We start from the raw sequence: 56750 nt of genomic DNA, 5'->3' as shown, positions 1-56750 counted from the left end.
GGGCAGGGCGAAGACGTCCTCCACCGCCTGCTCGGCCAGGATCGGGCCACCGGCGGCGATCCGGCCGACCAGGGGCACGTAGGACGGCGAGGGCTGGGTGTCGCGGTTGCCGTTCTCGTCCGCGAACTGCGGTGAGGCGGCCTGGCGCTCGCCCGGCATGATCACCTCGATCGCCCGGGGACGGTTCGGGTCGCGCCGGACGAACCCCTTCTTCTCCAGGCTGGACAGCTGGTGCGCAACGCTGCTGGGGCTGGTCAGGCCCACCGCCTCGCCGATCTCGCGCATGGTGGGCGGGTAGCCGCGCCGGTCGACGGTCTCCCGGATGGTCTCCAGCACCCGCCGCTGGCGGACGGTGAGGCCGTCGCCGTCGGGGGGCCCGTCGGGGAGCGTGCGCACGGTTGCGCCCCCCTTCTCCGACACCGCCGCGCCGGCGGTCGGATCGTCTGCCATCTGCCACCTCCATGACCCTGTGCCCGGCAGTCCGCCGGACACGATCACCGTAGGGAAGCGCGGCGACACTTTCAAACAAGTGTTCGAACGTGTCGCGAGTTTGTCGCCGGTGAGTGGTAGACATTGGACATGTGTTCGATCGAACCTGTGTTCGAACACCTCTCGCCCGGTCCCGATCGCCTCAGATCCCGAACCCATCGCATTGGAGTCGAAGGATGAGCCTGACGTTTGCTTCTTCGTCCGCCCGTAACCGGGCCTCGCAGCGCTCTCGGTCCGGCCGTCCCGTGCTTGCCGGGGAGCGTCCGCACCTGCGTCTCGTGCGCGAGGGGGAATGTGCGTCGGATGTCGAGAAGAGTTTCAGTGGAGGCGATTCCGGGTTTCTGGGGCGTCTGGGGGATCTGGGCCGGTTCGGGCAGTTCGGTCGGCTCGCCGGGATCGGGCGTTCGCGTGGGGAAGAAGATCCAGAACTGGGGACGTTCGGGGCGGGCGTCGGCGGTGAGCGGGCTTCCGGGCGCTCGGGTGAGTCGGGTGTGCGGGGACGACGAGGTGGTCCGGGAGGTGCGGGGCGCGCCGTTCCGGGTCGTTCGGGGGCGGGCGGTCGCGCGCTGCGACGTAGTGGCGAGGCCGGGCGTGTCGGGGGCGGCCTGGCTGAGCCGGCTAAGGCTGGTCGCGGCGAGCGTGCTGATCGAGCTGGGCGTGGTGCTGACCGGGGTGTGCTCGGTGGGCAGTCGGCCGGGCGCGGTGGGGAGCGGACCGGGCGTGGTGCCGGGCAGGTTGTGCGCGGCGAGCGGGTAGGCGACCGGGGTGGGGTGGGCTCGGCTGGGGGTGGCCGAGCAGGTGGTGCCGTGGGCCGATCGGGTGAAATGGTCCAGCGGGCCTCAGTAGTTGCGGGGCGCGCGCAGGGGGAGCGGCGCGCCGTCGGCGCCCCCGGACAGCGGGCCATCGTGTTGGGGCGTAGCGGGCATGAGCCTGGCCGGGGTGTGCGGCTGCCCGCCCAGGGGCAGGCTGTGCCTGAAGAGCGGGTTCAGCGGAGTAACTCCGGGCATGCACGTGGGGCGGGTAAGGGGCAGTCGGTCACCGCTTCGGGGCGGCCTGGCCCGGGCCGGCAGAGCCACGGGGCTGGTGCTGAGCATCGCCGGGGTGCGGTGCAGCGGGCTTCGGTCCTGGCCGGCACCCAGTCCATCGATCTGAGTGACATCGAGGTCGGCGGTCGGGGTGGTTCGTCGAAGGCTGGTCACGGGCCTGCGGCCCAGCGGGGTAGTGCCGACCGGCCGGGAACGGGGCAGGGCGCAGCTCGGCGTGCGTCTGGGGCGCCGGGCGGAGTGGAGCGCGGCGCAGGTGGGCGGGCGTCCGGGGTGCCGGGCGAGGTAGAGCAAGGTGCGGCTCAGCGGGTTTCTGGGGTGCGGAGCGGAGCTGGTCAGGTTGCGCCCGCTCAGGGCGCTGTTCCGGCGGCACCGGAGCGCGACGCCCTGCGGCTGACGCGGCGTGGTCAGGTGGTGGTGCGGGCCGGGGCTGCCCTGCTGGCGTCGACCTCCGTGCTGGCCGGGGTGCTCCTGATCAACCGCACGGCTGAGGCGGGTTCTGACGTGCAGCCGGTGTCGGTCTCCTACCGCGTGGTGCTGCCGGGCGAGACGCTGTGGGCCATCGCCGGCGAGGTGGACCCGGAGGGCGACCGGAGCGAGACGGTGGCCGACATCATGGATCTGAACGCGCTCACCGACCCCGCCGTGGCGGCCGGTCAGCGTATCGCCCTTCCGGGCAACTAACTCCGCATGTTCGGCCGGTGACAAGCTGTGGGCACTAGATGTTGGGGTTCGGTTCTCTTTCCGGGTGCGGATCTGGCAGTCTTTCCGGCGGTGGCCCGACCCGGCCTGTCGTCCTCGCCACGGGCGGTCGGCGTGTCGCGGGAGGGCCCGACAAGATCATCCGCGATCCGGACGCCTCTCGGTCATGACCGTAGGTAGCTTTATAGTTGCGCGCGGTAATCGCCCGGCAGGAGCAGGCGATGGGCAACGATGCAGGTCGCGAGCACGGGTTCCGGATGATCGAGACCAGGGCGGGGGCTCGTTCCGGAAGTGGTCGATCGGTGTGGATCACGATCCGGGGCGGATGTCCAGGATCTTCGCAGGGGCGTCTCGAGGGTGGCCTGACCACGGCTGCCGGGTGGCGCGCAAGGGGTTCGGGCAGCTTGCATGTCGTTGGCCATCGTCCTAGCGTTACCCCTAGATGTAGTAGTTACAGGGCTGTAAGCGGTCCACATCTAGTTAGTGATTGCCCACAGGGCGGAGTCATCCGTTCCTTCGGCCGTCCCCGCGCCCGGTCTGTCCGGGTACGGTCCGCTCTCTGCGTGTCTCCTGGGAGGAGTCGTCGTGAACTGCCCCTTCTGCCGTAACTCCGACTCCCGCGTGGTCGACTCGCGCAGCACCGACGACGGCGCCGCGATCCGCCGGCGCCGCCAGTGCCCGCAGTGCGGCCGTCGCTTCAGCACGATGGAGACCGCCAGCCTCACGGTGGTCAAGCGGTCCGGCGCCACCGAGTCGTTCAGCCGGACCAAGATCATGACCGGCGTCCGCAAGGCCTGCCAGGGCCGCCCGGTCGGCGAGGACGACCTGGCCCGGCTGGCCCAGCGGGTGGAGGAGACCATCCGGGCCACCGGTTGTGCCGAGATCGAGGCGCACGAGGTGGGCCTGACCATCCTGGGGCCGCTGCGGGAACTGGACGAGGTCGCGTACCTCCGGTTCGCCAGCGTCTACCAGGCCTTCGAGTCGCTCGAGGACTTCGAGTCGGCGATCACGGTGCTCCGGGCCGAACGGGAGCCGACCGGCGTCGAGCCGGGCAACCCCCCGGCCTCCAGCGCCACCTGACATCGACCACCGCCGTCGCCAGGCAGGGGAAGGCCGGGCGACGGCGGTTCGGCGCAGAGACACACCGCACCACCAGCGTCACCAGTACGGCCGGGCGCCACCGCTCTGCCCTGCGCCAGGACGGCAGGCACCACGCTCCGCCGGCACCACCCGAACCATTGCACCTGCACCGCAATTAGCAACACGCCTGCACCACAACGCAATTCACCAAAGCGCCGATATCGGCACGAGTACGCCGTCGCCCGGGTCACCCCGGGCCCAGGCACAGCAACTAAGGGGAACGGACGAATGACGGAGACCGTCTCAGGCCAGTCGGGCCAGGGGTCGCGGAAGACCCGCAACGGAGCACCGCAGGTGCGCCGCACCGGTCTTAAGATCGGCCGGGTCTACACCACCGAGGGGATCCACCCCTACGACCAGGTCACCTGGGAGCGCCGGGACGTCGTCCAGACGAACTGGAAGTCGGGTGAGACGATCTTCGAGCAGAAGGGCGTCGAGTTCCCCGACTTCTGGAGCCTGAACGCCTCCACGATCGTCACCACCAAGTACTTCCGCGGCGCGGTCGGCACCGACTCCCGCGAGTCCAGCCTCCGGCAGCTCATCGACCGGGTGGTGCTCACCTACACCAAGGCCGGTCGCGACAACGGCTACTTCCTCGGCGAGGACGACGCCGAGGTGTTCGAGCACGAGCTCACCTGGATGCTGCTGAACCAGGTCTTCGCGTTCAACTCCCCGGTCTGGTTCAACGTCGGCACCAGCGCCCCGCAGCAGGTCAGCGCCTGCTTCATCCTGTCCGTCGACGACTCGATGGACTCGATCCTGAACTGGTACAAGGAAGAGGGTTTCATCTTCAAGGGCGGCTCCGGCGCCGGCCTGAACCTCTCCCGCATCCGCTCCAGCAAGGAACTGCTGAACAGCGGCGGCACCGCCTCCGGCCCGGTCTCCTTCATGCGCGGGGCCGACGCCTCGGCCGGGACGATCAAGTCCGGCGGGGCCACCCGGCGCGCGGCCAAGATGGTCGTGCTCGACGTCGACCACCCGGACATCGAGGAGTTCGTCGAGACCAAGGCGCGCGAGGAGAACAAGATCCGCGCCCTGCGCGACGCCGGCTTCGACATGGACCTGGGTGGCAAGGACATCCACAGCGTCCAGTACCAGAACGCCAACAACTCGGTCCGGGTCAGCGACGAGTTCATGCGCGCCGTCGAGTTCGGTGAGCAGTTCGGCCTGACCAGCCGCACCACCGGCGAGGTGATCGAGCACGTCGACGCCAAGGAGCTGTTCGGCAAGATCGCCAAGGCGGCGTGGGAGTGCGCCGACCCGGGCATCCAGTACGACGGCGTGATCAACGACTGGCACACCACCCCGGAGTCCGGCCGGATCACCGCCAGCAACCCCTGCTCCGAGTACATGCACCTGGACAACTCCAGCTGCAACCTGGCCTCGCTGAACCTGCTGAAGTTCGTCAAGGACGACGGCTCGTTCGACGTGGAGAAGTTCACCAAGGCCGTCGAGATCGTGATCACCGCGATGGACATCTCGATCTGCTTCGCCGACTTCCCGACCGAGGCGATCACCGAGACCACCCGCGCCTACCGCCAGCTCGGCATCGGCTACGCCAACCTGGGCGCCCTGCTGATGGAGTCCGGCCTGGGCTACGACTCCGACGGTGGCCGGGCCCTGGCCGCCTCGATCACCTCGCTGATGACGGGTGCGGCCTACCGCCGCTCCGCCGAGCTCGCCGGGGTCGTCGGCGCCTACGACGGCTACCAGCGCAACGCCGAGGCGCACCGCCGCGTGATGCGCAAGCACGCCGCCGCGAACGACACCATCCGCACCATGCACCCGATGGACATCGCCGTGCAGCGCGCCGCCACCAAGGAGTGGGAGCAGTCGCTGAAGATCGGTGAGCAGAACGGCTGGCGCAACGCGCAGGCCTCGCTGCTGGCCCCGACCGGCACCATCGGCTTCATGATGGACTGCGACACCACCGGTATCGAGCCGGACTTCTCGCTGGTCAAGTTCAAGAAGCTGGTCGGCGGCGGCTCGATGCAGATCGTCAACCAGACCATCCCGCGGGCCCTGCGCAAGCTCGGCTACGCCGAGGAGACGGTCGAGGCCATCGTCGAGTTCATCGGCGAGAAGGGGCACGTGATCGACGCCCCCGGCCTGAAGGCCGAGCACTACGAGGTCTTCGACTGCGCGATGGGCCAGCGGGCGATCCGTCCGATGGGCCACGTCCGGATGATGGCGGCCACCCAGCCGTTCCTGTCCGGCGCCATCTCCAAGACGGTCAACCTGCCCGAGACCGCGACCGTCGAGAACATCGCCGACGTGTACTTCCAGGGCTGGAAGCTCGGCCTCAAGGCGCTGGCCGTCTACCGCGACAACTGCAAGGTCGGCCAGCCGCTGTCGGACGCCAAGGCGAAGAAGACCGAGGAGCCCGCCAAGGTCGAGAAGGTCGTCGAGAAGGTCGTCGAGTACCGCCCGACCCGTAAGCGCCTGCCGAAGTCGCGTCCCTCGATCACCACCCGCTTCACCGTGGGCGGCGCCAAGGGCTACATGACGGCCGGCTCCTACCCCGACGACGGCCTCGGCGAGGTCTTCATCAAGCTCGGCAAGCAGGGCTCCACCCTGGCCGGGATGATGGACTCGTTCTCGGTGGCGGTGAGCATCGCCCTGCAGCACGGGGTGCCGCTGCAGACCTACGTGGAGAAGTTCACCAACCTGCGCTTCGAGCCGGCCGGCCTGACCGACGACCCGGACGTGCGGATGAGCTCCAGCATCATGGACTACGTGTTCCGCCGCCTCGCCCTGGACCACCTGTCCTTCGAGGAGCGCTCGGCCCTGGGCATCTACTCGGCCGAGGAGCGCACCCGCGAACTGGAGACCGGTTCCTACCTGCCGGCCGAGGACGACAGCGAGGACGTCGAGGAGGAGCTGGAGAACCTGGCCCAGTCGGCTCCCTCAACCCCGGCCCAGCCCGAGGTGGTGCAGCCGCTGACCACGGGCCACGCCACCAGCCAGCTCCCGGTGGTGAACGTGAGCGGGGCCGCCACGGCGAAGTCGGCGCCGACCGCGGTGCACTCCTCGGCCGAGCTGTTCGAGGCGATGCAGGGCCGCACGGCCGACGCCCCGATGTGCTTCACCTGCGGCACGAAGATGCGCCCGGCCGGTTCCTGCTTCGTCTGCGAGGGCTGCGGCAGCACCTCCGGCTGCAGCTGACCTGTCCGGATCCGACCAGGGGCGGTGCCGAGAGACTTCGGCGCCGCCCCTGGCGCGTTCGTACCCACCAGCTCGTGGGTGCGTCCGGAACAGCTGAAAAGGGGGCCCTGGCAAGCGGAGAACGCTCACCAGGGCCCTGGGTCCTGCCTGCCGACCTCAAGCCCCGGTCTCCGGCCCCCGCGCCCGCCTGCCCGCCGATCCGGTGACAGGGCCGGCGAACAGATCACAGCCGGCTGCGTGCATCGAAAGGCCAGGGTGCCGCGTCTGTACTGAGGCAGGCACCGGGGTGGAGCGTGGGAGGAACCGATGGAAGACGAGATGTTCCGGGATTTCGACGGGTCGCTCGACCTGTTCGCGGTCGGGTTCTTCGTGGTGTTCGGCGCTGTCGCCCTGGTGATCCTGACGGGGATCCTGTTCGCGATCTACAAGGGACTGGCCCAGCGCAGCCGCGACAACGCCTCGCCGCTGCTCACCGTGCCGGCCGTCGTGGTGGCCAAGCGGCAGGAGGTCCGGCGCAGCGAGAACAGCGCGAGCAACGCGTACTACCTGACCTTCGAGGTGCAGGGCCACGACCGGGTCGAGTTCCCGGTGCTCGGACAGCAGTGGGGGACGATCCTGGAGGGCGACCGCGGTCGGCTCACCTATCAGGGCAGCCGGTTCAAGGGCTTCGACCGCACCCCGCAGGACCGCTGAGCGCGGCCCGGGGCGTCAGGTCCGGCCTGACGCCCCGGGAGCCGCTCGAGGAACCGGTCAGTCGTCGTCGTTGTCGTCGTCGCCCTGGTCGATGTCGTCGCGGCCCGGGCCGCCGTTGATCTTGTCGCGGCCGGGGCCGCCGTCCAGGTCGTCCGCCCCGGAGTTGCCCCAGATCCGGTCGGCGCCCTTGCCGCCGTCGATGTCGTCGCCGCCGGAGCCGCCGTACAGCTTGTCGTTGCCCGACTCGCCGTCGATGTCGTCCTCACCGGTGCCGCCGTAGACCGTGTCGGCCCCGGTGCCGCCGTCGATCTCGTCCTCACCGGCGCCACCGCAGATCAGGTCGTTGCCGCCCCGGCCGTCGATCTCGTCCTCGCCGCCGCGGGCGACGATCACGTCGCGGCCCTTCGTGCCGTTGATCTCGTCCTCACCGTTGGTGCCGACGATCGTCGCCTTCACCCCGTTGCAGGTGAACGTGGCGGCGGCCTTCGGCGCGGAGCTGGCCGAGGCAGGCGCGGCCAGCAGGAACGTTCCGGCGCCGATGGCCGCGGCAGCGGTGACGGCGAAGGGGACGGTGCGGGTCAGCTTGCGGGACATGCTCACTCCTTGGTGCGGTGGTCTTCGTGCAGTCCGGCTCTCCGGACTGATGACAACTTCACCGGGCGGGCGTGAGCCGAACAGGAGAGGGAGATGAAGGGCTTCTCATCTTCCGCCTGCGACCTGGTTCCTTTGCGGACGTTTGCCCCTACCTTGGGGCGATGGAGCGTCGTCAGCTGGAGTACTTCCTCGCGGTTGCGGAGTGTGGAAGCTTCACCCGGGCCGCGGCCGCCCTCACCATCGCCCAGCCCAGCCTGTCCCACGCGATCGGGCTCCTGGAGCGCGAACTGGGCTCCGTACTGTTCGAGCGGCTGGGGCGCGGGGTGCGTCTCACCGCCGCCGGCCAGGCCCTGCTGGCCCCGGCCCGGCGCACCCTGCGCTCGTTCCAGCTCGCCGCCACCGCGGTGCGCAGCGTCAGCGACGTCGGGTTCGGCCGGCTGACGATCATCTCCAACACCCTGTGGGCGGTGGAACCGCTGGTGCAGATCATCGGCGAGTTCCGGCAGGCCCACCCGGCCGTGCAGTTCAGCGTGGGCGACCCGGTGCGCCGTTCCGAGGTGCTCGACCAGGTGCGCTCGGGCGAGGCGGACTTCGGTCTCGTCGACGGAACCCCGCCGGCGGGCGTGCTGGAGAGTCGCTGGCTGCTGGAACACCGGCTGGTGGCGGTGCTCCCGCCGGGGTCCCTGCCCGGTCTGACCTCGGTGAGTGTGTCCGAGCTGGTGCCGGTGGGGCTGATCTGCACACTGCGGGACACCGCGCTGCGCGAGCTCCTCGACGTGGAGCTGCAGGTGGCCGGCGAGGCGTCGGAGATCGCGGTGGAGACCGCCCACCTGGCCTCGGTGATCCCGCTGGTGCTGGCCGGGGCCGGGGCTGCGCTGCTCCCGGAGGGGCTGGCCGAGGACGCCGCCCGGCGGGGCGCGCGGGTGCTGCCGTTGCGCCGGCCGACCAAGGCGGCGGTGCACCTGATCTGGCGGTCCCGAGGGCTGAGCAGCCCGGGCGAGCAGTTCCTGGCCCTCGCCACCACCATGTTCGGCGATGTGCCGGAGGCCGTCACCCAGCTATAGATAATGTCTATAGGATTGAGAGAGAAATGGTCTCCCTCAATCACCCCGGGCTATCGACGGCCCTGCCCCCGGCTGCCACGATCAGCTCAGCCGGGCGAAGGGCAGCTTCACCGCGGTCGATGCCGCACGGGCGGAAGTGCCTGTGCCTGACTATGTTTCGAATGGGTGAAGAATGTGCTCCGGTCCGGCACCAGGTGTGGTGACCAAGGTAGCGGTGATGGCCGGCCGACGTCACCGCGGACCGTGGGCGAGGCCCTCCGGGCCCGGGCCGGTGGTCGACGACGGCGGCGGCCGGGTGGCCGGCTGTCGACCCAGGGTGGCCGTCCTACGCCGGAAGTGAGTGAGAAGGCTCACCCGGGCGCAGGTCTGGGTCGAGAGCCTGGAGCCAGGTGTGCTATCCGGCACCGGCTTTCGGATCCGGACGGGCCTTCCGGGCCGATCCCTGGCAAGGTTGTACGTCCGGAACCGCACGCCGACGAAGCCGTGAACCTGACGAACGATCTGACGATGACTGCCGCACGTGAGCACGACCGGCCCGGCCGCCCCGGATCTTTCCGGCGCGGTCGGCGTCCGGCCTGCCCGCTTGCCTGCTGCACAACACCTTTGGGCCCCGCCCGGACTCTGCGCAGTCGAACCTGGCCCCCGGAGGCCGGTTTCTGCCGCGAGCAGGTCCCCGCCGGGCAGACGGTCGGCCCACGTCGGAATCCCCCCGCAGCACCGGAAGAAGGAGAAGCAGGATGAGGCCTCCCAGACGGCATGGTCTGAGGGCGCTGGCCGTCGCGCTGTGCGTGGCCGCGGTCACCAGCGCCTGTTCCAGCGCCGAGGACAAGGGTGACTTCGCCCTGGTCGGCGACGGCGGAGGCGGCGGCGGGGGTGGTGGCACCGAGTCGGTGACGCTGATCCAGCAGCCGTGGGTCGACCTCCAGGCGCAGAACGAGATCGCCAAGCAGATCCTCGAGGACCTGGGCTACTCGGTCCGGGTCAACGAGGTCTCGGTCGAGCTCGGCGCCCGGGCGATCGCCAGCGGCGACGCGGACGCCTACCTGGGCAACTGGTGGCCCTCGCAGGAGCCCACCTACGGCGAGCTGATCGACGGCGGCGACGTGGTGGTGGACAGCACGATCCTGGAGGGCACCGAGTACTCCCCGGTGGTGCCCGGCGACACCGCCGAGGAACTGGGCATCAAGTCGCTGGCCGACCTGGACCAGCACGCCGACGCGTTCGGCCGCCGGATCTACGGCATCGAGGCCGGTGCCCCGGGCAACGAGACGATCCAGAAGGCCATCGACGAGGACGCCTACGGCCTCGGCGACTGGAAGCTGGTCGAGAGCGGCACCCCGGCGATGCTCGCGCAGGCCGAGAAGGCGCAGAGTGCGGGCCAGCCGATCGTCTTCCTGGGCTGGAGCCCGCACTGGATGACGGTGCAGTTCAAGACCGTGTTCCTGGAGGACCCGGAGGGCGTCTGGGGCGGGGCCGGTGAGATCCGCACGGTCTCCCGCGCGGGCTTCGCCGAGGAGAACCCCAACATCGCCACGTTCCTGAAGCAGCTCAGCTTCACCACGGACGAGGCCGGGCAGTTCTACTACGACCACGACAAGGAAGGTAAGTCGCTGAGCGACATCGCGTCGGCCTGGATCGAGGCCAACCCGGAGAAGGTCGGCGAGTTCCTGCAGGGTGTGAAGTCCAGTGACGGTCAGGATGCGGAGTCGGTGATCGGCGCATGATCGAGGGAAAGAACCTGAGCAAGGCCTACGGCCTCAGCGCGGGCGCCGCCCGCCGGGCCCTGGCCAGTGAAGACCCGGCCGCCGCGGTCGCCAAGGCCGGTGGCTACCTGGGCGCGCACGACGTCAGCTTCCGGATCGAGACCGGTGAGATGTTCGTCGTCATGGGTCTTTCCGGGTCGGGCAAGTCCACCGTGCTGCGCATGATCAACCGCCTCAACGAGCCCAGCAGCGGTGAGCTGCTGATCGACGACGAGGACATCGTCAAGGTCCCGGACGCGCGGCTGCGCCAGATCCGGAACCAGAAGATCGGCATGGTCTTCCAGCACTTCTCGCTCTTCCCGCACCGGACCGTGCTGGAGAACGCGGCCTACGGGCTGAAGGTGCGCGGCGTGGCCAAGGGCGAGCGGTTCGAGAAGGCCGACGCCGCACTGAAGCGGGTCGGGCTGGAGGGGCGCGGCTCGAAGTACCCGCACGAGCTCTCCGGCGGTATGCGCCAGCGCGTCGGCCTGGCCCGGGCGCTGGCCGTCGACCCGCCGATCCTGCTGATGGACGAGCCGTTCTCGGCCCTCGACCCGCTGATCCGGCGGGACATGCAGGACCTGCTCACCCAGCTGCAGGCCGAGGACAGGCGCACCACCGTGTTCGTCACGCACGACCTGAACGAGGCCATGCGGATCGGCGACCGGATCATGGTCATGCGCGACGGCAAGGTGGTCCAGGTCGGCGCCGGCGTGGAGATCGTGGCCCGCCCGGCCGACGACTACGTCAGCGAGTTCGTCGCCGACGTGGACCGGGCCCGCGTGCTCACCGCCGCCGACCTGGTGCGTCCGGCGCTGCTCACCTTCCGGGTGGGCGAGGACCCGGCGGTGGCGCTGAGCCGGCTGGCCGACAACGAGGCCGTGGGTGCCTTCGTGCTGGAGGACGACGGGCACCTGCTCGGCGTGGTCACCGACACCAACCTGCACGACGCGGTCACCCGCAAGGAGAAGGACCTCGCCCGCTGCGTGACGAAGGAGTACCACGCGGTGAAGCCGGACGCCGTGATCGGCGACTTCATGCACCTGGCCGGCCGCCAGGTCGTCCCGGTCACCGTGGTCGACGAGAACGGCAAGCTGGCCGGCGTGGTGCCCCGCGCGGCCATCCTGTCCAGCCTTTCGAGCGTTGCCGAGGCCCGTGAGGAGGCGGCAGTCAATGCCTGAGATCAAGATCGGCCAGTACGGTGAGGACGTCATCAACTGGCTCACCGACAACCTCGAGGGTTTCTTCGACTGGCTCACCACCCTGCTGAGCCACCTGCTGCGGTTCACCTACGACATCGTCGCCGGTCTGCAGCCGATCCCGATGACCATCGTGTTCGCGGTGATCGCGCTGGTGGTCACCCGCCGCATCGGCCTGACCGTGCTGCTCACCGCCGGCCTGCTCCTGGTCGACGGGATGGGCCTGTGGTACGAGACCATGCAGAGCCTGGCCACCGTGCTGCTGGCCACCGCGGTGGCGCTGCTGATCGGGATCCCGGTGGGCATCTGGTCGGCGTTCAACCCGGTGGTCCGGGCCGTGGTCGGGCCGGTGCTGGACTTCATGCAGACCGTGCCCACCTTCGTGTACCTGCTGCCGACGGTGCTGTTCTTCGGCATCGGGGCGGTGCCCGGCATGATCGCCACCATCGTGTTCGCCGCCCCGCCCGCGGTGCGCCTGACCACACTGGGGATCCGCCAGGTCGACGCCGAGACGGTCGAGGCCTCGGCCGCCTTCGGCGCGTCGCGCCTGGAGATCCTGCGGGAGGTGCAGCTTCCGCTGGCCCGTCCCTCGATCATGGCCGGGGTCAACCAGGTGATCATGCTGGCCCTGTCGATGGTCGTGGTCGCCGGTCTGGTCGGTGGTGAGGGTCTGGGCGGCATCGTCGTCTCGGCGGTGCAGAGCCTGCAGATCGGTGACTCGATCGAGGGCGGCCTGGCCGTGGTGGTGCTGGCGATCTACCTCGACCGGGTCTCGGCCGCGCTCGGCGGTCAGGGCCGGGGCAACCCGTCCTGGTGGCCGAAGCGCAAGGCCACCGAGGGCCTCGAGCAGGTCCAGGTGCAGCCCGCGGGCAAGGAACTGGTCCCCGCGAACTGAACCGGAACGAAATGAGGGACGTCCGTGACCACCTGGTCACGGACGTCCCTCATTCGTTCTGGCCGGCTACCACGAGAGCATTCTCGTAGGCGAACACCACCGCCTGGACCCGGTCGCGCAGGCCGAGTTTCAGCAGGAGGCTGCTCACGTGCGACTTCACCGTGGTCTCGGCGACGTGGAGCCGACGGCCGATCTCGGCGTTCGAGAGGCCACGGGCCAGCAGCACCAGCGTCTCCCGCTCGCGGGCGGTGAGTCTTTGCGCCGCAGTACCGGTGGTGACGGGTGGGCTGCGATGCGCGAAAACCTCAACCAGCCGCCGGGTCACCGAAGGGGAGAGCAACGAGTCGCCGCTGTGCACCACCCGGATCGCTTCGAGAAGCTTCTCGCGGGAAGCATCCTTGAGCAGGAACCCGGCCGCCCCGGCCCGGATGGCACCGAAGACGTACTCGTCCTCCTCGAACGTGGTGAGCACGAGAACCCGCGTCTCGGGGTGCTTCTCGGTGATTGCCGCGGTTGCGGTGATGCCGTCGGAGACGGGCATACGGACGTCCATCAAGACTATGTCGGGCCGGTGCCGCTCGGTCTCGTGGACGGCAGCGATGCCGTCGGCGGCCTCGCCCACCACCTCGAGGTCGTCGAAGGCAGCCAGAACCAGGCGCAGGCCCAGCCGGACCAGTTCCTGGTCGTCGGCGAGAAGGATGCGGATGCTCACGGTGTCTGATCTTTCGGCCGAGGCAGCTGAGCCGTGAGGCGAAAACCACCGATGGACGGGGGTACCGGGCTCTGGGTGGCCAGCTCGCCGCCCGCTGCCGAGACTCGTTCGTGAAGGCCGCGCAGTCCGTGGCCACCTTCCCAGGCCGAAGCCGGGGCGACCCGGCCGTCGTCCTGCACAACAACCTCCAGACGCTCGTCGCCGTATCCGATGTGCACGCTTACCTGACTGGGGGAGTGGGCGTGCCTGAGCACGTTGGTCAGACCCTCCTGAACGATGCGGTACGCCGTGAGCTCGATCCCGGGCGGGGCGGCCCGGATCGAGCCGGTGCGGCTGAGGGTGACCGGCATACCGGCTTCCCGGTGCCGGGCCACCAGATCTGGCACCTGGTCCAGGGTGGGCGCCGGAGCGAGCGCGGCCCCGTCACCCTGGTTACGCAGCACCAAGAGCATGCGCCGCAGTTCCGCCATGCTCTCCTCGCCGCTCTTCTCCACCCGGCGCAGCGCCTCCTCCGCCAGGTCGGGATCGCGGCGTACGGAATCCCGGGCACCCCGTACGCCGAGCAGCATCACGGTGACCGAGTGAGCCACGATGTCGTGCAGTTCGCGGGCGATCGCAGTGCGCTCGGCCTGGGCCGCGAGCTGGTCACGCTGTTCTCGTTCCCGCTCCAGTTGCTCGGCGCGTTCGGCCAGGGTGGCCACGTAGCGCTGCCGCGTTTGCAGGTAGACGCCGACGGCCCAGGCCAGCACCGGCACCGGCAGGCTGCTGATCGAGCCGACCTGCAGCACGATGGCGCTCACCACCAGCGCCGGCACCGACCTACGGCGTTCTTCCTGCAGGGAGAGCAACCCGAGGGCGATGACCGCAGGCGCTCCGCCGGGGTAAGCATTGATCGCCGCCAGGAAGCCTTCGATGAGCAGGAGGGCCAGAAGAACGCCCAGGGGACTGCGGCGGTGGAACCAGAGCAGCAGCCCGGCCAGAACACTCAGCGCGATCGGTATGGCAGGTGGCGGGCTGCCCGGGGCACCAAGACTGTCCGACAAGAACCCGATCTCGAGCCCGACAGCGCTCCCGACCAGTCCCAGGTCGATCAGTTGGTCTCGCTGACCAGGCGATACCCGTTGCCAGGCGGCTGCAATCGCCTGCCCGCCCGACCCCGCCGACCACCCGACCCGAGCCTTCACCGGCTACCCCCGCCCGATCGTCCATTGTTCTGCTGGCTCTTTCAGATCACGAGCGGCTTCGCTGTAACGTGGCGGTGCCGCTCGCGAACTCTGCTGCCTTCGTGAACAGGATGGTGCATGAATCCCGCGCTGTTGGGCGAAATTCTGCCCCTCGCCCTGCTGGACTCGGTGAGCGTGTCAACTCTGCTGGTGCCGGTCTGGTTCCTGCTGGCCCCGGGCGACCTGCGGTACCGGAACGTGTTCGGGTACCTGCTGGTTCTGGCCGTGGGCTACCTCGCGCTCCGCGTCGGCCTGGCTGCCGGGTTCTCGGCCCTGCGCCGGCAGGTCGCTAACTTCCTCGACTCGCCGGTGGGCGACCTGCTGGTCACCGTTCTCGGTGTTGCGTTGCTGCTGTTCGCGGCCTGGTACGGCCTGCTGCGACGGCCAGACCAGGTGGGGGACGAGGGCCGGCTGTCCCGTTGGCGTGACGCGGTGGTCGGGTCGAACGCGGCGGCGCGCAGGGTCGTCGTGGTCGGGGTGGTCGCTGTGCTGTTGGAAGCGGCCATGATGATCCCCTATCTGATCGCAATCGACACGCTGGACCGGGCGGAAACCGGCACCGTCGCAACGGCGCTGCTGCTGGCCGTCTACTGCCTGGTGATGGTGCTACCCGCCGCGGTTCTCACGGTGGGCCGGATGACCATGGGTGGTCTGCTCGCACCGGTCCTGCACCGGATCAACAGCTGGATCCGCCGTAACGAACGCGAGGACACGGCCTGGCTGCTGGCCATCGTGGGAGGGCTCCTGCTGTCCACCACCGATCTGTTCGCGCGGCTCAGCGACAGTGTCGGAGGATGAGTTTCTATGGAACAGGAAATTCCTCTGGCCGGGGGCGTCGGGAACGCAGGGCAGGTCTTTCGCTTGGGAGACACGGTCAGGCGCCCCTGGCGGTCGTACACCGCCCCTACCCACGCCTTTCTCGCTCACCTGGCGAAGACCGCCCCCGGGATCGCCCCGGTGCCGGTGGGTCAGGACGAGCGGGGGCGCGAGGTGCTCAGCTGGATGCCGGGCGACGTCGCGCTGCCGCCGTTTCCGGCGTGGTCGTTCACCGATCAGTACCTGTCGTCGCTCGGCCGTCTGCTCCGACGTCTGCACGATGCGGCCGAAGGCTGGCAGCCCCCGGCCGGCAGCGTCTGGAACACCGAACTGGCCGACCCGGAAGGCGGGTCGATCATCGTGCACGCCGACATCTGCCCGGAGAACATCGTGGCTCATGACGGCTCTGCCGCCGCGGTGCTCGACTGGGAATTCGCGGCGCCCGGGCGCCCCTTGTGGGACGTGGTGAGTACCGCTCGTCTGTGCGTGCCCTTCACCCACCCGAGCCGTCACGACCCGTCGGTCCCACCGATGGACATGGCTGAGATGCGCCGTCGCTTACTGGTTTTCCTCGCGGGGTACGGGCTGTCCGAGGAAGATCGCCGGGCCTTTCCTCGGGTGGTCGACCAGCGTCGGCAGGCCGGGGAACTCTTCGTGCTGGGACGGGTGGCCGCTGGGCAGACAGCGTTCGGGCGCTGGGTCACCCCGCAGGGGCGGGCACAGCTGGCGGCCGAGAAGTCCTGGGTGGCCGAACTGCCGGCCGATGTGGCCATGGAAGGCTGAGCGCCCGACGACGGAGGAGGAAACGATGGGCTGGCCGCGGGTGGACGGGTTGCGCACGATGGAGCTCGGCTCCAAGGGGGCGATGCGGGCCGAGCTGAACGGGCTGGTGCTGGCCGGGCTGAAACGGGGCACGGCCGGGCTCTACTCGGACTACGCCGCCGAGGGGGAGGAACTCGAGCAGGCCGGCGAGGTGATGGTGCTGGTCGACGACGACCTGACCGAGGTGGGGCGGATCGAGGTCACCGGCGTCCAGGTGGTGCCGTTCGAGCAGGTCACCGATGAGTTCGCGCGCTCCGAGGGCGAGGGTTTCGCCGACTGGGAAGAGTGGGCGCTCGCTCACCGCCGGTTCTGGGAGAGTGCCGGCGAGACGGTGTCGGGGGACACGCCGGTGGCCTGCGTCTCGTTCCGGCTGTGGTCTGCGTCCGACCTGGGCTGACCTCGGTGCCCGGGTGATATCTGGGCAAATCGATCATGCCGACGTAGTGTGAGGGCGCGGGGGCTGAGGCGGGAGGGGGCTGCGGTGAAGATCTCGGCGTTGGTGTGGCTGGTCTGCGTGGTGGCGCTGGTGATTGCCGGAGCGATGGCCTTCTCCGGCAATCTGTTCCCGGCCGCGATCACCCTCGTCCTGGTCTGCGTGGTGCTGCTGGCGCACCGATTGCGCTGAAATCAGAACAGACGGGGCACCAGCAGGGCGAGCACGGCCAGCGCCACGCCGGCGCCGCTGAGGATCATGATCTGGCTGCGCTGCTGCTCGGTCGGGATCTCACCGCGCCGCGACTGCTTGTAGGCGGTGTAGACGATGCGCAGCACCAGGCCCATCACCACGAGGGCGGCCAGGCCGAGCACGGTCAGAACGGCGATCTCCACACGCCCACCCTAACCGGACTGCGCGCCTGGTCACCCCAGGCCCCACGGGGCCAGCACCCCGGTGAAGGGCTTGGGCGGCGGCGGGGCGAACTCACCTCTCTTCCCGGTGCTCAGCCCCAGACGCACCAGCGACTCGGCGAACACGGTGGCCGCCGCCACCCCGTCCACCACCGGTGACCCGAGAGCGTTCGTGATCGATGCGCAGAGGTCGGCCATCCCCGCGCACCCCAGCACCACCGCGTCCGAACCGTCCTCCTCCAGCGCCCGGCGGCAGTGCTCGGTGATCACCGCCCGGGCCTGCGGGTCGGTCTCCAGCGCCAGCACCGGGATCTCGCAACTGTGCACGCCCCGGCAGCGCTCGCCGAAGCCGTAGCTGCGGGCCAGGTCCCAGGCCCGCCCGGTGGTCCGCGAGAGGGTGGTGACCACGCTGAACCCCCGCCCCAGGAACGAGGCGGCGTGCATCCCCGCCTCGGCGATCCCGACCACCGGACCCCGGGCCCGTTCCCGGGCGGCCTCCAGCCCGGGGTCGCCGAAACAGGCCACCACGTAGGCCGAGACCCCCTCCTGCTCACCGCGCGCGATCTCGGCGAGCAGGCCCGGCACGGCCAGGGCCTCGTCGTAGTGGCTCTCGATCGAGACCGGGCCGTGCTCCGGGTTCACCGCCTCGACGACCGTGCCGGGACCGGCCACCGCGCGGGCGGCGTGGGCGATCGTGGCGGTCATCGAGGCGGTGGTGTTCGGGTTGATCACCCGGATCCGCATGGTCAGCCGGCCGCCTCGGTGAGGGCTCGCCGGGTGGCCGACCCGGGCCGTCCGGCCAGCGCGAAGTAGGCCACGAAGCCCAGGGCGCAGCCGATGAACCAGCTGTAGTCACTGATCCAGAGCGCGTCGCCGGTCAGCTTCGGCACCACCACCGAGGCGATCGAGAAGGTGCCGGCCAGGGCCGTGGCGAGCACCGCGTCCGGGTTGTAGCCCTTCTCGTACCAGTACCTTCCGTCCTCCGACATGGTGAACAGGTCGTCCACCACCACCCGCTGGCGGCGGATCAGGTAGTAGTCGGCGATCAGGACCCCGAACAGCGGGCCGATCAGGGCACCCAGCACGCCCAGGGTGTAGTGGATCGCGTCGGTGTTGTCGTACCAGTTCCACGGCGTGAGGATCACCGAGCCGACCGCCGCGATCATGCCGCCGGCCCGCCAGCTGATCCGCTGCGGGCTGACGTTGGAGAAGTCGAAGGCGGGGGAGATGAAGTTGGCCACGATGTTGATCCCGATCGTGGCAGTGGTGAAGGTGAGGGCACCGAGCACGATCGCGAAGGTGTTGTCGATCCGCGAGACGGTCTGGACCGGGTCGGTGATCAGCTCGCCGAAGACCGGCAGGGTGGCCGCCGCGGTGAGCACCGTGAGCAGCGAGAACACCAGGAAGTTGACCGGCAGGCCGAGCAGGTTGCCGCGCTTGACCGCCTCGAAGCTGCGCCCGTAGCGGGAGAAGTCGCCGAAGTTCAGCATCGGGCCGGAGAAGTAGGAGACCACCAGGGCGATCGCCGAGAGCATGGTGGTGACCACGCTCCAGCCGGAGAGGTTCTCCGACGAGAGGTTGAGCGAGACGTGCCACTCGGACTTCCACAGCAGGTAGCCGCAGAGCAGGAACATCACCACGTAGACGGCCGGGCCGCAGAAGTCGATGAACCGGCGGATGCTCTCCATGCCCATCCAGAACACCGCCGCCTGCAGCACCCAGAGCAGGGCGTAGGTGCCCCAGCCCAGGTAGGAGAGGCCGAGGAAGCCGTGCTGGGCGGGGTCGGCGTAGGGCGCCAGACCGTCGAACAGGCGCACCAGCACCACGTCGAGCGCGGCCGAGGCCAGGTAGGTCTGGATGCCGTACCAGGCCACCGCGATCGCCCCGCGGATGATCGCCGGGATGTTGGCGCCGCGCACACCGAACGGGGCGCGGCAGATCACCGGGTACGGAACCCCGGCGATCTGGCTGGGTTTCGCCACCAGGTTGCAGAAGAACTGGACGATCAGGATGCCCACCACCAGCGAGACCAGAACCTGCCAGGAGGTGAGGCCGAGGGCGAAAAGGCTTCCGGCGGTCACGTATCCGCCGACGCTGTGCACGTCCGACATCCAGAACGCGAAGATGTTGTACGTGCCCCACTTCTGGTCGGCCAGGGGCGCCAGGTCCTCGTTGGTGAGGCGGGGGTCGTACCCCTCCTTGATCACTGAAGCTCCGGCCGGGTGGTCGGGGGTCAGGTGGTGGACGACGTCTTCGGCCATGAGCGGGCTCCCGGGGCGTAGGAGGAGGCGTAGGAGGATCAGGGGCTCCTTCGACGCTAGGCCGCGCTTGTTGCCCGGTGATGTCGGCTTTCATATATCTTCCGGATCGGCCAGCAGCCCGGCCCGTTCCGGCAGCGAGGCGATCACCTGCGCCAGACGGTCGTGGTGCTGGCCGGCGATCCGGAGCAGGGCCTCGGCGTCGCGGGTGGTGAACGCGGTGAGCATCGCGGTGTGCTCGCCGTGCAGCAGCGCCCGCTCGGCGCCGGGTAGCCAGCGCATCGGCTGGAACGGCTCGGTGACGTTCCAGGCCGACTCGAACATGCGCTGCAGCCGGTGCATCCGGCAGGGCACGATCAGCGCCAGATGAAAGTGCCGGCTCGCCCGGTGGTAGCTGCGCGGATCCCAGTCGGTCTGCAGGGTCTCCAACATCGCATGGGCCTGAGCGGCAGCAGCGATGTCGGCCGAGGTGGCCATCTCGACGGCGGCCCGCAGAGCCGCCGACTCCAGCACGCCCCGCACCAGGTAGATCTCGGACAGCTCCCGCCGGGTCAGTTGCGCCACCACGTAACCAGCGTTCGGCCGGTGGGCCACCAGGTTCTCGCCCACCAGCGTCTTCAGGGCCTCCCGCACCGGGATCGGGCTCACCCCGAACAGCGCGGCCACCTCGGCCAGGGGGATCGGGGTACCGGGCGGGGCGCCGCCCTCCAGGATCACCCGCCGCAGCTCGTCCAGGATCGCCAGCTGGGGGCTGCCGGTGCGGCGTGGCTCCAGCTGGGCAAGGAGAACCGATCGCCGTCCGTGGCCCATCCTCGGGAAACTACCTGAGGACGGCGGGGGCCGGGGCCCCGCAGAAGGCATGGACTTACGAAACCCGACCCAGGTCAGAACAGGCTCATCTGCCCGGCGTCGGCCAGCGCGGCGGCGTTACGGGCGGCCCGGGTGAGCGTGGGGCGGGGCAGGGTGATCACCCTGTCCTTGTTCTCCGGGCGGGAGCGCGGGCCCTGCCCGTAGACCCGCTCGCTGTACCAGGACGGCGGCTCGCCGCCGGTGAGTGACCAGAGCGAGGCGCCGAGCCGGATGTCGCGGGCCCTCAGCGTGTCCTGCAGGCGCTGCTCGTCGAGCGGCAGGGACATCGTGGCGATCTTCGGGATGCGCAGGTCGCGGCGCATCTCCATGAGGTGCTGGTTGCGGGCCACGTTCGCGCGGGCCTCGGGGCCGGCCAGGGCGGCGGTGGCGGCCGGCCCGATCAGCGTGGCCACCTCCTCTTCCCGCCCGTCGTCGAGCGCGCCGTAGACCTTCTCCACCGACTCGAACTCGGCCAGCAGCTTCGCCGCCCGCTTGGGGCCGATGCCGAAGGCGCCGGGCAGGTTGTCGGAGGCGTCGCCGCGCAGGGCGGCGAAGTCCTTGTACTGGTCGGGGCGCACGCCGTACTGGTGCTGCAGCCCTTCCGGGTCGATCAGGGGCGAGCCGTCGATGCCGCCGTTCATCACCCGCAGCACCGAGGTGTTCTCGTCGACCAGGGCGAACATGTCGCGGTCGCTGGTGACCACGGTGGTGCGCCAGCCGTGCCGGCGGGCGGCCCGGGCCGAGGAGGCCATCACGTCGTCGGCCTCGTAGCCCTTGGGCACGATCACCGTGACGCCGGCCGCGGCCAGGAAGCCGGGGGCGGCGTCGAGCTGCAGGCACAGATCTTCGGACTTCTCCGGCCGGTGCGCCTTGTAGCCGTCGTAGTCACCGCGCCGGACCGACTCACCGGCCGCGCAGTCGAAGCCCACCACCAGGGCGTCCGGCCGCAGCCGGGCCGAGGCCGTGGCCAGGAAGCTGATCAGCCCCTTCAGCGCCCAGACCGGGGCGCCGCCCTGGTCGCGCAGATCGCCCTGGGACATCGCGTGGTGAGCGCGGTGCAGGAGGCTGTTGCCGTCGACAGCCAGCAGCAGGGGAACGGGCACGCGTCCCAGAATGCCCCAACCGGTCGCGTCGGCGCACGCACCCTGACCGGAAAATCTCGAACGAGTGTTCGATCTTGCCTGGCCGCAGGCCCGGTGGATCTCCGATTACCGGCTGGTTGCCCCGGGGAACCACCGGAGCGTCCGATGAGGCAGATTCCCGAAAACCCTGGATACAGTGTGCCGGTGAGCGAACCGCGGTGGCTGAGCGACGAGGAACAGAAGGCCTGGCGCAAGTTCGCCGCGGTCTTCACCCTGCTACCGGCCTCCCTGGACGCCCAACTGCAGCACGACGCCTCCCTCACCCACTTCGCCTACTTCGCCCTGGCCATGCTCTCCGAGGCGCCCGACCGTCAGCTGCGGATGAGCGAACTGGCGGCCCGCTCCAGCAGCTCCCCGAGCCGGCTGTCGCACACCATCAGCCGGCTGGAGAACCGGGGCCTCGTCCGGCGCTTCCGGGCCGCCGAGGACGGCCGGGGTCAGGTGGCCCAGCTCACCGACGAGGGGATGGCCGCCCTGGTCGGGATGGCGCCGGGGCACGTGGAGGCGGTACAGCGGTTCGTCTTCGACGCCCTCACCGCCGAGCAGGTCCAGCAGCTGAACGAGATCTCCGGGGCGATCCTGGCCAAGATCGACCCCGACGGCACGCTGGTGCCCCCGCCGCCGTCGAGCAGTTCCGACGGCGAGGGCTGAACCTCAGCGCAGGTCGGCGATCGCCTTGCGCACCCGCTGCTCGGACACGGGGTACGCGGTCTTGAGTCCGCCGCCGAACAGACCCACCCGTAGTTCCTCGAGCATCCAGCGCACGCCGATCACGTCGTCCTCGCGCCGGCGTGCCGGCGGCAGCTTAGCCACCGCCGCCTGGAACTCGGCCCGCAGAGCAAGGACCTGTTCCTGCTGCCCCCGGTCGCGCTGGTAGCGCTCCGGCAGCTTCTCCAGCCGGCGTTGCATGGCCTGCAGATAACGGACGAGGTCAGGCAGCTTGGTCGCGCCGGTGGCGGTCACGAAGCCGGGGAAGACCAGAGCGGCCAGCTGGGAGCGCAGGTCGGTGAGCCCCGGCAGCAGGGCCGGGCTCGACGTGGACCTCAGCTCCAGCTCGATCTCGCGGGCCAGCCCCAGAATCGTGGACGTGGTGGCCAGGACGCTGGTGACCTCCGGATGCACCTCCTGCCGCACCTCCAGGAGCAGGCGCTCGAAGCCGGCCCGGTCCCAGGCCGGCCCGCCCGCCCGGTCGACGAGGTCGTCGACGGCCGCCCCGAGGCAGTCGTCGAACAGGTCGGACGGCGTCTTGTGCGGGGCCTGGGCCAGCGCCAGCTTCTGCCGGTTGCTCAGCCGGGCCAGCACGCTCTTGGCCGGCGAGGCGATGTTCAGCACGATCAGCCGGCGGGTGCCCGCCCGCATCGAGCGACGCTGGTCGCCGGGATCGTCGAGCACCTTCACGTCGACCGTGCTGCCCCGGTCGACCAGCGCCGGATACCCCTGCACGGTCAGCCCGGCCGACTTGTACTCGACCGACCGCGGGATCGCCCCGACGGTCCAGGCCGTCAGCCCGGTGACCTCGACCTTGGAGACCGCCGAGGAGATCTCCTGGCGCAGCTTCGGGCGCAGCTTCTCCCGCAGCCGGTCCAGGCTCTTGCTCTCGCCCAGCCGGTTGCCCTTCTCGTCCTCCACCCGGAAGGTGACCTTGAGGTGGTCGGGCACCTTGGCCAGGTCCCACGCGCCCTCCGGGACGTCCACCCCGGTCAGCTCGTAGAGCTCGTCCTCCAGCGCCGGGAAGAGCGGCTCGGAACCGGGCTCGGTGTCGGCCAGCCGTTCCAGCACCGCCCGGGCCCGCTCCGGCGCCGGGGTCAGCCCCTTGCGCACCGGCTTGGGCAGCGAGCGGATCAGCTCGGTGACCAGTTCCTGCCGCAGTCCCGGGATCTGCCACTCGAAGTCCTGGTCCTTGACCTGGTTCAGGGCGCCCAGGGGCAGGTGCACGGTGACCCCGTCGGCCGCCGTACCCGGCTCGAACTGGTAGGTCACCTTCAGGCGCAGGTCGCCGACCGGCCAGGTGGCCGGGTAGTCCTCGGCCGAGACCTTGGGGGCCTCGGGGGCGAACAGCATGGACGTCCAGAAGCTCAGCTGGTCGGGCCGGTCCCGGCGGGCCTTCTTCCACCACGAGTCGAAGTGCGCCACCGACACCACGTCGGCGGGGATGCGCTGGTCGTAGAAGTCGAACAGGATCTCGTCGTCCACCACGATGTCGCGGCGCCGGACCTTCTCCTCCAGCGACTCGACATCGTCCAGCAGCTTGCGGTTCTCGTGGAAGAACGCGTGGCCGGTGCGCCACTCGCCCTCGACCAGGGCGTGCCGGATGAACAGCTCCCGGGACAGCTCCGGGTCGATCCGGCCGTAGCCGACCGTGCGCCCGACCACCACCGGAATGCCGTACAGGGTGACCCTTTCGGTGGCCACCGCCGAGCCGCGCTTCTTCTCCCAGCGGGGCTCGCTGTAGTGCCGCTTGACCAGGTGCCCGGCCAGCCGCTCGATCCACAACGGGTCGATCCGGGCCGCCGTGCGGCCCCAGAGCCGGCTGGTCTCGACCAGTTCGCCGACCATCACCCAGCGCGGGGTGCTGCGGTACAGCGCCGAGCCCGGCTGGATGGCGAAGCGGGCACTGCGGGCCCCCAGGTACTCCCGCGTCTCGCCGTCTTTCAGGCCCACCTGCGAGAGCAGTCCCGAAAGTAGCGACAGGTGAATCTTTTCCGCCTGGGCGTCGGTGACCGGCTCGAGCGCATCCTCGATCTCGTCCGGATCGACGGCCTCGGGATCGAAACTCGACGTCGCCCGGCCGCCCGCTACCCGGATCCCCGCGCTGCGCAGCACCTGACGCAGCTGCCCGTGCAGGTCCTGCCACTCCCGGATCCGCTGACTGTGCAGGAACTCGTCGCGGCACATCCGCCGGAACCGGCCGGAGCCGTACTCCTTCTGCTTCCCGACCACGTAGTTCCACAGGTTCACGTAGCTCAGGAAGTCCGAGCGCTGGTCCTTGAACCGGGCGTGCGACTGGTCGGCCTGGGCCTGCTTGTCGGTCGGCCGTTCCCGCGGGTCCTGGATCGACAGCGCCGAGACGATCACCAGGACGTCGGCCAGACAGCCGTTGCGGTCGGCCTCCACCAGCATCCGGGCCAGCCGGGGGTCGACCGGCAGCTGCGCCAGGGTGCGCCCCATGCCGGTGAGGCGCTTGCGCTGGTCAGTCTGTTCCGGGTCGATCGCGCCGAGCTCGTCCAGCAGCGCCATGCCGTCCTTGATCTGACGCGGGTCGGGCGACTCCAGGAACGGGAAGCGTTCCACCTCGCCCAGGTTCAGCGAGGTCATCTGCAGGATGACGGCGGCCAGGTTGGTGCGCAGGATCTCCGGGTCGGTGAACTCCGGACGGCTCTCGAAGTCCTCCTCGCTGTAGAGGCGGATGCAGATACCGTCGGAAAGCCGCCCGCAGCGGCCCTTGCGCTGGTTCGCCGAGGCCTGCGACACCTTCTCGATCGGCAGGCGCTGCACCTTGGTGCGGAAGCTGTAGCGGCTGATCCGGGCCGTGCCCGGGTCGATCACGTACCTGATTCCCGGCACGGTGAGCGAGGTCTCGGCCACGTTGGTGGCCAGCACGATGCGCCGGCCCGAGTGCGGGGCGAAGACCCGGTGCTGCTCGGCCGCCGAGAGCCGGGCGTACAGCGGCACCACCTCGGTGTTCGCCCCGACGTGCCGGTTCAGCGCGTCGGCGGCGTCGCGGATCTCGCGCTCACCGCTGAAGAACACCAGCACGTCGCCCGGGCCCTCGGCCTCGAGCTCGTCGACCGCCTCGATCACCGCCTCGATCGGGTCGCGGGTGATCTCGGTGGTGTTGCCCTCCTCGTCGACCTCCTCGACGAGGACCAGGGGACGGTAACGGACCTCGACCGGATAGGTGCGGCCGGAGACCTCGACGATCGGGGCGTCGTCGAAATGCCGTGAGAACGCCTCCGGGTCGATGGTGGCGGAGGTGATGACCACCTTCAGGTCGGGCCGGCGCGGCAGCAGCTGCTTGAGGTAGCCGAGCAGGAAGTCGATGGTGAGGCTGCGCTCGTGGGCCTCGTCGATGATGATCGTGTCGTAGCGGGTGAGCAGCCGGTCCCGCTGGATCTCGGCCAGCAGGATGCCGTCGGTCATCAGCTTGACCAGCGTGGAGTCGCTCGCCTGGTCGGTGAAACGCACCGTGTAGCCGATGGTCTCGCCCAGTTCGCCGCCCACCTCCTCGGCGATCCGCTCGGCCACCGAGCGCGCGGCCAGCCGCCGGGGCTGGGTGTGCCCGATCATCCCGCGGACGCCGCGGCCCAGTTCCAGGCAGATTTTCGGCAGTTGAGTGGTCTTGCCCGACCCGGTCTCACCTGCCACGATCACGACCTGGTGCTCGGCGATCGCCTTCAGCAGGTCGTCACGCCGCTGACTCACCGGCAGTTGCGCCGGATAGGTGATCGCCGGAACGGAGGCGCGACGGCTCTCGACCCTGGCCCGCGAACTGCCGATCTCCGTGGAGATCCGTGCCAGTTCGGCGGTTCTCTCCTCGTCGGTCCGCCGGCGTGAGTGCAGCACCGAATCGAGCTGACGGCCCAGCCGGCGCTCATCGGTCAACGACACGTCGTTCAGGGAAGAACGCAGCTCATTTACAGCTGAAACCCAGGTTTGTGTGCTCATCTGCGCGAAATCCTAGACACCACAGGGAAAAGTTGCGTGGCCGGGTAGCCATGTCACTAGTATTTTCATCTTCAACGACCTCACAGGAGGATCACCCATGACTGCAACCCTCCGCAGCACCGGAGAGAAGCAGACGGCTCCCGACGCGGCCGCGAACCTCGAAGAGGCACGGCCGGCCGGCTTCAGCCGGCGCCGGGCCATGACGGTCTGCTCCCTGACCCTGCTCGGTGCAGCCGGGCTGGCCGCCTGCGGCGGTGGCGACGAGGAGGAGACCACGTCGTCCTCCGGCTCGACGCCCTCGGCCTCCGAGAGCACCGAGAGCTCGGCCGACGCGGGCTCGGGCTCGGGCGGCCAGACCATCGCCGCCGTCTCCGACATCCCCGAGGGCGAGGCCGCGAGCTTCGAGCTCGACGGTGACCCGATCATCGTGTCGATGCCCGCGGCCGAGCAGCCGGTGGCCTTCTCCGCCGTCTGCCCGCACCAGGGTGCGACCGTGGCGGTGGAGGGGGACCAGATCGTCTGCCCGCTGCACAATTCGATCTTCGAGAAGGACACGGGCGCTTTCGTCTCGGGGCCGGCGGCCGGGAAGGGACTGACCCCGATCGAGGTGTCGGTCGAAGGCGGGAACATCGTCACGTCCTGACCCATTCCCTGCCCATCGTCGCAGGATCCAGGCGCCGGGCCCGGGGAGTCAAACGACTTACCGGGCCCGGCGCCGGTCCGGACGGTCCGGGCCGACGGCACTGACCTCCACGGTGCCCCGGACCCGGGTGGGGGAGGCGGCCGAGATCAGGGTGCCGGAGCCGTCCAGGGCCTGGGCGGTCAGCTCCCAGGTGTACTGGCCCACGGCCAGCCGCGTGCCCGCGCCGGAGCGGCCGTCCCAGACCAGGCCCCGCAGGCTGCCGTCGCTCAGCGTGGTGGAGCCGTCGGGTGCGGTGACCGGCAGGGTGCGCACCACCCGTCCGGCCGGGCCGAGGATCCGCAGCACCGCGTCCCGCACCGGCCGGGTCACGTCGAACTGCGGCTTCCAGGTGTCGTACTTCCCGTCGCCGTCGGGAGTGAAGCCGAGCGGGGCGGCCGCCGCGATCAGCCTCGGCCGCAGGTTCACCGCGAAGGGCAGCTTCTCCAGCACCACCCGGCGCAGCTGCTCCCCGAGCCGCACCTCGCGCGCCACCAGATCGCCGTCCAGGGCGAAGCCGGTGGTGGCGCCGGGCAGGACGACGGGGGTGGAGGCCGGGTCGGAGAGGTCGACCAGGCTCAGGGCCTCACCGTCGCGCCAGGCCAGCACCCCCTCGCGCAGGGTGAGACCGGTGATCGGCTGCGGGTCCGAGCCGATGATCGAGCCGAGGCCGGTGGCGACGTCGCGGATCTCGCCGGTGCGCAGGTCCTGCACGGTGACCCGGTCCCGGGAGCAGCTGGTCCAGGCGGCCTGACCGGCCCAGGTGGCCACCAGCGGGGCCTGCTCGCAGCTGCTGGGGTCGAGCCGGACCGGCAGCGGGCGCTCGACGTCGACCGACCAGACGCCCGCCAGACCGGCGCCGCTCTTCGGTACGGAGTACACGACGTCGGCGCCGTACAGGTCGTCGTGGCCGTGCTGGGCCGAGGCGGCGGGAGCGGTCCAGAGCAGCTCTCCGTCCGGGCGGAAGACCTGCCCGGCGACCAGGGTGTACGCGCCCGAGACGGTGGGGGAGTCGTCGGTGACCCGCACCCGTCCATTGTTGGGAAGTTCCACGAAGCGCTGGGCGACGAGCGCGCTCGTTCTTCCTTGGTCGATCAGCTGCCACTGGGTGGCCGTTCCCGGGTTCTGCAGGACGCCGCGGCCGGCCGAGAAGGCGATCGGGACGACGGAGCGGTTCCCGGCCGACGAGCCGGCCAGCTGCGTCAGCTCGGTCTTGTCGCCGAGAACGATCCGGCCTGCGTCGGTGTGCAGCACGTTGCCGAACACGGCGGCGGCCTTGCGCCGGCCTGCGGATCGGTCGGTGTAGTGCAGCGAACCGGCCGACAGGGCCCAGGACGTGACCGGGTACCGGGCCGGCGGGATCTCCGCGATCCTCGTCACCGAGCGGCCCTGGACCAGGTGGACGGCCGGATGCCGGCCGCTGGAAGCGGTGTAGAAGCGGTCCCCGACCAGGTCCAGGCCGGAGTCCGAGGTCACACCCTTGGGCAGGGCGACCCGGGTGATCTTCGCTGAGCCCTTCGTGCGGTGCTCCAGCACCCAGCGCTGCCGGTGGCGGATGATGCGGCCCGACCGGTCACCGAACTTCAGCCACTTCCCCTTGGCGGTCGGGGCGATCTTCCCGTCCGGATCCACCTGCGTGTAGGGCGTGGTGGCTTCCCCGCCTCGGGGTTTCTCCCGTACAGCGAGGGAGCCGGACCGGGGTTCTTCACCGGTGGCCAGGTCCAGCCGACTTTCCTGGGGGTAGGCGTTGCCGCGCTTCCCTCCACCGAGTTCGTACCAGGTAAGCAGGGTGCCGGCGACGCTCAGCCGGACCAGAGAGCCGTCTCTGGTGCTTACCCCGGCGCCCGGGCGAGCGGTCAGCTGCATCGTGCCGTCGGGGCCGGTGAGCGCACCCGTGTAGACCGTGGCGGCGGCACCTGAGCCGACGGCGGGCCCCTGCCACACGGCCAGGCCATGTTCCGATGCGCCGATCAATCTGGCCGGGGTAGGTGCGGGGTGACCGGCCATGGTCAGCGAGTCCAGGGGCTGCACGGTGCGGGCGGCCAGGGCCTGGGCTCGGGTTCGTACCGGTTCGTCGGCGCTACCGGGAGCATTCACGGCACCCGTCAGGACGAGAGAGAGCGCGTAGGCGGCCGGAAGCAGGCGTAGGTGCCGGGCTGGGCGGGGACCTGGGGCGCTGGGCCTTACCGGCTCGGCTGGGGGTGGGGGTTCGCTGGGCGGGGCTTCGTGAATGACCTCCAGGTGGTCCGCCGGATCGAGGCGGACTTCGAGATCGGGGGCGCTCACCTGGGCGTCTCCCACCTTTGAACCGGACACCTGCGAATGGTGCTCCGGGAGCAGGGCCGATGCACGCATCCGGTGAGCGGCCGGGGACTGGGCGGGTTCGGCTGGGGGAAATCAGGCGCAGAAGGGGTCTTCGCCGTCCGCTCTTGCCCCGGACCCTCCGGATCTGTTGCTCCGCGGGGGATTTGCTCGGTAGGGGGAGAGGTTGCGGGTGGTGGGCCCGGCCGTCCCCCCGGTCGGTCGGGCCCACCGTCTGTGGGTCGTCACCCGCAAGTGTTCAACTGATCCAGGCTGCGAGGGCCTGGAACGGATCGTCGGCCACGGTGTGGGCCTGCATCAGACGGGGCCCGACGGCGGTGGCGGGCAGAAGCGCTGCGGCGATGAGCAGTTGCAGCGCGCGACGGCGGCGTGACAGGTCAGGCCTGCGGGACAGGGACGGTGTGGGCATGCGGAAGTTCCCGGATCAATGACGGATCGGCCGCGACGCCGGCGAAGGACGGCGAAAAGCGCAGCGAGGACTGTGCGAAGCATGCCGTCCCCGGGTCCGGCCCGCATGTCACCTCATGAGGGGACGGCGGAGCTCGGCTGAATTGCCTTGCAGTCAAAGAGATTAAGGACGTTTGTGGGCCTGATGGGTTGCCTGGCGGCACCTTTCGGGCGTGACGGCAAAACGGAACGCCGCTGTCGCCCGGGGGAAGAGCCCCCGGTGACAGCGGCGTTCGGCAGTGGTGCCCGGCGGCCGAGGACTACCCCTCGTCCGCGCTGAACAGCGAGGTGACCGAGCCGTCCTCGAAGACCTCGTGGATCGCCTGGGCGATCAGCGGGGCGATCGAGAGCACGGTCATGTTCGGCAGCAGCCGCTCGGCCGGGATCGGCAGCGTGTTGGTGAGGATGATCTCGGTGGCACCGCAGTCGCGCAGCCGCTCGGTGGCCGGGTCGGACAGGATGCCGTGGGTGGCCGCGATCACCACGTCCTTGGCGCCCTGCTCGAACAGCTTGGTGGCGGCCTTGGTGATCGTGCCCCCGGTGTCGATCATGTCGTCGACCAGCAGGCAGGTGCGGCCCTCGACGTCACCGACCACCCGGTTGGTGACCACGGTGTTCGGCATCCGCGGGTCACGGGTCTTGTGGATGAAGGCCACCGGTGTGCCGCCGAGACGGTCGGCCCAGCGCTCGGACAGCCGCACCCGGCCCGAGTCGGGCGAGACCACGGTGATCTCCTCGCCCTTGTACTTGTCCGCGATGTAGTCGCCCAGCAGGCGCATCGCGAACAGGTGGTCGACCGGGCCGTCGAAGAAGCCCTGGGTCTGGTCGGTGTGCAGGTCGACCGTCATCAGCCGGTCGGCGCCGGCCGTGTGCAGCAGGTCGGAGATCAGCCGGGCGGAGATCGGCTCCCGGCCCCGGTGCTTCTTGTCCTGCCGGGCGTAGGGGTAGAACGGCAGGACCACGGTGATCCGGTCGGCCGACGCGCGCTTGAGCGCGTCGATCATGATCAGCGTCTCCATGACCCAGGTGTTGATGCCGTGGCCGCAGGACTGGACGACGAAGGCGTCGGCGCCGCGCACCGACTCCTCGAACCGGACGAAGATCTCGCCGTTGGCGAACTCGTAGGCCGACTGTGGCGTGAGGCTGACGTCGAGATACTTGACGATCTCCTCTGCCAGATCGGGGTATGCCCGGCCGGAGAAGACCTGCAGCGTCTTCCGGCTTTGGATAGAAACAGTGTTCACCAGCGGTACCTCTCACGGGGGTCGTGCCGCCATGTTCCCAGACTTTTCATGCGACAGGCTTTTGGGGGATTGAAGCACCCTCCCCATCGGCCGACTGTGAATCGACGATGACCGAAACTGGCCCCTCCGGCTCGGGGAGGGGGTGCTGAGTCGGTACTGGCTGATTCAAAGGGGGCTGGATGTCCACATACGTGCAACTGGGTCGCGTGGAGGCTGGGCTGCCTCCGGCGCTGGTCGACGACGAGGACGTGACCTCGGACCGGATGGTCTACGTGCGCCGGATCGTGCCGGGCAGTGCCGGGCACGTCTGGCAGGTGCTGCTCAGCCCGCAGGGCACTGCGGTCTGGCTGGGGCACGGAGCGGTGATCGCCGGGCCCGGGCAGACCTACATGAGCGACGAAGGTGACGCCGGAGTCGTGCGTAGTTTCCACCCCCTGGAGCAGTTGCGGCTGTCCTGGCACTCCAGCGCCGAGGACGAGACCAGTCTGGTCGAGCTCGACCTGACCCCGGTCGCCGGGGGCACCCGGCTGCGACTGTGGCACGAGGGCCTGCCCTCGGCACTGCGTTCGGCGATGCAGGAGCGGTGGGAACAGCGGCTGGACGACTTCGCGCGCAGCTGTCTGTAGCGCCCTGCGGGCCTCGGCGGACGGCCCTCGGCCGGGAGAAAGATCACCCGGCCGGGGGAACGTCACGGACCCGCGGCTCAGGGGTTCCAGCTCAGCATCAGCCACCCGCCGGCCGCGATCGAGACCAGCGACACGGCGAAGAAGACCACCACCCAGACCAGCCCGGGCACGTGGCTCAGCCAGGCCAGCTGGTCGGCGTCCGAGGTCACCGGCGGACCGCCCCGGGTGCCGCTGCCCTGGGCCCGGCGGGAGCGCTGCAGTTCGATCACCGCGCGCAGGCCCCCGATCAGCAGCAGCCAGGTCACCGCGCAGGCGAAGCCCAGGGCGGTGCGCTCGTCGCCCCAGACGATCACCGCCACCGCGGCCGCCCCGGTGGCCACCACGGTGAGCAGGCCGAAGGCGTTGCGGATCTGGGTGAGCAGGACGGCCAGCAGGCCGACGACGATCCACAGCAGCCACTGGACCCGGTCCAGCCCGACCAGCGCGGCCAGACCGACCCCGATCAGCGAGGGCGCCGGGTAGCCGGCCAGTGCGGTGAAGATCATGCCGGGCCCGCGCGGCTTGCCCCGGGAGAGCGTGACCCCGGAGGTGTCCGAGTGCAGCTTGATCCCGGCCAGTTCGCGGCCCATCAGCAGCGCGGCGACGGCGTGCCCGCCCTCGTGGGCGATCGTGACCACGTTACGCAGCACCCGCCAGGTGGTGCGCTCGCCGGTGAGGACCACGGCGGCGACCATCAGGACGATCACCAGGACGCGTTCGTCGCTGAGGGACTCCCAGGAGAGGTTGTCCCAGTCGAAGGTGGTGCTGGTGGCGCTGGCCGCTGACATTTCGCCAAGGGTAGGGGTCAGCGCTGAGCGTCTTCCACGGGGTCGGCCGGGAGTTCGGTGTGAACCGGCCGGCTGCCGTGCCCGTGCCCGTGCCCGTGCCGATGCCGGCGGCCCAGGCGGGGCAGCGGGTGCGCCTCCGGCCGGCCGGCGATCGGCCCGGCGGCCGGATCGTCCAGCCCGAGCCTGCGCACCGGGTCGGCCTCGGGCCGGTAGATGGTGTGCAGGATCATCCCGCAGAGGATCACCACCAGCAGGTCCCGCAGCAGCACCACGGCGAGGAACTGCTCGGGGGAGTTGCCCCGGTCCGGATCCTGCAGGCCCAGGAAGTAGCCCAGACGCGGGTACCAGAGGTAGGCGTCCACCCCCATCCAGACCAGCAGCGGGAACACCCGGGGCAGGGCCAGCACCGCCAGGGGCACCAGCCACAGCGAGTACTGCGGGCTCCAGACCTTGTTGGTGAGCAGGAACGCGGCGATCACCAGGAACACCAGCGACGCGAGCCGGGGCCGGCGGGGGGCGGTCAGGCCGACCACCCCGATCAGCAGGCACAGCACCAGGAAGGCGGCCAGGGTGAAGGCGTTCAGCTTCTCCGGTGAGTGGCCCGAGTAGAGCGGGTAGTCGAAGCCCCGCCAGCCGGTGAAGGTGGTCAGCGCGTTGTAGATCGAGTCGTGGTCGGCCGGGCGCACCGAGTTCAGCCGGAAGAACTCGTACCAGCCCCGGGGGTAGAGCAGTGCGAACGGCGCGTTGCAGGCGACCCAGGCCGCGGCGGAGGTCAGCGTGGCCTTCCACCAGGGGCGCATCGTCCCGGCGCGCCAGCACAGGATCAGCAGGGGGCCGAGGATGAAGAGGGGATACAGCTTTGCTGCCGCCCCGATCCCGAGCAGGACCCCGGCCAGGACCGGTTTGTTCCGGGCCCAGGCGAGCATGCCCGCGGCGGCCAGCGCCACCGCCAGGGTGTCGAAGTTGGTGAAGGCATGCACGAACACCAGGGGCGAGAGCGCCATCAGGGCCACGTGCCACTTCCTCGCGGCCAGCGGGATCGTGCAGGCCACGGCGGCCAGCCAGGCCACCGCGAGCACCACCGCCATGATCACGAAGTAGGGCGCGACCTCGGGGCCGGGATAGCCGTCCACGGCCACCCAGACCTTGGTCACCTTCATCACGCCGTACTGGAGCAGACCGGTCACCACCGGGTACTCCATCGCCCGGACGCTGCCGTCGGCGTCGGTCCAGGTGGTCTTGTAGGGCAGCGTGCCGTCCTGCAGTCGGTCCACCCCGTACAGCGGGATGGCGTCGGAGTAGCAGTGCAGCGAGTACTGCCGGGCGTCGCGCCAGTCCAGCGCGATCTGGCCGTCCGCCGTGCGGTAGGTGTCGATGCAGGGCGCCTTGGCCACCCACCCCACCGCCAGGCCGACTCCGGCCAGCAGCATCAGGACCAGCCACACCCGCAGGCCACGGTCGGAGAATCTGCTGGTCAGTCCGGTCATCGGCCCGGACTTTACCGACCCATCCGATGTGTCACGCTTACGACGCGAGATCGGCCAGGAACTTCTTCACCAGCGGCACCGCGGTCTCCGCGCCGAAGCCCCCGTCCTCGACCACCACGGCGAACGCGATGTCGCCCTGGAAACCGGTGAACCAGGCGTGGGTTCGCGGCGGGACGTCGCTGCCGTACTCCGCGGTGCCGGTCTTTCCGGAGACCGGGCCGCCCGGAACGCCCTTCAGTGCGGTGGCCGTGCCGTTCGTCACTACGCCGCGCATCAGCGAGCGCAGGGTCTTGGCCGCGGCCGCGTCCAGCTTCACCGGTTCGACCTCCGCGGACGTTTCCGCGGAAGCGGTGGGTTCCGCACTCGCCTGGCCACCCTCGTCCTCGGAGGTGGGCTCTTCGCCGGTGCTGCTGGGCCGGCCGTTGAGCACCAGCCGGGGAGCGTGCCAGGTGCCCTCGGCGACCGCGGCCGAGGCGCTGGCCACGGTGAGCGGGCTGGCCAGCACCTTGCTCTGGCCGATCATCGAGGCGGCGTGCTCGACCGCGTCGCCCTCGGTGGGCACCTGGCCCAGGTAGGCGGTGACCCCGGTGGCGTTGGGCTGGCCGTAACCCAGCGACCTGGCGGCCTCGGCGAGTTCGTCCTGGCTGATCAGCCGGGCGCTGCCGACGAAGGCGGTGTTGCAGCTGTGGGCGAAGTCGTCGGCGAACTTCACCCGGCCCAGCACCTCGTCCTCGGCGTTCTTGAAGGTCTTGCCGCCCACGGCCAGGGTGGCCGGGCAGGCCACGGTCTTGTTCGCGGTCATCCCGCCGAACTCGAGCAGGCCGAAGGTGGAGGCGACCTTGAAGGTGGAACCGGGCGGGTACTGGCCGAGCAGGGCCCGGTTGTAGCTGTTGCCGTTCGGGCCGCCGTTGGCGACGGCCAGGATGTTGCCCGTCGCCGTGTCGATCGCCACCAGCCCGGCCAGCTTCTTCGCCGAACCGAGCGCCTTGTCGGCGGCGTTCTGCACCTCCTGGTCGATGGTGACCTCGAGGTTCTCGCCGTCAGTGGGGTCGGCGCGGTAGAGCTCGGTCGGCTCGGTCTCCTTCTGGTCCGGGACGGCGGCCGTCACCGCGACCCCGGGCGTGCCCGAGAGCTGCTCGTCGTAGGTGCGCTGCAGACCCGACAGCCCGGTCTCGTCGCCGGCCTGCACCCGCCCGCCCGACTCCTTCACGATGTCCGCGGTGGCCGTGCCGACCGTGCCGAACAGCGGCCGGGCGAAGTCGGAGGTGGGCGGCAGCGAGAGGTTCTTGGTCTGGAACACCGTGCCCGGGATCGGCTGCAGCTGGTCCTTGACCTTGTCGTAGGCGGCCCGGCGCAGGGTGATCACCTCGACGAACACGTCGTCGCCGGCCGCCTTGGCCCGCTTCAGCAGGGCGGCGCCGTCCACGTCGACGATGCCGGCCACCTGGTTCACGGTCTGCTCCAGGTTGTCGGCCCGTGACTTCTGCAGGCCGACCATGACCACCTCGCGATCCTCGACCAGCACCTTCTCGCCGGCGCCGATGATCTGGCCGCGGCGGCCGGTCAGCGTGCTCGCCTCCAGCGTGGCGGTGGCCAGCGCGCCGGTCAGCTGGGGGTGCACCAGGGCCGGGCTGTACTCCGGCAGCCAGGCGTCGTCCTGCTTCACCAGGGTCAGCGTGGTGTCGTACTGCCACTGCTGGTCGCCGGTCAGCGGCCAGCTGACCTTCAGCGGCACGCTCGCCGTCTCGCCGCTCTCGGACTCGGTCGGCTCGCCCGCGGTGACCTCGGCCGGCTTGTCGGTCTTCTCACTCGTGAGGCCCGCGGTGATTTTCTGCACGGCGCCCGCCGGGTCCTTGGTCTCGCTCGGGGCGAAGGCCAGGGTGGCCAGATTGCCGCCGGTCCAGGCCCGGGCGAAGGCGGTGGCCGCGGTGGTCTGAGCACCGCTCTGGTCGCTGCCTCTCAGCAGGTACAGGGCTGCACCCCCGGCCCCGGCGAGGACCAGTACGGCGACCAGGACGGAGATCAGGACGCGACGGCTCACGGTCCCCGACGGTAGCGGTCGAGCCGGGCCTGCGGTACGAAAGGTGCGTGCCCTCCTTGATCCTTGGACCAGTCCTCCGGCATGTCGGTGCCGAACACGCAACGGTCTGGGTCGAGGTGGACACCCGCTGTGAGGTGTCCGTGCTCGGCGCGACCGCGACGACCTTCGAGGTCAGCGGCCATCACTACGCCCTGGTGCAGGTGGGGGACCTGCCCGCGGCCGAGACGGTCGAGTATGACGTGCGTCTCAACGGGGTCCAGGTCTGGCCCCCCGCAGAGCCCGGCCGGCCCGGCGTGTCGGGCGGGAGCCCGGTGCTGCCGCCCTCCCGGATCCGCACCCTCGACCCGGAACGCCCGCAGCGCATCGCGTTCGGTTCCTGCCGGGTGGCCACCCAGCGCACCGTGAAGGGCAAGCGCAAGTACGGGGTGGACGCCCTGGAGGCGTACGCCGTCCGGATCGCCAACCACCCCGACGACGGCTGGCCCGACCTGATGCTGATGCTCGGCGACCAGGTGTACGCCGACGAGACCACCGAGCTCACCCAGCAGCGGATCGCCGCCCGGCGCGACATCACCAAGCCCCCGAAGCGCGAGATCGCCGACTTCGAGGAGTACACCTGGCTCTACCACGAGTCGTGGAGCGACCCGCAGATCCGCTGGCTGATGTCCACGGTCCCGATCGCGATGATCTTCGACGACCACGACGTGCACGACGACTGGAACACCTCCCGGTCCTGGCGCCAGGACGTGAAGAAGACCTCGTGGTGGGCCGAGCGCATCGTCGGCGGGCTGGTCTCGTACTGGGTCTACCAGCACATCGGCAATCTCTCGCCGCAGGAGCTCGCGGCCGACGAGGTGTACCAGCGGGTGCTGCAGTGCGCCAAGAACGGTGAGGACGCGGCCCCGATGCTGCGCGAGTTCGCCGAGATGGCCGACGCCGAGGCGGACGGGGGCAAGGGCTACCGCTGGTCGTTCTGGCGGGACCTGGGGCGCACCCGGCTGGTGGTGATCGACTCGCGCTGCGGCCGGATGCTCGACGGTGAGTACCGCTCAATGCTGTCCGACGCCGAGTTCGCCTGGGTGGAGGAGAAGGCCCGGGGAGACTTCGACCACCTGCTGATCGGTACCTCCCTGCCCTGGCTGATGGCCCCGGCGCTGCACCAGATCGAGGCCTGGAACGAGCATCTGGCCGAGGGCGGGGGGCGCCGCGGCTGGGTGGGGGAGCAGCTGCGGCGGGCCTCCGACCTGGAGCACTGGCCGGCCTTCCGGGAATCGTTCGACCGGTTGTCGCGGCTGATCGCCGACGTGGCCTCGGGTGAGCACGGCAGCCCGAAGCCGGCCTCGGTCTGTGTGCTCTCCGGCGACGTGCACCACAGCTACATCTGCGAGGCCGACGTCACCCCGTTGATGCGCGAGGTGCCCGCCGACGCCTCGAAGGTGTACCAGCTGACCTGTTCGCCGGTGCACAACACGATCCCCGCCGTGATGCGCCTGGCCTTCAGCATCTCCTGGACCGCGCCGGTCACCCGGATCGCCCGGCTGGTGTTCACCCGGCCGCGCACCATCCCCGAGACGCTCATGCGCTGGAAGTCGCTCGGGGGGCCGCTTTTCGGCAATGCCATCTCCACGTTGGTGCTGGAGGGCCGGGCCGCCCGGGTGGTGCTGGAGTCGACCCGGCACGCCAAGCCCCAGCAGCCGCGCCGGCAGTCGGACGGCGATCCGATGGGCAGCGAGTGGGAGCTGACCCCGGAGGACTGGGACGAGTCGCGCTACCCGCTCGAGGTCGAGATCGCGCGCGACCTGTCCGCGCACTCGTGAAGCGCGGTGCTGCCTTCTTCTAAGTAGCTCTTCGGACCGAACCACCGATCGAGGACGCGGGTGGGCACCCAGGTGCCCACCCGCGTCCTTCGTTTGCTCTTCTCCCTTCGGGAACAATCTCGACAGCGATACGTTAACGATATATCGTCGAAGCATCGATAGAAGGAGGACGGCGATGACGAGGCACACACCTCAGGAGATGACAGCGAGCGGCGCGGCAAGAGGCCGGGCCCGGGCATGGAAGGAAGAGCGAATGAGGCAGGCAGAAGAGATGAACCGCGAGACACCCGAGTGGGGATCCCCCGGGGAAGGAGGCCCGTTCGGCGGGCGCCGGTTCCGTCGTGGACGAGGTTTCGGCTTCCCCGAAGCAGTTGGCCCGAGGGGGGCTCGCGGTCAGGGGATCGACCCCAACGACTTCCCCGAGGGTGAAGACGACCGCGAGGGAGGCCGGGGGCACGGCCCGTTCCACGGTGGGCGGCGTGGTCCCGGTCGGTTCGGCCCGGGTGGGTTCGGGCCGGGCGGTTTCGGCCCGGGCGGTTTCGGTCCCGGTGGTTTCGGGCCGGGCGGCTTCGGCCGAGGAGGCTGGGGCGGCGGTGACGGGCCCGGTCGTGGTCCGGGTCGTGGTCGCGGCGGGCGTCGTCCGCGGGGCAACGTACGGGCCGCGATCCTGGCCCTGCTGGCCGAGGAACCCCGTCAGGGCTACCACGGCTACGCGATCATGACCGAGCTGACCAAGCGCAGCGGTGGTCTGTGGCGCCCCAGCCCGGGATCGGTCTACCCCGTGCTGCAGCAGTTGCAGGACGAAGGTCTGATCACCGCGGAAGAGGCGGAGGGCGGCCGCAAGGTCTTCGCGATCACCGGCGCCGGCGCCGAGACGGTGCAGCAGAACCCGGGCGAGTTCAGTGAGCCGTGGGCGATGGCCGGCCCGGGGCAGCGGCAGCGGGTGCAGACCCTGTTCGAGGGGATGGGCGCGCTCGGTCAGGCCACCCAGCAGGTGGCCCGGCTGGGGTCGGACGAGCAGGTCGAGCGGGCCCGGCTGGCCCTCGACGAGGCCCGGCGGCGGATCTACCGGATCCTCGCCGAGGACGAGTCCGCCGACCCGGACGCGCCGGTGCCGACCGGTGACCAAGAGTGACCGTGGCGGGCGCCCGGAGCGCTGATCCGGGCGCCCTCCCGTCGGGACCGCAGGCCAGACGGCTGTTCCGGTGTGCGGTCCCGGCGGGTGTGATCCACGCTGTTCGCTCAGGGTGGACACCGGATCCGGGATTCTGCGACGAACCGGTAGCGTTGTAGGTGCCGGGTGCCCGTTCCACGGCGCCGACCCGAAGGGTCGGCCGGAGCGCGGACGGGGCCGACGAACCACAACGCGCGAGGGTCGCAGCCGCGCCCGGCGATGGAGGAGGACGCACGTGCTGGATCCGCGGGATCTGTACACGCTCGCCGAGGAACAGCCGGCCGAGGGAGAGCTCGACCGCCCGGTGCTGGTCCACGCCCTGGGCGGATTCATCGACGCGGGCAATGCCGGCCGGCTGGCCGGTGAGCACCTGCTGAGCTCTTTGGAGCACCGGGTGCTGGCCACGTTCGACGTCGACCAGTTGTACGACTACCGGGCCCGCCGTCCTCCGATGACGTTCATGGAGAACCACTGGGAGAGCTACGAGGCTCCCCGGCTGATCCTGGAAGAGGTCAGGGACGTGGAGGGCCGGGGCTTCCTGATGCTCACCGGCCCCGAGCCGGACATCCAGTGGGAGCGGTTCGTCGTCGCGGTCACCCAGCTCGTCGATCACTACGACGTGCGGCTGACCGTGGGCGTGCACGCCATCCCGATGGCCGTGCCGCACACCCGCCCTGCGGGGATGACCGCCCACGCCACCCGGCGCAACCTGATCGACATCAAGAACTCCTGGTCGGGCAACGTGCAGGTGCCGGGCAACGTGGCCGGACTGCTGGAGCTGCGGCTCGGGCAGGCGGGCAAGGACGCGGCCGGCTTCGCGGTGCACGTGCCGCACTACCTCACCCAGGCCGAGTTCCCCGACGCGGCGGTCGCCCTGGTCGACGCGGTGGCCGATGTCGCCGACCTCACCCTGCCCACCGGCTCGCTGATCGAGGCGGGCATCGAGACCCGGGCGGCGATCGAGGAGCAGGTGGCCGGCCAGCCCGAGGTCGCAGCGGTGGTCAGCGCGCTCGAGCAGCAGTACGACGCCTACGCCGCGGGCGAGGGCAACGCGCTCCCGCTGGCCGACGGCCCGGGCGAGCTGCCCACGGCCGACGAGCTCGGGGCCGAGCTGGAACGGTTCCTGGCCGAGGAGAACGACCGCAAGGGCCGCGGCGACAGCTGAGACGCCTGAGCTCGGCTGACGCTGTGCTCAGGCGAGGTGACCATCCGTCGCGATCTGGGTACCCTGCCTGTGTTTGATCGGTGATCCGTACTTTTCGGGGGTTCGTGATGAGCATCGACAGCACGTGGATCAGGGCGAGCGGCGCCGAGGGCAGCGACGAGTTCGTCGAGATGCGCCGCACCGGCGACATGATCGAGGTCCGCTACTCCAAGGACGGCGAGACCGGTGACGTCCTGTCGTTCACGCCGGGGGAGTGGGACGCCTGGCTCGACGGTGCCAAGAAGGGCGAGTTCGACCACCTGGTCTGAGGCTCGACCGACCAGAACCGCCGGAGGACGCCGGTGGGCCTGCTGGTCAGCAGGCCCACCGGTTTCTCGTGCGGGCTCAGGCGCGGGTGGGCGCCTGTTTACGCGGCCAGATCTTCAGCGTCCGGCTGTGGCTGAACGCCACCAGGGTGATCATCAGCACCGAGAGGCCGAACAGGAATCCGCCGATCACGTCGGTGAGGTAGTGCACGCCGAGGCCGAGCCGGTCCAGGGCGACGATCACCGGGAAGGCCAGGGCGCCGGACCACAGCGCCACCCGGGCCCGGGTGCTGCGTAGGTAGAACCCGTCGGACGGGAGCCGGACGTGGTGGCGCAGGCTCGGCTCGAGCAGCACCACCACGATGCCCGCGAACATCACCGCGTTGGTGGTGTGGCCGGAGGGGAAGCTGGCCCCGGCGGCCAGGTAGATCGGATCCGGCAGGTCGGGACGGGCCCGGTCGACCAGCAGCTTGACCACCGCGTTGAGCGTGCCGCCGATGGCGAGCGTGACCACCATCCAGGCCACCGCCCGGCGGGCTCCGTGCCGCCAGAGGACGAAGGCCGGGATCAGGAAGATCGCCCGGATCACGAACGGCTCGGTGGCGTGGCCCAGCACCGTCAGGATCGAGTCCAGCCAGGGCCGGTCGACGACGTAACCGTGGGCCCCGGTGGCCACGTCGTGGTCGATCTCGGGGACGTGCGGCAGGCCGGTGGAGACCAGGACCATGAGCAGGACGAACCCGCCGAGCAGCGTGGTGCCGAGGAACAGCAGCAGCCCGGCCAGGACGAGCTTGCTCTCGTTCTCCAGCGGCCAGTCCTCTTCCGGGGCCGGGGGATCCGCCTCGTCCCACGTGACCGCCTCGGATGCCGCTTCGTCCTGCCTCTTGCCCGCCAAGCTCTTTCCTCTCATTCGGCCGTCTCCGGCCCGGTGTCCTCTTCTTCGACGACGTGATGGCTGCGGACCGTGGTGATCGTGTCCGCCTCGGCCGCGGCCTTGTCCGGCCGGTGGGCCAGCACCCGCGCGAACCGCAGCGCCAGGCCGGCCGGGTAGCGGGGGGAGCGCTGCACCCCGTCGAAGGCGATCTCGACCACGAGTTCGGGGCGCACCTGCACCACCCACCGCGACTCCTTCTCGGTGAGCTCGCGCAGCTTCTCGGTCTGCCAGGCCAGCATCTGGTCGGTCAGGCCCTTGAAGGTCTTGCCCAGCATCACGAAGCCGCCCGGCGGGCCGTACTCACCCTCGGGATCGCGGGCGCCCAGGTGCAGGTTGGACAGCTTGCCGGTGCGCCGGCCGTGCCCCCACTCGGCGGCCAGCACCACCAGGTCCAGCGTGATCCGCGGCTTGACCTTGACCCAGCCCGCCCCGCGCCGGCCCATCGTGTAGGCGGAGGCCAGCGACTTCACCACGACGCCCTCGTGGCCACGGGCCAGGGTGTCGGCCGCGAACGCCTCGGCCCGGGCCACTTCGCCTTCATCCGCCGGATCCTCCACCACGTGCCGGGGGACCACGAGTTCAGGCGCAGCCGCCTCCAGCCGGGTGCGGCGGGCCGAGCCGGGCTGGTCGATCAGGTCGTCGCCGTCGACGTGCAGCGCGTCGAACAGGGTGAGGCCGAGCGGGGTTGCGGCGCGGGCACTCTCGACGTCGCGCCGGGCCACCCGCGCCGAGGTGACCTGGAAGGGGGCAGGACGGCCGGAGGCGGTGGTGGCGATCACCTCACCGTCGAGGATGGCCTCACCGACCCCGAGAGCCCGCACGGCCTGGACCACTTCGGGTACCCGGGCGGTGATGTCGTCGAGCGTGCGAGTGAACACGGCCACCTCTTCGGCCCGCCGGTGGATCTGCACCCGCACGCCGTCGAGCTTCCACTCCACCCCGGCCGGGCCGGTCTTGCTCAGGGCCGCGCCGAGTTCGGGGGCGGGCGCGGCGAGCATGGGGGCCAGGGCGCGGCCGACCGAGAGCTGGAAGGCGTTCAGCGAGTCGGCCCCGCCCTCCAGCGCCGCCGCGGCCACGTCGGGCAGGTCGCCGTGCACGGCCAGTGCCCGGCGCACCGCGGCCAGGGGGACCTCGGCGGCCTTGGCCACCGCATCGACGATCAGCCCGGCCGCCGCCCCCTGCCGCAGTTCACCCGAGATCAGGCCGGAGAGCAGGCGCTGCTCGGGCGCGGTGGCGGCCGCCATGAGCGAGTGCACGATCTGCTGCCGCTCGCCGCTGGAGCCGGGCCCGGTGAGCAACGAGGCCCGGGTCAGTGCATCGTCGACCTCGCGCACGCTGAGCGTGGGCTGCGGGGCCGGCGGGGGTGCGGAGCGCAGCGAGGCCCAGCCCAGGCCGGTGCGCCGCTGGAACGTGCGCCCGGACAGCCAGGCCGCCACCACCGGGGCATCGCTGCCCGAGGCCTGGCGCAGGCAGGCCGCCAGCAGCGCGATCTTCTCGCGCCGGGCGGAGGCGGCGGAGACGGCCTCGGAGGCCGCCGCGATCTCGGAGAGAAGCACGGGACCTACTCTGCCCGCCACCACCGACAAGAACACTTCGAGTGAACTCGCGCCGACCGGCGACACTTCGCGGTGACGCCCGCCATCATGGGCCGAATGAGGCGTTTCGTCCGCTGGGGCAGTTGCTTCGCCGTCCTGCTGGTGGCCGGTGGCGTCTGGCTGGTCCTGGACCACCGGTCCGACGAGGCCGCCGGCCGGGCCGCGGTCGAGCAGTACCGGCAGCGCACCGGCGTCACCGATGTCTCGGTCGCCTGGACCGAGCGCTTCGGTGACTGCGCCGTGGTCGCCCTGCACGACTCACGTCAGCAGGGCGTCGGCTCCATCGTGGTGCAACGCGCCGGGCAGACCTGGAGCACCGCGCGTTCCACCGAGGAGGAGGGGGTGTTCTTCGACTCCGACGACGTCGGCAGCCACCGTGACTGCCTGGACGTCGCCGAGTCCTCCGGGCCTCTGGTCAACGGCGCTCCGGTCAGCTCTGGGTGACCGTGCCCACCCCGTCGCTCGCCGAGACCGCGAAGCGCCGGGTCACCCGGACCGCCTCCAGCAGCCGCCGGTCGTGCGAGACCAGCAGCAGGGTGCCGCCGAACGACTCCAGCGCCTGCTCCAGCTGTTCGATCGCGGGCAGGTCGAGATGGTTCGTGGGCTCGTCCAGCACCAGCAGGTTCACCCCGCGCGCCTGCAGCAGCGCGAGCCCGGCGCGGGTGCGCTCGCCGGGGGAGAGGGTGCCGGCCGGGCGCAGCACATGGCGCGCCCCGAGGCCGAACTTGGCCAGCAGAGTGCGTACTTCAGCGTCCGGCCAGTCCGGCACGTGGGCGCTGAGCGCCTGCGCCACCGTGTCGTCCCCGGTGAACGCCGAGCGGGCCTGGTCGATCTCCCCGACCACGACCCCCGACCCGAGTGACGCCCTCCCCGATGCCGGCGCCAAACGTCCCAGAAGCAGTGACAGCAGGGTGCTCTTGCCGGAGCCGTTGGGGCCGGTGATCGCGATCCGGTCGGCCCAGTCGACCTGCAGCGTGACCGGGCCCAGCCGGAACGGCCCGCGCTGGGCGACCGCCTGGTCGAGCGTCGCCACCACCGAACCGGAACGGGCGGCCACCGCGATCTCGAACTGCAGCTGCCACTCCTTGCGCGGTTCCTCGACCACGTCCAGCCGCTCGATCATCCGCTGCGTCTGACGCGCCTTGGCGGCCTGCTTCTCGGCCGACTCGGCCCGGAAGTTGGGCACGAACTTGTCGTTGTCGGTGGCCTTGCGCCGGGCGTTGCGCACTCCCTTGTCCATCCAGTTGCGCTGGGTGCGGGCGCGTTCCTCCAGACCGGCGCGGGTGTCGGCGTAGTCCTCGTAGGCCTCGCGGGCGTGCCGCCGGGCCACCTCGCGCTCTTCCAGGTAGGCCTCGTAACCACCGCCGAACACGCTGACCTGCTGCTGGGCCAGGTCCAGCTCGACCACCCGGGTGACCGTGCGGGCCAGGAACTCACGGTCGTGACTGACCACCACCACCCCCGAGCGCAGCTCGGCCACGAAGCGCTCCAGCCGGGCCAGGCCGTCCAGGTCCAGGTCGTTGGTGGGCTCGTCGAGCAGGATCACGTCGTAGCGGCTGAGCAGCAGCGAGGCCAGGCCGGCCCGGGCCGCCTGCCCGCCGGAGAGCGAGGTCATCGCCGAGTCCAGGCCGCCGGTCAGCCCCGAGCGCAGGCCGATCTCCTCGGTGACCTGCTCGGCCCGCTCGTCGAAGTCGGCGGCGCCCAGGGCCAGCCAGCGCTCCAGCGCCACCGAGTAGGCCTCACCGTCGCCGCCGTCGGCCAGAGCCTCGGCGGTGGCGTCCATCTCGGCCTGGGCCGCGGTGATCCCGCAGCGCCGGGACAGGAACTCCAGCACCGTCTCACCCGCGCGCCGCTCGTGCTCCTGGGGCAGGTAGCCGACCGTGGCCTGTTCCGGGCTCAGCGAGACCCGGCCGCTCTCGGCCTCGTCCAGCCCGGCGAGGATCTTCAGCAGGGTGGACTTCCCGGCGCCGTTGGCCCCGACCAGACCGACCACGTCACCGGGGGCGACGACCAGGTCGAGGCCGCTGAACAGCTGGCGGTCACCGTGCCCGGCGGCGAGTTCGCGGGCGAGCAGGGTTGCAGACATGACTCAGAGACTCTTTCATCCCGGGCGGCAGCTCAAGCGGATATCCGGCTCAAGCTACCGGCCCGGGACGGGTGGTCAGGACGCGTAGGCCACCGGCAGAGCACGCGGGTTGTCGGACGAGACGACCTCTTTGCCCAGCGGGGCCAGGGCCACCAGGGCGAGTTTGATGTTGGCCCAGCCGAACGGGATGCCGACGATGGTCACGCACAGCGCGAGGCCGGTCATCACGTGGCCGATCGCGATCCAGACGCCGGCCAGCACGAACCAGAGCACGTTGCCGATCATCGACGGGGTGCCCGCGTCGTGCTGCGGCACCAGCGTGCGCCCGAACGGCCAGAGCACGAAACCGGCCAGCCGGAACGAGGCGATGCCGAACGGGATGGTGACGATCAGGATGAACATGACCAGCCCGGCCAGGGCGTAGGCCAGCGCCAGCCAGAAGCCGGCGAAGACGAACCAGAACACGTTGAGGACGAACCGGATCGCGTCCATGGGGGTTACCTCTGCCTCCTTCGTGGTTCCCCTTCCGGAGAACCTCCACAGGCACCCAAACGCGACGGAGCCCGCAGAGGTTGCATCCGGCGTCCCCAGTTCTGGTTCTGGGGAGTTCTAGTGAGAGGTGGCGACCGGAGTGCCCTTCTCCTGCCCGATCGCCGAGAGCAGCTCGTCGAACCAGGGCTGCGAGGTGTCGAACGGCTTGCCGCCGCGGATCCGCGGGAACTCGATCGCCCGGAGCCGGTTGTCCTGCTCCTCGTCGTGCCCGATCACCCCGCTGACCCCCTCCAGCGCGCTCTGCACGGCCAGGTCCACGCAGCCCTTGATCAGGTGCAGGTCCTGCGCGTTGGCCGCCGCCGAGCGGGCGAAGTAGCCGCTCTTCTGCACCAGGACCTTCTCGGCGCCGACCTTCTCGGCGAACTGCTTCGCGAACCACTGACCGGGGTTGATCGTGTCGAGCTTCACGTGCCCGAACGCGTCCCGGTCGGGCTCCTCGCCCCGGGCGATCAGCTCGGCCACGATCGAGTCCACCCCCGCCCCCTCGGACAGGAAGATGTTCACCGCGCCGACCTCGTCCATCTGCCGGCGCAGCCGGGTGGCCTCGGCCTCCAGGTCGATGTCCAGCTCGGGCACGAACACCGCGTGCACGTCCCAGGAACGGATGTCGTTGCCGAAACCGGCGTACTGCTGCTCGGTGACCCACTCGCGGTACTTCGCCGCGGTCGCCGCCGTCAGCCAGCCGCAGTTGCGCCCCATCACCTCGTGCACGATCAGCATGCGCAGGTTCGAGGAGTGCTCGGCGACGATGTTGCGGGCGTAGACCGCGCCCTGTTCGGCCGCCGTGTAGGCGCCCAGGCTCTGGCGGATCGGCACCACGTCGTTGTCGATCGTCTTGGGCAGGCCCACCACGGTCAGCTCGTAGCCGTTGCCGTGCAGGTAGGCGGCCAGGTCGGCGGCGGTGGTGTTGGTGTCGTCGCCGCCGATCGTGTGCAGGACGTCCACCCCGTCCTTGGTGAGCTGTTCCGCGGCGACCTTGAGCGGGTCCTGGCCCTCCTGGACCAGCCCGCGCCGCACGCAGTCGGCCACGTTGGTCAGCTTCACCCGGCTGTTGCCGAGCGGGCTGCCGCCGAACCGGTGCAGCAGGTGCGCCTTTTCCCGGAGTTCCGGGGTGACCTGGATGTAGTCGCCGCCGAGCAGGCCGGCGTAACCGCTCCGGTAGCCGATGATCTCCACCTCGGGGGCGATCTCGGTGTAACGCTCGATCAGGCCGCCGACGGCGGAGGACAGGCAGGGGGCCAGACCCCCCGCGGTGAGCAGTGCGACGCGACGTACGGACATGGCTCGGGCTCCCGTGCAAACCGGACGGCTATTGGCTCGGCAACCTTAACGGGGGTACCTCACCCGGCCGGGGAGCAGGTGTTCGCGTCGGGCACAGCGGGCAGCGGAACAGTAGCGAATCGTGACATTAGTCTCAGGTGATCTCTTCGGCAGGGCGAAACACCGGAGAATAATTTGTCGTTCATCGGCGGGTGATCCCTTGTTCTGGCGCTTGGTGCCGAAACGGTGGGGGCGAGCGCACGACGCACAGCGGGGAGCGGAATACTACGGAACGCCCGAACCGCACCACCGTCCGTGGCAAGAACGTCGACCGTCAGCCCGACCAGGAGGTGGGCCCCATCAGTTCTTACGACGCTCACCAGACCAGCCCTTCCCCGCTCCGTTCCCGCACCCTCGACGCGGCCCTCGTGCCGCTGTCCGGGTCGTCGCCCGGCACGCACCGGCCCTGGAGTTCCCAGGCGGTTCTCGAGGCGCGCGCCGACTGGGTGGTGCGAGCCCAGGACGGGTTCGCCGAAGACGTCCTGGCTGAAGTGGAACAGGCGCTGCGCTCCCCGATCGAACCCCGGGCCCACGCCGCAGCCCTTTTCGTGCAGGCGCTCAGCCTGATGATGCTCAACGAGACCCCGATCGCCGTCATGGTCGCCCGTGAACTGGTCGCGTTCTGCCGGGACACCGGCAATCCCGCCGGCGCGGTGCAGGCGCGCTCCCTGCTGGTCGAACTGCTGCGCAGGGAAGGGCAGCGTGAGCAGGCGGTGGAACAGCTGGCCCACGCCACCGCCGGCGCCGACGGCCTGACCGATCTGCTGGACCAGGACGTGCAAACGGCGCTCGGTGCGCTCGTACTGGCGCATCGGATGATCGGGGTGACCGAGGGCGAGCCGGACGTTCAGCGCCGCCTGGACTCCGTGGAGAAGCACCTACCCAGGCACCAGCAGGTCGCCCGCCTGAGCAATCTGGCCTTCGGATTCGCCGAGCGGGGGGTACGGGCCGCTCACCGACCCCCGTTCGCGGCTGGGCGGGAGTTGCTGGAAGAAGCAGTCGCCGCGATCACCCGGGCGGCGCAGATCGACGGCGGGCGTACTTTCCGCGTGGTGGAGCTGGAGAGGCAGGTGCTCAGCGCGCTGCCCGACGCGATGCTCGGTGATCCGGCCCAGGCGCTGGCTCGACTGACCGGGCCCGCCGGGGTCTCGCTGGAGGAGGGGCCGAAGGCGGCGTCGGCCCAGGTGTTCTGGGCGATCGGCGTGATCCGGTCGCTGGTCCGGCTCGACCGGGCCGAGGAGGCGGTGGCGCTCGGCCGTCGGGTCCTGGCCATGTCGCACGACCACGTGGTGGAGATGGAACGCCAGGTCCTGGCCTACGAGGTGATGCTCGCCGAGCAGGCACCGGTCTTCGCTCCCGGCAGTGGCACGGTCGAGTACCTGAGGCTGGCCGCGCGGCGGGAGGACGAGACGTCGGGGTTGCTGAATGCGTTGTTCCGGGCGCGGGTGGACCTGTTGCGCGGGGCGGACGAGCGACGGGTGCTGGCTCGTGCGGCGCGCCTGGATCCGCTGACCAACCTGGTGAACCGGCGCGGGGGAGCAGATGCCATCTCCGAGGCGGCGTCGCTGCCCGCAGGGGAGCCGGTGGCGTTGCTGCTGATCGACCTCGACGGGTTCAAGGAGGTCAACGACACGAAGGGCCACCTCGCGGGGGACGTGGTGCTGCAGGAGGTCTCGGCCGCTCTGCGCACCGCGGCGCGGCTGGAGGACGTGGTGGCGCGCTGGGGCGGCGACGAGTTCGTGGTGGTCGCGGCGCTGGAGGAGAGAAAGGCGCGGGCCCTGGCGGTGCGGCTGCTGGAAACCGTCCGCACCTGCCCGCAGTCGGCGAGCGCCGAGGTCAGCGCCAGCATCGGGATCGCGGTGCGAACGGCGCCGATCGACGAGCAGGAGTGGCTGAGCCGGGCCGACGAGGCCATGTACGCGGCCAAGCGAGCCGGGGGAGACTCGGCCGAGGTCGGGTAGATCCGTCCGAGGACGGGGGTGGCCGGCTCGCGCTCTACGGTCGCCTTTGTTCGTCTGCTTACGGACGTTCGGCGCGACGGACGTCCATAAGTCGCCTTTGGCTCGTTGGACTTGCGCACGAAGCAGCGACCACCCTTTGGGCCGATGTAGCCGACCTGTTCCCAGGACGACGTCTCTGGTGTGGACACGGCCCGTCGGGAGCCGTCGACGGGTGCCCTGGGCCCGGCCGGCGCGCAGCGAACGTCTCGCCCTGTGGGTTTCCTTACCGCCGGACTCGCCGTCTGTCTGGTTCTGCTCTTCGCCCTGTCGCTGGTCTTTGCATCTGACCCGAGTGGGCGGTGGATGCGCGGCGGTCCGGCCTCGGTGCATCCCTCGCTTCCGCAGGACCTGGCTGCCGCCCCACTGGCTACCCCCGCCCCGGCGCCCTCCGGTACGGGAGGTTTCAAGCTTCTGGAGTACCAGGACGACGGCTCCGGCGTGCCCGTGCGATGGGACCCCTGCCGTCCGGTGCACTACGTGGTGCGCTCGCAGGGGGCGCCGCCCGGAGGGCAACCGGCGATCGAACGGGCGGTACGGGAGATCGAGCGGGTCACGGGTCTGCGCTTCACCTTCGACGGGGGCACGACCGAGCCGCCCACCGTCAACCGCCCCGCCCAGAACCGCGAGCGCTACGGGAATCGCTGGGCGCCGGTGCTGGTCGCCTGGACCGATCCGGCCGAGTACCCGCACATGAAGGGCTTCGCCGGGCTGGCCGGTCCGGATGCGGTGTCGGGGACGTCGCCGGGGGAGCGCCGGTATGTCAGCGGAGTGGTCTACCTGAACCGGGAGCACCTGGGCGAGGTGGCGACCTGGAGCGACGGTCGGGACCGCATCGACGCGGTGGTCCTGCACGAGTTCGGGCACCTGGTGGGGCTGGACCACGTGGAGGACCCGGGGGAGCTGATGTACCGCACGCCCACCGCCGAGCCGCACCAGGAGGGGTTCGAGGTGGGCGACCGGCGCGGGCTGGCCGCCCTGTCCGGCGGCCCGTGCTACCGCGACTTCTGAACCGGCCCGTCGTGGTGGACCTGACGTCCACGATCCCGGGGTTTTCCACAGGCTGCTGCCGAAAGCGGTTCTGGTGGCCGGTCTCCGGGCAGCATCGGGGCATGTCCTCCTCCGACCTCACGGTGAACCAGGCCGGGCCCGCTGATCTGATCGCTTCGGTCTGGTACACGCTGGGTTTCCGGCCTCTCAACAGTCTCGTGCTGATCGCGCTGCACGGTCCCCGCGGCCGGGTCGGGTCGATGCTGCGGATCGACCTGACGCCGGCCTGGTTCGGTCCGGTGGGGGTGGCCGACGTGCTCGACGCCGCGGTCGAGGCGGTGACCGGGCCCGGCGCAGCCGCTTTCGCCGGGGTGCCGCCCGGTGGCCCGCCGGACGTCTCCGACGAGGAGCGGGAAGGGCCGGACGGTTCCGGCGGGGTCTGGTTGCGGGTGGTGGCGATCGTGGCGGCGCACGATGCGCTGGCGGTGCCCGCCCCACCGGTGGCCCGGGCCCTGCCGCACCGCATGCTCGAGGCCGGGGTCTGGCTCTACGACCTGATCGGGGTCACCCCCACCGCCTACCGCTCGCTGGCCTGTCCCGACGAGAACTGCTGTCCGGCCGGGGGAAGGCCGCTGTCCGAGGTGGAGTCCAGCCGGGTCGCGATGGCCCACGTGCTGCGCGGCGACCGGCTGGCCGACAGCGAGAGCGACGTGATCGGCGACGTGGGCGATCCGGTCTCCCCGCCGGACGAGCAGCCGGATCCCTCGGCTGTGCAGGAGGAGCCGTCGACGCCGGCCGCGCTCGGCGAACGCGACCGGCGCCGCTGGTGGCGCACCTGGAACGCGCTGCTCAGCCGGGTGCCGGGCTGGGAGACCGAGCAGCTGGGCCTCGCCGAACTGGCCGACTCGCACCTGCGCGACGCCGTTTTCGTCCGGCTCGCCGCTGCCCCGGGCCCCGCCCGCGGTCGCCTCCTGCACCAGCTGCTGGCCGGGCAGGTCCCGGCCGACCTGTCCGAACACTGGGGCTCGCTGTTCTCCGGCCCGCCCAACCGCGAGCTGTTCGCCCGCGGCGAGGAGATCCTGGCCGCACTGGCCCGGCGGGGCACGGTCACCGAGCGGGGGCCGATCCTGGCCGTGCTCGCACTGCTGGCCTGGTTCCGGGGCAACGGGGTGCGCACCCGGCTGCTGATGGAACGGCTGCGGGCCGAGAACCCGGAGCTGCCCGGCGAGTTGCCGCGCCTGGCCGGTCTGGTCGAGACGCTCTGCGCCACCGGCGTCGCCCCACCGTGGGTCGAGATGTCCGAGGGCACCCAAGGGCGGGCCGGGTGATGCGCGCGACCGGCCGGCCCGGGAGAGTCCAGATTCTGAGACGACCTGGGCCAACCCGCAACTGCTCGATTACTGTTCCTTCAGGTCATGAGTACCAGCGACAAGCCCCGGCTTGCTGGTCGGCAACCCTCGTTCCGCGGTGGGGTGCCCCGGGTGATGACCAGGCCGTCGCAGTGCGACAGCAAGCGCGGTCGACACCAGTCGACCCGTCTCGACACCGGCGGGCCCCACGGCCTGCCAGGGCACGGGTCCCCTGTGCCCCTGAGCCTGGAGGAGTGCAGATGAGCGCCGACTGGTCGTTCGAGACCCGGCAGATCCACGCGGGGCAGTCGCCCGATCCCACCACGGGTGCCCGCGCGCTGCCGATCTACCAGACCACCTCGTACGTGTTCGACAGCACCGAGCACGCTGCGAACCTGTTCGGGCTCAAGGAGTTCGGGAACATCTACACCCGGCTCAACAACCCCACCACCGACGTGGTGGAGCAGCGCCTGGCCAGCCTCGAGGGCGGGGTCGGGGCGCTGCTGGTGGCCTCCGGTCAGTCGGCCGAGACGCTGGCGCTGCTCAACGTGGCCGAGGCCGGTGACCACATCGTGGCCAGCCCCAGCCTCTACGGCGGCACCTACAACCTGTTCCACTACACCTTCCCCAAGCTCGGCATCCAGGTCGGCTTCGTCGAGGACCCGGACGACCTGGACTCCTGGCGGGCCGCGGTCCGGCCGAACACCAAGGCGTTCTTCGCCGAGACGATCTCCAACCCCAAGCAGGACGTGCTCGACATCGAGGGGGTGGCCGGGGTCGCCCACGCGGCCGGGGTGCCCCTGGTGGTCGACAACACCGTGGCCACGCCCTACCTGATCCGTCCGCTGGAGTGGGGCGCCGACGTGGTGGTGCACTCGGCCACCAAGTACATCGGCGGCCACGGCGGGGCGATCGCCGGGGTGATCGTCGACGGCGGCCGGTTCGACTACACCGCCGAGCCGGAGCGTTTCCCCGGTTTCAACCAGCCCGACCCGAGCTACCACGGCCTGGTCTACGGCCGTGACCTCGGCGTCGGCAGCGCACTGGGGGCCAACCTGTCGTTCATCCTGAAGGCCCGGGTGCAGCTGCTGCGCGACCTGGGCCCGGCCGCCTCGCCGTTCAACGCCTGGGTGATCGCCCAGGGGCTGGAGACGCTGAGCCTGCGGATCGAGCGGCACGTGCAGAACGCCCAGGAGGTCGCCACCTGGCTCCAGGCCCGCGACGAGGTGGAGTCGGTGGCCTACGCCGGCCTGCCCACCAGCCGCTGGTACGAGCTGGGCCGCAAGTACGCCCCGAAGGGCACCGGCGCCATCGTGGCCTTCGAGATCAAGGGTGGGGTGGAGGCCGGGCGCCGGTTCGTCGACGCCCTCGAGCTGCACAGCCTGGTCGCCAACATCGGCGACGTGCGCAGCCTGGTGATCCACCCCGCCAGCACCACGCACAGCCAGCTCACCGAGGAGGAACAGCGGGCCACCGGGGTCACCCCCGGCCTGGTGCGGCTGTCGGTGGGACTGGAGAACATCACGGACATCCTTGCCGACCTCGAGGCCGGGTTCCGGGCGGCGAAGGTCGGCTGAATGAGTACGCAGGAGGTTTCCGTGCCCGCAGTGCCGCCGGCATCCGGCGCCTGGCGGGCCGGAGATCCCCGCGGTGGGCGGCTCTTCGCCCAGGTCGGGGACATTTCGCTCGAGCGGGGTGGGCGTCTCGAGAACGTCGGGATGGCCTACGAGACCTGGGGCGAGCTCTCGCCCTCCGGTGACAATGCGGTGCTGGTGCTGCACGCCCTCACCGGCGACAGCCACGTGGTCGGCGACGCCGGTCCCGGGCACGCCACCGCCGGCTGGTGGAACGGGCTGATCGGGCCCGGCCGCGAGCTCGACACCGACCGCTGGTTCGTGGTGGCCCCGAACGTGCTGGGCGGCTGTCAGGGCAGCACCGGGCCGTCCAGCCCGGCCCCCGACGGCCGGCCCTACGGCAGCCGCTTCCCCTACCTGACCGTGCGCGACCAGGTCGCGGCCGAGCGGGCCCTGGCCGACCAGCTCGGCATCGGCCGCTGGGCCCTGGTGGTCGGCGGCTCGATGGGGGGCATGCGGGCGCTGGAGTGGGCGGTCACCGAGCCGGAGCGGGTGGAGCGGCTGTACGTGCTGGCCTCCACCCCTGCGGCCACCGGCGACCAGATCGCCTGGTGCTCGGCCCAGCTGATGGCGATCCGCAGCGACGCGAACTTCCGCGGCGGCGACTACTACGACGCCGGGCCCGGCCAGGGCCCGCACGCCGGCCTCGGCGTGGCCCGCCGGATCGCGCACACCACCTACCGTTCCGAGGCGGAGATCAACCTGCGCTTCGGCCGGCTGCCCCAGCAGGGCGAGAACCCGCTCGGCGGCGGCGGGCGCTTCGCGGTGGAGTCCTACCTCGACCACCACGCCAACAAGCTCACCCACCGCTTCGACGCGAACTCGTACCTGGTCCTGACCGAGGCGATGAACTCGCACGACGTGGGCCGGGGGCGCGGCGGGGTGGCGGCCGCGCTGGGCCGGGTCACCGCCCGCAGCGCGGTGGCGGCGATCTCCAGCGACCGGCTGTACACGCCCGAGCAGAACGCCGAGATCGCCGCGGGCATCCCGGACTGCGCGCCGCTGCGGGTGATCGACTCGCCCTACGGCCACGACGGGTTCCTGGTCGAGGTCGACCGGGTCGGCGAGATCCTGCTGGAGCTGCTCGGCGAGCCCGCCGGCCGGGAGCTGGCCGCCCGCTGAGGCGACCGGGCCCCTGAGGTGACCAAGCCGACCAGGCCCCGAGGTGACCAAGCCCCTGGGGTGACCGGGCCCCTGAGGTGACCAAGCCGACCAGGCCCCGAGGTGACCAAGCCCCTGGGGTGACCGGGCCCCTGAGGTGACCGGGCCCCTGAGGCGACCGCACCCGTCCTCAATTCCCGAAGGGCCTACTGCCCGGACCGCACCAGCAGCACCTCGCGGATCGCGGCCAGCAGGGGTGTCCACGAGCCGCCGAAGGCCGGGTGCAGAGCCCGCCCGGCCACCTCGTCCAGGTCCACCCACTCCAGCGCATCGCTCTCCGGCGTCGCGTCGGTGGCCGTGAGCCGCGCGTCGGCCAGGCCGATCACGTAGGTGTACGTCCAGTTGCCGTGGTCGGTCCCCACCAGCTCCCGGGCAACCGTTATCAGATCGGGCTCGACCTCGGCCTCTTCCACCGCTTCCCGCAGGGCTGCCTCGGCTACAGTCTCGTGACTGTCCCGGGCGCCACCCACCAGACCCCACGTACCGCCCTCGTGCGTCCAGGCAGCACGCAACTGAAGCAGGACCCGTGGCCGGACCCCCGGCCGCACCAGGGCCAGGCCGGCCGCACCGTGGCGACCCCAGTGCCGATGGCCACAATCGCACTGCACCCATCCGTTGCCATCGCCGCCGGCCATGGGGATCACCGTACGTTCTGGGCTACGGCCGGTGTCCCCGGGGTGGTCGGTGGGGTAACGTCCCCGGCAGGAGGTTCCTATGCCAGTACTGGTCGGATTTGTGCCCACCACCGAGGGGCGAGCTGCTCTGCGGCGCGCCGTCGAGGAATGCCGCCTGCGCCGGACCCGGCTGGTCGTGGTCAGTTCCGAGCAGCAGCCGGCCGAGAACTACGGTGCCCGCCGGCCCGCGCTCGAGGCCTCCGAGGCCGAGGTCCGGGCGATCTGCGCCGAGCTCGGCCTGCTCGAGCCCGAGCTGGAGATCCGCTGGATCCGCGACGCCTACGAGCCGGCCGACGACGTGCTCGCGGTGGCCGAGGAGACCGGGGCCGAGCTGATCGTGATCGGCCTGCGCCGGCGTACCGGGGTGGGCAAGCGCATCCTCGGCGGCAGCGCCCAGCGCATCCTGCTCGACTCCTCCTGCCCGGTGCTGGCGGTCAAGGTCGACCAGCGCGCCCCCCTGGACGATTCCGGGCACGACGGCGAGGTGTTCACCCTCTCGGTGACCGGCGTCGACGAGCGCCAGAGCATCCGTTGACCCGGACGATCCGCCTGGCCCAGCAGCCGGCCGCCGACGAGCTGCTCGCCCGCGACCCGTTCGCCCTGCTCACCGGCATGCTGCTGGACCAGCAGGTGCCGATGGAGAAGGCGTTCGCGGGGCCCCGGCTGATCGCGGACCGGCTCGGCACCGACGACCTCGACCCGAAGGTCGTCGCCGCCACCGCCGAGGAACGGTTCACCGAGATCATGACCGGCCCGCCGGCCGTGCACCGCTACCCGAAGTCCATGGGGGCCCGGGTGCAGGAGCTGGCCCGGGCGGTCCTCGAGCAGTACGACGGCGACACCGAGGCGATCTGGCGGGACGTGACCACCGGCGCCGAGCTGTACAAGCGGCTGAACGCGCTGCCGGGGTACGGGCCGCAGAAGGCCAAGATCTTCGTCGCCCTCCTGGGCAAGCAGGCCGGCGTCGCCCCCGAGGGCTGGCGCACGGCGGCCGGCGACTACGGCCTGGAGGGTTTCCGCTCGGTGGCCGACGTGGTCGACGACGCCTCGCTGCAGAAGGTGCGCGAGCACAAGAAGTCGGTCAAGGCGGCGGCGAAGGCCGCCCGGAGCTAGCCCCGAGCCGGCCCGGAGCCGGCCCCGAACCGGGCCGCTGGGCAAGTTCACAGGACCCTCCGGGAGTAATTCCGGTGGACGGGCGTTTCCAAGGACGTACCCTGGTGGTTGCGGTAGGTTTCGCCAACCTGCCCTTGCGTGTGCAACAATGAACAGTTGACTGGGCTTGACTCTCAACATCACCGGCGCTAACTGGGCATCATCGGGGCCCTTCCTGCGTTGAGTAACAGGGTCGCCCACTCACTTCCAGACGTAGTTCCAAGCCGTAGTTCGACAGCACAGCGTGCCCTGCCCGGGTGCGCTGGCTCACGACGAAAGGTAGTCCGTGTCGTCGGTTCCGTCCCCCCGGCCTCTCCCGCCCGAGTTCGGTCACCCCGCACTCCAAGAGCTGCTCCGCCTCGGCGCGACCCGAGGCTCCGTCGACGCTGCCGCCGTGCGCGTCGCCTGCGAGGAGGCGGCCGTCCCGATGGCGCGTATGCGTCCCGTCCTTCGCGCGCTCGACGACGCCGGTGTCGTGATCGAGGTCCCGCAGGAGGCCAAGAGCTCGCGACGCGCCGTCGCGGCCACCGCCTCCCGGGTCACCGCGGCCACCGCGAAGACCCCGGCCAAGCCCAAGCCGGCCCCGGTCACCACCACCACCGCCGCCGCGGCCACCACGGTGGCGGCCGACGGTGAGGGTGCCCCGGCCGCCGAGGCCCGGCCGGTCGCCAAGAAGACCGTGAAGAAGGCGGCGGCCAAGAAGGCCACCGCCAAGAAGGCCGTCGCCAAGCCGAAGGGTGAAGGCGACGCCGACGACTCCGAGGACGGCGACCTCGAGGACGTCGAGATCGTCGACGGTGACCTCGAGGAGGTCGAGGTCGACGTCGAGGGCGACACCGCCGACGACGCCGACTCCGAGGAGTCCGACGACGACAGCGACGACTCGGCCGAGCCCGCTGCCGCCAAGGAGGGGGCCGCCCCGGCCGCCCCCGGTGCGCCCGCCACGCCGGCGAAGGAGGAGGAGGGCGCGTTCGTCCTCTCCAACAACGACGACGACGACGCCCCGGCGCAGCAGGTCATGACGGCCGGCGCCACCGCCGACCCGATCAAGGACTACCTGAAGCAGATCGGCAAGGTCGCGCTGCTCAACGCCGAGCAGGAGGTCGAGCTCGC

The 56750-nt window shown here is 70.7% G+C and carries 51 protein-coding genes and 1 riboswitch (2 of these 52 only partly in view); of the genes, 29 read left to right on the top strand and 22 right to left on the bottom strand.

Annotation, left to right across the window (positions count from 1 at the left end):
* Nucleotides 1-450 carry the 5' portion of a transcriptional repressor LexA gene (lexA, locus tag QSK18_RS22700; RefSeq protein ID WP_232811869.1) on the bottom strand. Its footprint begins 285 nt before the window's first position, so 450 of the gene's 735 nt are visible here — the first part of the coding sequence; its start codon is at nt 448-450; its stop codon lies off the left edge, out of view.
* A gap of 360 nt (nt 451-810) precedes the next feature.
* Between lexA and QSK18_RS22695 the strand changes: the two genes are divergently transcribed.
* The 5 genes from QSK18_RS22695 to QSK18_RS22675 all read left to right on the top strand — a co-directional run bounded on the left by QSK18_RS22695 (nt 811) and on the right by QSK18_RS22675 (nt 7232).
* Nucleotides 811-1245, top strand: a complete 435-nt coding sequence (locus tag QSK18_RS22695) for a hypothetical protein (protein WP_285622928.1) — start codon at nt 811-813, stop codon at nt 1243-1245.
* A gap of 605 nt (nt 1246-1850) precedes the next feature.
* Nucleotides 1851-2216, top strand: a complete 366-nt coding sequence (locus QSK18_RS22690; RefSeq protein WP_232811871.1) for a LysM peptidoglycan-binding domain-containing protein — start codon at nt 1851-1853, stop codon at nt 2214-2216.
* 603 nt (nt 2217-2819) lie between these two features.
* Nucleotides 2820-3314, top strand: coding sequence for a transcriptional regulator NrdR (gene nrdR / locus QSK18_RS22685; protein ID WP_232811872.1), 495 nt, complete (start codon nt 2820-2822; stop codon nt 3312-3314).
* 288 nt (nt 3315-3602) lie between these two features.
* Nucleotides 3603-6539 (top strand): vitamin B12-dependent ribonucleotide reductase, encoded by a 2937-nt coding sequence (locus QSK18_RS22680; RefSeq protein WP_232811873.1) that lies wholly within the window; start codon nt 3603-3605, stop codon nt 6537-6539.
* A gap of 306 nt (nt 6540-6845) precedes the next feature.
* Nucleotides 6846-7232 carry a DUF2500 domain-containing protein gene (locus QSK18_RS22675; protein WP_232811874.1) on the top strand — a complete coding sequence of 129 codons (387 nt, stop codon included), beginning with the start codon at nt 6846-6848 and terminating at the stop codon, nt 7230-7232.
* 57 nt (nt 7233-7289) lie between these two features.
* On the opposite strand, the gene QSK18_RS22670 is transcribed toward QSK18_RS22675, so the two are convergent.
* Entirely contained in the window at nt 7290-7826 is a 537-nt protein-coding gene (locus QSK18_RS22670) for a calcium-binding protein (RefSeq protein WP_285622920.1), read from the bottom strand.
* Between the two features lie 161 nt (nt 7827-7987).
* Here QSK18_RS22670 and QSK18_RS22665 point away from each other — a divergent pair, with 161 nt between their 5' ends.
* From QSK18_RS22665 to QSK18_RS22650, 4 genes are all read left to right on the top strand, one after another.
* Nucleotides 7988-8890 (top strand): LysR family transcriptional regulator, encoded by a 903-nt coding sequence (locus QSK18_RS22665; protein WP_285622917.1) that lies wholly within the window; start codon nt 7988-7990, stop codon nt 8888-8890.
* 737 nt (nt 8891-9627) lie between these two features.
* Nucleotides 9628-10614, top strand: coding sequence for an ABC transporter substrate-binding protein (locus QSK18_RS22660; protein ID WP_285622914.1), 987 nt, complete (start codon nt 9628-9630; stop codon nt 10612-10614).
* Nucleotides 10611-11813: a quaternary amine ABC transporter ATP-binding protein gene (locus QSK18_RS22655; RefSeq protein ID WP_232811878.1), complete on the top strand. Its 1203-nt coding sequence runs from the start codon at nt 10611-10613 to the stop codon at nt 11811-11813. Before QSK18_RS22660 ends, QSK18_RS22655 begins: the two co-directional genes overlap by 4 nt.
* Complete coding sequence (locus tag QSK18_RS22650) at nt 11806-12726, top strand: ABC transporter permease (RefSeq protein ID WP_285622911.1); 921 nt, start codon at nt 11806-11808, stop codon at nt 12724-12726. Before QSK18_RS22655 ends, QSK18_RS22650 begins: the two co-directional genes overlap by 8 nt.
* Nucleotides 12727-12775: 49 nt before the next feature.
* Here the strand turns inward: QSK18_RS22650 and QSK18_RS22645 are convergent, their stop codons facing one another.
* Entirely contained in the window at nt 12776-13438 is a 663-nt protein-coding gene (locus QSK18_RS22645; RefSeq protein WP_232811880.1) for a response regulator, read from the bottom strand.
* Nucleotides 13435-14481, bottom strand: a complete 1047-nt coding sequence (locus QSK18_RS22640) for a sensor histidine kinase (RefSeq protein ID WP_232811881.1) — start codon at nt 14479-14481, stop codon at nt 13435-13437. Before QSK18_RS22640 ends, QSK18_RS22645 begins: the two co-directional genes overlap by 4 nt.
* Nucleotides 14482-14739: 258 nt before the next feature.
* Here QSK18_RS22640 and QSK18_RS22635 point away from each other — a divergent pair, with 258 nt between their 5' ends.
* The 4 genes from QSK18_RS22635 to QSK18_RS22620 all read left to right on the top strand — a co-directional run bounded on the left by QSK18_RS22635 (nt 14740) and on the right by QSK18_RS22620 (nt 16924).
* Nucleotides 14740-15459, top strand: a complete 720-nt coding sequence (locus QSK18_RS22635) for a GAP family protein (RefSeq protein ID WP_285622907.1) — start codon at nt 14740-14742, stop codon at nt 15457-15459.
* Between the two features lie 63 nt (nt 15460-15522).
* Nucleotides 15523-16260: a phosphotransferase gene (locus QSK18_RS22630; RefSeq protein ID WP_232811883.1), complete on the top strand. Its 738-nt coding sequence runs from the start codon at nt 15523-15525 to the stop codon at nt 16258-16260.
* A gap of 25 nt (nt 16261-16285) precedes the next feature.
* Nucleotides 16286-16696 (top strand): ASCH domain-containing protein, encoded by a 411-nt coding sequence (locus tag QSK18_RS22625; RefSeq protein WP_232811884.1) that lies wholly within the window; start codon nt 16286-16288, stop codon nt 16694-16696.
* Between the two features lie 84 nt (nt 16697-16780).
* Nucleotides 16781-16924 (top strand): hypothetical protein, encoded by a 144-nt coding sequence (locus QSK18_RS22620; RefSeq protein WP_232811885.1) that lies wholly within the window; start codon nt 16781-16783, stop codon nt 16922-16924.
* Nucleotides 16925-16926: 2 nt separating this feature from the next.
* Here the strand turns inward: QSK18_RS22620 and QSK18_RS22615 are convergent, their stop codons facing one another.
* The 5 genes from QSK18_RS22615 to QSK18_RS22595 all read right to left on the bottom strand — a co-directional run bounded on the left by QSK18_RS22615 (nt 16927) and on the right by QSK18_RS22595 (nt 21355).
* Nucleotides 16927-17127: a hypothetical protein gene (locus QSK18_RS22615; RefSeq protein WP_232811886.1), complete on the bottom strand. Its 201-nt coding sequence runs from the start codon at nt 17125-17127 to the stop codon at nt 16927-16929.
* 30 nt (nt 17128-17157) lie between these two features.
* The gene (locus QSK18_RS22610) at nt 17158-17889 is read right to left on the bottom strand and encodes an aspartate/glutamate racemase family protein (protein WP_232811887.1); all 732 of its coding nucleotides are present in this window, start codon (nt 17887-17889) and stop codon (nt 17158-17160) included.
* Between the two features lie 2 nt (nt 17890-17891).
* On the bottom strand, nt 17892-19406 hold the full coding sequence (locus QSK18_RS22605) for an NCS1 family nucleobase:cation symporter-1 (protein WP_232811888.1): 1515 nt from the start codon (nt 19404-19406) through the stop codon (nt 17892-17894).
* 90 nt (nt 19407-19496) lie between these two features.
* Nucleotides 19497-20213, bottom strand: coding sequence for a GntR family transcriptional regulator (locus QSK18_RS22600; RefSeq protein ID WP_232811889.1), 717 nt, complete (start codon nt 20211-20213; stop codon nt 19497-19499).
* A gap of 74 nt (nt 20214-20287) precedes the next feature.
* On the bottom strand, nt 20288-21355 hold the full coding sequence (locus tag QSK18_RS22595; protein WP_285622898.1) for a 5'-3' exonuclease: 1068 nt from the start codon (nt 21353-21355) through the stop codon (nt 20288-20290).
* 183 nt (nt 21356-21538) lie between these two features.
* Here QSK18_RS22595 and QSK18_RS22590 point away from each other — a divergent pair, with 183 nt between their 5' ends.
* Nucleotides 21539-22045, top strand: coding sequence for a MarR family winged helix-turn-helix transcriptional regulator (locus tag QSK18_RS22590; RefSeq protein ID WP_232811891.1), 507 nt, complete (start codon nt 21539-21541; stop codon nt 22043-22045).
* A 3-nt stretch (nt 22046-22048) separates the two neighbouring features.
* On the opposite strand, the gene hrpA is transcribed toward QSK18_RS22590, so the two are convergent.
* Complete coding sequence (gene hrpA / locus QSK18_RS22585; protein ID WP_285622894.1) at nt 22049-26059, bottom strand: ATP-dependent RNA helicase HrpA; 4011 nt, start codon at nt 26057-26059, stop codon at nt 22049-22051.
* A 97-nt stretch (nt 26060-26156) separates the two neighbouring features.
* Here hrpA and QSK18_RS22580 point away from each other — a divergent pair, with 97 nt between their 5' ends.
* Complete coding sequence (locus QSK18_RS22580) at nt 26157-26702, top strand: Rieske (2Fe-2S) protein (RefSeq protein WP_285622891.1); 546 nt, start codon at nt 26157-26159, stop codon at nt 26700-26702.
* 57 nt (nt 26703-26759) lie between these two features.
* Here the strand turns inward: QSK18_RS22580 and QSK18_RS22575 are convergent, their stop codons facing one another.
* From QSK18_RS22575 to QSK18_RS22565, 3 genes are all read right to left on the bottom strand, one after another.
* Nucleotides 26760-29054 carry a flagellar hook assembly protein FlgD gene (locus tag QSK18_RS22575; RefSeq protein WP_285622888.1) on the bottom strand — a complete coding sequence of 765 codons (2295 nt, stop codon included), beginning with the start codon at nt 29052-29054 and terminating at the stop codon, nt 26760-26762.
* A 244-nt stretch (nt 29055-29298) separates the two neighbouring features.
* Nucleotides 29299-29469, bottom strand: coding sequence for a hypothetical protein (locus QSK18_RS22570; protein WP_232811895.1), 171 nt, complete (start codon nt 29467-29469; stop codon nt 29299-29301).
* 298 nt (nt 29470-29767) lie between these two features.
* Nucleotides 29768-30751 carry a ribose-phosphate diphosphokinase gene (locus tag QSK18_RS22565; RefSeq protein ID WP_232811896.1) on the bottom strand — a complete coding sequence of 328 codons (984 nt, stop codon included), beginning with the start codon at nt 30749-30751 and terminating at the stop codon, nt 29768-29770.
* 179 nt (nt 30752-30930) lie between these two features.
* On the opposite strand from QSK18_RS22565, the gene QSK18_RS22560 reads away from it, so the two are divergent.
* Nucleotides 30931-31377 carry an SRPBCC family protein gene (locus QSK18_RS22560; protein ID WP_232811897.1) on the top strand — a complete coding sequence of 149 codons (447 nt, stop codon included), beginning with the start codon at nt 30931-30933 and terminating at the stop codon, nt 31375-31377.
* A gap of 77 nt (nt 31378-31454) precedes the next feature.
* On the opposite strand, the gene QSK18_RS22555 is transcribed toward QSK18_RS22560, so the two are convergent.
* The 3 genes from QSK18_RS22555 to QSK18_RS22545 are packed head-to-tail and all read right to left on the bottom strand — an operon-like array spanning nt 31455 to nt 35732.
* Nucleotides 31455-32204, bottom strand: coding sequence for a M50 family metallopeptidase (locus QSK18_RS22555; RefSeq protein WP_232811898.1), 750 nt, complete (start codon nt 32202-32204; stop codon nt 31455-31457).
* Between the two features lie 17 nt (nt 32205-32221).
* On the bottom strand, nt 32222-33691 hold the full coding sequence (locus QSK18_RS22550) for a glycosyltransferase family 87 protein (RefSeq protein ID WP_285622879.1): 1470 nt from the start codon (nt 33689-33691) through the stop codon (nt 32222-32224).
* Nucleotides 33692-33728: 37 nt separating this feature from the next.
* Nucleotides 33729-35732, bottom strand: a complete 2004-nt coding sequence (locus QSK18_RS22545; protein ID WP_285622876.1) for a penicillin-binding transpeptidase domain-containing protein — start codon at nt 35730-35732, stop codon at nt 33729-33731.
* 47 nt (nt 35733-35779) lie between these two features.
* Between QSK18_RS22545 and QSK18_RS22540 the strand changes: the two genes are divergently transcribed.
* The 4 genes from QSK18_RS22540 (at nt 35780) to QSK18_RS22525 (ending at nt 40196) form a co-directional block, all read left to right on the top strand.
* Complete coding sequence (locus QSK18_RS22540) at nt 35780-37549, top strand: alkaline phosphatase D family protein (RefSeq protein WP_352396605.1); 1770 nt, start codon at nt 35780-35782, stop codon at nt 37547-37549.
* Nucleotides 37550-37802: 253 nt separating this feature from the next.
* Nucleotides 37803-38684, top strand: a complete 882-nt coding sequence (locus QSK18_RS22535; protein WP_232811902.1) for a PadR family transcriptional regulator — start codon at nt 37803-37805, stop codon at nt 38682-38684.
* Between the two features lie 274 nt (nt 38685-38958).
* The gene (locus tag QSK18_RS22530; protein WP_232811903.1) at nt 38959-39888 is read left to right on the top strand and encodes a PAC2 family protein; all 930 of its coding nucleotides are present in this window, start codon (nt 38959-38961) and stop codon (nt 39886-39888) included.
* Nucleotides 39889-39995: 107 nt separating this feature from the next.
* The gene (locus tag QSK18_RS22525) at nt 39996-40196 is read left to right on the top strand and encodes a DUF397 domain-containing protein (protein WP_285622868.1); all 201 of its coding nucleotides are present in this window, start codon (nt 39996-39998) and stop codon (nt 40194-40196) included.
* A gap of 76 nt (nt 40197-40272) precedes the next feature.
* Here the strand turns inward: QSK18_RS22525 and QSK18_RS22520 are convergent, their stop codons facing one another.
* Together QSK18_RS22520 and QSK18_RS22515 are read right to left on the bottom strand one after the other, a co-directional pair.
* A complete protein-coding gene (locus QSK18_RS22520) occupies nt 40273-41088 on the bottom strand; it encodes a phosphatase PAP2 family protein (protein WP_232811905.1) in 816 nt (271 codons plus the stop codon).
* Nucleotides 41089-41099: 11 nt separating this feature from the next.
* Nucleotides 41100-42683 (bottom strand): ATP-dependent DNA ligase, encoded by a 1584-nt coding sequence (locus QSK18_RS22515; protein ID WP_285622863.1) that lies wholly within the window; start codon nt 42681-42683, stop codon nt 41100-41102.
* 96 nt (nt 42684-42779) lie between these two features.
* Between QSK18_RS22515 and QSK18_RS22510 the strand changes: the two genes are divergently transcribed.
* On the top strand, nt 42780-43166 hold the full coding sequence (locus QSK18_RS22510) for a hypothetical protein (protein ID WP_285622860.1): 387 nt from the start codon (nt 42780-42782) through the stop codon (nt 43164-43166).
* Here the strand turns inward: QSK18_RS22510 and QSK18_RS22505 are convergent.
* From QSK18_RS22505 to QSK18_RS22495, 3 genes are all read right to left on the bottom strand, one after another.
* Nucleotides 43153-44808: an ABC-F family ATP-binding cassette domain-containing protein gene (locus QSK18_RS22505; RefSeq protein ID WP_285622857.1), complete on the bottom strand. Its 1656-nt coding sequence runs from the start codon at nt 44806-44808 to the stop codon at nt 43153-43155. The genes QSK18_RS22510 and QSK18_RS22505 overlap by 14 nt on opposite strands.
* 75 nt (nt 44809-44883) lie before the next feature.
* Nucleotides 44884-45300, bottom strand: coding sequence for a YccF domain-containing protein (locus QSK18_RS22500; protein ID WP_285622854.1), 417 nt, complete (start codon nt 45298-45300; stop codon nt 44884-44886).
* 117 nt (nt 45301-45417) lie between these two features.
* Nucleotides 45418-46641: a pyrophosphate--fructose-6-phosphate 1-phosphotransferase gene (locus QSK18_RS22495; protein WP_285622851.1), complete on the bottom strand. Its 1224-nt coding sequence runs from the start codon at nt 46639-46641 to the stop codon at nt 45418-45420.
* Between the two features lie 329 nt (nt 46642-46970).
* Here QSK18_RS22495 and QSK18_RS22490 point away from each other — a divergent pair, with 329 nt between their 5' ends.
* From QSK18_RS22490 to metX, 5 genes are all read left to right on the top strand, one after another.
* Nucleotides 46971-48641, top strand: coding sequence for a GGDEF domain-containing protein (locus QSK18_RS22490; protein WP_285622848.1), 1671 nt, complete (start codon nt 46971-46973; stop codon nt 48639-48641).
* Nucleotides 48642-48893: 252 nt separating this feature from the next.
* Nucleotides 48894-49688 carry a matrixin family metalloprotease gene (locus QSK18_RS22485; RefSeq protein WP_232811912.1) on the top strand — a complete coding sequence of 265 codons (795 nt, stop codon included), beginning with the start codon at nt 48894-48896 and terminating at the stop codon, nt 49686-49688.
* Between the two features lie 101 nt (nt 49689-49789).
* Nucleotides 49790-50995: a DUF4192 family protein gene (locus QSK18_RS22480; RefSeq protein ID WP_285622844.1), complete on the top strand. Its 1206-nt coding sequence runs from the start codon at nt 49790-49792 to the stop codon at nt 50993-50995.
* 83 nt (nt 50996-51078) lie between these two features.
* Nucleotides 51079-51189, top strand: a riboswitch (SAM riboswitch).
* An 87-nt stretch (nt 51190-51276) separates the two neighbouring features.
* Entirely contained in the window at nt 51277-52593 is a 1317-nt protein-coding gene (locus tag QSK18_RS22475) for a bifunctional o-acetylhomoserine/o-acetylserine sulfhydrylase (RefSeq protein ID WP_232811914.1), read from the top strand.
* Nucleotides 52594-53772, top strand: coding sequence for a homoserine O-acetyltransferase MetX (metX, locus tag QSK18_RS22470; RefSeq protein ID WP_232811915.1), 1179 nt, complete (start codon nt 52594-52596; stop codon nt 53770-53772).
* Between the two features lie 185 nt (nt 53773-53957).
* On the opposite strand, the gene QSK18_RS22465 is transcribed toward metX, so the two are convergent.
* The gene (locus QSK18_RS22465) at nt 53958-54446 is read right to left on the bottom strand and encodes an NUDIX domain-containing protein (RefSeq protein ID WP_232811916.1); all 489 of its coding nucleotides are present in this window, start codon (nt 54444-54446) and stop codon (nt 53958-53960) included.
* 79 nt (nt 54447-54525) lie between these two features.
* On the opposite strand from QSK18_RS22465, the gene QSK18_RS22460 reads away from it, so the two are divergent.
* The 3 genes from QSK18_RS22460 to QSK18_RS22450 all read left to right on the top strand — a co-directional run.
* Entirely contained in the window at nt 54526-55020 is a 495-nt protein-coding gene (locus QSK18_RS22460; protein WP_232811917.1) for a universal stress protein, read from the top strand.
* The gene (locus QSK18_RS22455; protein WP_232811918.1) at nt 55017-55598 is read left to right on the top strand and encodes an HhH-GPD-type base excision DNA repair protein; all 582 of its coding nucleotides are present in this window, start codon (nt 55017-55019) and stop codon (nt 55596-55598) included. Before QSK18_RS22460 ends, QSK18_RS22455 begins: the two co-directional genes overlap by 4 nt.
* A gap of 325 nt (nt 55599-55923) precedes the next feature.
* A protein-coding gene (locus QSK18_RS22450) for an RNA polymerase sigma factor (protein ID WP_285622834.1) crosses the window boundary here: on the top strand, nt 55924-56750 show its 5' portion. The gene runs 826 nt beyond the window's last position; the window shows 827 of its 1653 coding nt (coding positions 1-827); its start codon is at nt 55924-55926; its stop codon lies beyond the right edge, outside the window.

The organism is Kineosporia sp. NBRC 101677 (genome assembly GCF_030269265.1).
GTDB classification, from domain to species: Bacteria; Actinomycetota; Actinomycetes; order Actinomycetales; family Kineosporiaceae; genus Kineosporia; species Kineosporia rhizophila.
The sequence above is the reverse complement of the archived record's forward strand: the minus strand, read 5'-3'. Positions and strand labels throughout refer to the sequence as shown.

Bases quoted from the DNA above. Each gene is read 5' to 3' on its own strand.
- QSK18_RS22660 (WP_285622914.1), top strand. From the start codon at position 9,628: ATGAGGCCTCCCAGACGGCATGGTCTGAGGGCGCTGGCCGTCGCGCTG.
- QSK18_RS22580 (WP_285622891.1), top strand. From the start codon at position 26,157: ATGACTGCAACCCTCCGCAGCACCGGAGAGAAGCAGACGGCTCCCGAC.
- QSK18_RS22635 (WP_285622907.1), top strand. From the start codon at position 14,740: ATGAATCCCGCGCTGTTGGGCGAAATTCTGCCCCTCGCCCTGCTGGAC.
- QSK18_RS22480 (WP_285622844.1), top strand. From the start codon at position 49,790: ATGTCCTCCTCCGACCTCACGGTGAACCAGGCCGGGCCCGCTGATCTG.
- QSK18_RS22605 (WP_232811888.1), bottom strand. From the start codon at position 19,406: ATGGCCGAAGACGTCGTCCACCACCTGACCCCCGACCACCCGGCCGGA.
- QSK18_RS22505 (WP_285622857.1), bottom strand. From the start codon at position 44,808: ATGTCTGCAACCCTGCTCGCCCGCGAACTCGCCGCCGGGCACGGTGAC.
- QSK18_RS22610 (WP_232811887.1), bottom strand. From the start codon at position 17,889: ATGCGGATCCGGGTGATCAACCCGAACACCACCGCCTCGATGACCGCC.
- QSK18_RS22625 (WP_232811884.1), top strand. From the start codon at position 16,286: ATGGGCTGGCCGCGGGTGGACGGGTTGCGCACGATGGAGCTCGGCTCC.
- QSK18_RS22555 (WP_232811898.1), bottom strand. From the start codon at position 32,204: ATGTCAGCGGCCAGCGCCACCAGCACCACCTTCGACTGGGACAACCTC.
- QSK18_RS22675 (WP_232811874.1), top strand. From the start codon at position 6,846: ATGGAAGACGAGATGTTCCGGGATTTCGACGGGTCGCTCGACCTGTTC.
- QSK18_RS22650 (WP_285622911.1), top strand. From the start codon at position 11,806: ATGCCTGAGATCAAGATCGGCCAGTACGGTGAGGACGTCATCAACTGG.
- QSK18_RS22465 (WP_232811916.1), bottom strand. From the start codon at position 54,446: ATGGCCGGCGGCGATGGCAACGGATGGGTGCAGTGCGATTGTGGCCAT.
- QSK18_RS22550 (WP_285622879.1), bottom strand. From the start codon at position 33,691: ATGACCGGACTGACCAGCAGATTCTCCGACCGTGGCCTGCGGGTGTGG.
- QSK18_RS22475 (WP_232811914.1), top strand. From the start codon at position 51,277: ATGAGCGCCGACTGGTCGTTCGAGACCCGGCAGATCCACGCGGGGCAG.
- QSK18_RS22500 (WP_285622854.1), bottom strand. From the start codon at position 45,300: ATGGACGCGATCCGGTTCGTCCTCAACGTGTTCTGGTTCGTCTTCGCC.
- QSK18_RS22680 (WP_232811873.1), top strand. From the start codon at position 3,603: ATGACGGAGACCGTCTCAGGCCAGTCGGGCCAGGGGTCGCGGAAGACC.
- QSK18_RS22670 (WP_285622920.1), bottom strand. From the start codon at position 7,826: ATGTCCCGCAAGCTGACCCGCACCGTCCCCTTCGCCGTCACCGCTGCC.
- QSK18_RS22570 (WP_232811895.1), bottom strand. From the start codon at position 29,469: ATGCCCACACCGTCCCTGTCCCGCAGGCCTGACCTGTCACGCCGCCGT.
- QSK18_RS22460 (WP_232811917.1), top strand. From the start codon at position 54,526: ATGCCAGTACTGGTCGGATTTGTGCCCACCACCGAGGGGCGAGCTGCT.
- QSK18_RS22535 (WP_232811902.1), top strand. From the start codon at position 37,803: ATGAGGCAGGCAGAAGAGATGAACCGCGAGACACCCGAGTGGGGATCC.
- QSK18_RS22560 (WP_232811897.1), top strand. From the start codon at position 30,931: ATGTCCACATACGTGCAACTGGGTCGCGTGGAGGCTGGGCTGCCTCCG.
- hrpA (WP_285622894.1), bottom strand. From the start codon at position 26,059: ATGAGCACACAAACCTGGGTTTCAGCTGTAAATGAGCTGCGTTCTTCC.
- QSK18_RS22525 (WP_285622868.1), top strand. From the start codon at position 39,996: ATGAGCATCGACAGCACGTGGATCAGGGCGAGCGGCGCCGAGGGCAGC.
- QSK18_RS22600 (WP_232811889.1), bottom strand. From the start codon at position 20,213: ATGGGCCACGGACGGCGATCGGTTCTCCTTGCCCAGCTGGAGCCACGC.
- metX (WP_232811915.1), top strand. From the start codon at position 52,594: ATGAGTACGCAGGAGGTTTCCGTGCCCGCAGTGCCGCCGGCATCCGGC.
- QSK18_RS22655 (WP_232811878.1), top strand. From the start codon at position 10,611: ATGATCGAGGGAAAGAACCTGAGCAAGGCCTACGGCCTCAGCGCGGGC.
- QSK18_RS22665 (WP_285622917.1), top strand. From the start codon at position 7,988: ATGGAGCGTCGTCAGCTGGAGTACTTCCTCGCGGTTGCGGAGTGTGGA.
- QSK18_RS22510 (WP_285622860.1), top strand. From the start codon at position 42,780: ATGAGGCGTTTCGTCCGCTGGGGCAGTTGCTTCGCCGTCCTGCTGGTG.
- QSK18_RS22495 (WP_285622851.1), bottom strand. From the start codon at position 46,641: ATGTCCGTACGTCGCGTCGCACTGCTCACCGCGGGGGGTCTGGCCCCC.